Below are 57,671 nucleotides of genomic sequence, written 5' to 3'. Positions count from 1 at the left end.
GCTCGCCGGCGATCTCCGCCAACTGCCCCGCCGCCGCCTGCCGCTGTTCCTGCGGCCCTTCGCGCATCAGCACCGCCAGCGATTCCAGCGAGCTCAGCGTCAGCAGCTGGGTGCTGCGCAGCGTGCGGGCGTTCAACATGATGAAGTGCGTTTCACGCGAGGCCCAGTAGGCGTCGGCCATCAGCTCCAGCGTGCATACCAGATTGCGACTGAGGGTTTGCACCGCCTCGAACACCGCTTTGGGAATGCGGGTTTCCTTACTGGCGGGCACGATCAGGCTGCGCAGCTTCACCACCTGATTCAACAGATCCTTGAGCTGCGGCTCCAGCCGCGGCCGCTCAATGACGTTCGGCGAAAAATAGGCGCCATAGAGGCGGGCGGCGGTTTGCAGGCAGTCCGCCATTTGCATGCGCCACAGAATATAGGCGCGCTGTGGGTAGATGCTGGTGAACAGCAGAGCCAGCAGCGAGCCGAAGATCACATCGCCGCTGCGCCACAGCGCGGTATGCATGTCACCGGCGCCCGCGCCGCACACCACCGCCAGCGTGATCCCCACCAGCAGCGCCATATACGGCCGCTTGCCGAGCGTCAGGTAACCGCAGACGAACATCACCACGCCGCACCAGGCCAGCATCAGCGGCAGCGAATAGAGTTCCAGATACAGGGCAATCAGGCCGGACGCGGCGCCGAACACCGTGCCGGCGATGCGTTGCAGCGCCCGCTGCAGCACGTTGCCCCAAAACGAGATCGGCCCCATCACCACCACCAGGGTGATCAGCGGCCAGGTGCCTTCGGGCACCGCCAGCAGGCGGATCAGCAGAAAGGTCAGAATAAACGCCAGCCCGATGCGCACGCCGTGAACGATGCGATAGTGCCGATAGGTCAGCAATTCAAGGGAAGAGATTTTTCGATCGAGGCGCACGATGCCTCCGATAAAGACCAGCCAGGCCGCTATTTTAGCGGAGGAAGCCCGGCAAGGAAAAGGCGAATGAGGCGTCCCCCATTCGCGGTCAGGCTCAGGCGGCGTACTTGTCGACTAGCGCGCGCAGAGCGGCGGCGGTTTCGACATCCATCACGCCGTCATACTTCTGCTGGCGGAAGTGCAGCTGGAACGCGCGCACCAACTGGCGATAGCCTTCTGCGGTATTGGCCGCCGAGGTATCGTAGCCGTATTGGGCGAACAGTTTCAGCAGCTCGGCCTGCGCCGGCAGCCCCTGGCGGCAGTATTCCTGCTGGCGCTGCTGCTTGGTCGCCTCGTCATACCAGGCGCCGACGCCGGCCTGATACAGCTGCTGCCACGGGAACTGCGGGCCCGGATCGCTTTTGCGGCCCGGCGCGATGTCGGAGTGCGCCACCACGTTCACCGGCGAGATGTCCGGATAACGCTGCAGGATGTTCTGCGCCAGCTGGGTGACCGCCTCGATCTGCTGCGGGTTGAACGGCGGGAAGGTGATGTTTCCACCGTCGCCGCTCGCCAGGTTGACGATCTCGATGCCGATCGAGGTGTCGTTGATATTGCTGCGGGTGCCCCACTGGCTGGCGCCGGCATGCCAGGCGCGCTCGTTCTCATCCACCAGGTTGAAAATGCGCACGCCGCTGAAGCCGGCGGCCTGATAGGTGGCTTCGGTCGGATCCGGCACCAGATAGTGTGCGCTGACCGATTTTCCGGTCAACGACTTCACCGAGTCGGCGAAGTTTTGCGCCGTGTAGTGCAGCACCAGAAAACGCACGCGGTGGCCGAAGCTGGCGACCGATCGGTAGCTATTGTAATCAATCTTGTACATCGTAAAGTCCCTCTCTCGCTTGATTTCACTGAGCGGCCCCTCATCATGACAGGCCGCCCCGCACAGGTGAACCTTTGGCCCACCCTTTTTGTTTTAGCTAATTGCTAAATTATGCGCAAGCTTTTTTTAGCAAAACCGTTATTTACCTTTTTGCTAAAGAGTGCGATCATGGCACGATGGAAACTAAAGAAATCAGGCGCAACAATCTGCGCGAATTGATGGCCCGCTACGCCCGGCAAGGCGTCAACCAGAATGAGTTCGCCACGCTGGTTGAGTCCTCCGCGCCGACGCTGAGCCAAATCATCGGGGAAAAATCCTCCCGCAATCTTGGCGACAATCTGGCCAGGCGGATCGAGGCCCGGCTGAATTTGCCCAAGGGCTGGTTCGACGTGTTTCACGAAAAGCAGCTGGTGCGCCCGTTTGACAACGTGGCAGCGGAGTCGGACTTCCAGCCCGCCCGTTTGAAACCGGTGGTATGGGAAGATACCGAACAAGACAAGGAAGAGTTTGTGGAGATCCCGCTGCTGGATATCGATTTTTCCGCCGGCGACGGCTGCTACGAAATCGTCGATCGCGAGGAGTTTTCGCTGATCTTCCGCCGTTACTATCTGCACAAGATGGGGGTGGCGGTCAACGCCGCGCGCATTATCCGCATCTCCGGCTCCAGCATGGAACCGCGTCTGCAGGACGGCGACGTGGTCGGCATCAACACCGACGACACGCGCATCCGCGAAGGCAAGACCTACGCCATCCGCCACGGCAATTTGCTGCGGGTGAAGGTGCTGATCGAGCAGCCGGACGGCGGCGTCGTCATCCGCTCCCTCAACCGGGAAGAGTACCAGGACGAGCATCTCAGCTATCAGCAGCGCAAGGAGCAACTGGTGGTGCTCGGCCGCGTCTTCTGGTCCTCTTCGTCCTGGTAGCGGAGCAACCTCGGGCGCCCGGTGCGCCCGGCGGTTATTTGAAGTCCACCACCATCTGCTGCTGGATAGACAGCCCGCGGGTCGACTGCACGCAGCCGGCGATATAGTCGGTAAAGCGCGGCGGCTTCGGCATGCCCAGCTTGAGGATCTTTTCGTTGCTGAAACGCACGTTGAGCATGGCGAACGATCCGTACAGGCGCATCGCCTTGAGCATCAGCCGCTCGTTGCACGGGCCGAAAATGTCTTTCAGCTGGCGGCGCATTTTCACCAGCGCGTCATACGTCACCTGCGCATACTCATCGCCCACCGGCGCCTTTTCCAGCGCCGCCGCCATGGCGCGGTCGATTTCGGCAAAGCTGACGCTGCTCTCCTCACCGGCGGAGATGTGATAAACGTCGTTCTCCAGCGTTTCGCTGTTCATCAGCATCACCAGCGCATCCGCGCAGTAGTCCGCCGGGATCACATCGATATTGTCCTGCAGCGAGCACATGAATTTGCGCAGCATCAGCGCCATGCCGAACACCCAGAAAATGCTGCTGGAAGGTTGGCAGCCCAGGCGGGTGTGCCCCACCACGATCGACGGACGAGCGATGGTCAGCGGCAGTTGTGGGCAGCGCTGGCGCATCAGCTGTTCGATGGTGGATTTGGAACGGGTGTATTCCACCAGATGCTCGGCGTCTTCCTCAAACTCGCCGCTCTCCGCCACCAGCGAACCCGGCTCCGGCGAACAGGACATGGCGGTACCGACGTGCAGGAAACGTTTTAATCCCGGCACCTGCGCCATTCTTTCGGCAAAGGCCAGAGTGCCTTCTACGTTTACCTTCCAAATGAGCGGATTATTACCAAATGAAGCAACGGCCGCGCAGTTAATAACGTGCGTGACTTTGTTAATACGTGCGTCAGTTAAAAAGTCGGCCGGTTCGGAAAGGTCGCCCAACAATATATTTTCTATCGTAATTTTAGACAGCAGGCTCGCGTCGATATTAAACTTTTCCATATTCGCGCGAATACGGGCCAGCCCTTGTTGCGCATCGTCGGCGCGCACCAGCAAAAGATAATTAACAGACTGATTTTCAATCAATAATTTCTCGAGAACCGCACCACCCAAAAAGCCGGTAGCGCCGGTCAACAGTAGCGTTTTCATAATTGTCATCCACATTGGTATTGAATGTGGGAGATTGTATCTGCGGGTATTTAAACAAATATTAAATAGAATTACGGCGCCAGAAATCACTTCTCTTAATATTATCTTAAGGAATCTTTTGATACATCCAATGTGGATTTAGTAACAAAAGAATCTCATCTATTTTATGATTAATCTCTGCCGTTTAAATACCATTGATGTAGCGCCTGATTTAATTTAGCGGTCAATGTTATTTCTCTTATCGTCCGTGGAGGACTTATGACCTATAACCAAAAAATCTGGTTGGGGGTTTTGCTGCTGTGCGCCCTGTTTTGGGGGGCGGTGATAAGCGGCGCCTGTTCGCTGTATAACCGGGCGGATCGCTTCCAGGCTCACCACACGGAGAGCGAGCTCGCCGCTCGCCACAGCCAGCCCCCTTGCACGCAACCCAGCTCACAGGCATCAAGCGCCCCCCGGAATGGGTAGGGACAAGACCCGCTAACGATCCTATTATGCCCTAAGGTTAACAGGGAGATAACGATGGCTCGAAAGCTGGATAGCTTACCGCAGGCACAACGCGAAAAAATAGAAACCGATTTGCTGGCCATCAGCGTGATCTACAATGAGCGCTACGGCATCGCCTCGACCCAGGCGGAAACGGAACGACAGATCCCCGACCACCTGCTCCCCTACTTTCATCAACGGCTGGATTACTATCGCCGTGCGTAATTGCGCGCATTTCGCTAACCGTCGCTTGGCATCGCTCCCTACGCCGTTACAATAGTAGCATATTGTATCCGCCACTGAAGAGACGCGATTTTGAGCAGCAAGGCAACGGCCACATTTTATATTCACGATTACGAAACCTTCGGCAAAAGCCCGTCGCTGGACCGCCCGGCGCAGTTTGCCGGCGTGCGCACCGATATGGATTTCAACATTATCGAAGAGCCGCTGGTCATCTACTGCGCCCCGGCCGACGACTACCTGCCGGAACCCGAGGCGGTGATGATCACCGGCATCACGCCGCAGGTGGCGCGCGCCAAAGGCGTTAACGAAGCCGAATTCACCCGCCAAATCCACCAGGCTTTCAGCGTGGCCGGCACCTGCATTCTCGGTTACAACAACATCCGTTTCGATGACGAAGTGAGCCGCAATATCTTCTATCGCAACTTCTACGATCCCTATGCCTACAGCTGGCAAAACGGCAACTCGCGCTGGGATCTGCTGGATGTGATGCGCGCCTGCTACGCCCTGCGCCCGGACGGCATCGTCTGGCCGGAAAACGAAGACGGCTTCCCCAGCTTCCGCCTGGAGCATCTCACGCGCGCCAACGGCGTCGAGCACACGCAGGCTCACGACGCAATGTCGGACGTTTACGCCACCATCGCCATGGCCAAGCTGGTCAAGCAGGCGCAGCCGCGGCTGTTCGATTTCCTGTTGCAGCACCGCAACAAGCACAAGCTGAACGCCCTGATCGACGTCGCCGAAATGACGCCGCTGGTGCACGTCTCCGGCATGTTCGGCGCGGCGCGCGGCAACACCAGCTGGGTGTCGCCGTTGGCCTGGCACCCGGACAACAAAAACGCGGTGATCATGTGCGATCTCGCCGGCGACATGACGCCGTTGCTGACGCTGAGCGTCGAGCAGCTGCGTGAACGGCTGTACACCCGCCGCGACGACCTGGCGCCGGATCAGGCGCCGGTGCCGATCAAGCTGGTGCACATCAACAAATGCCCGGTGCTGGCGCCGGCCAAAACCCTGCTGCCGGAGAACGCCGAGCGGCTGGGCATCGATCGCCAGGCCTGCCTGCAAAACCTGCAGCTGCTGAAACAGCACCCGGAAGTGCGTGAGAAAGTGGTGGCGCTGTTCGCCGAAGCCGAGCCGTTCAAAGGCTCCGACGACGTCGACGCCCGGCTGTATGACGGCTTCTTCAGCGACGCCGACAAGGCGGCGATGAGGATTATCCAGCAGACCAAGCCGCAGAACCTGCCGGCGCTGGATCTGGCCTTCAGCGACGGCCGCATGAAAGAGCTGCTGTTCCGCTTCCGCGCGCGCAACTACCCGAATACGCTGGACGATGCCGAACAGCGCCGCTGGCTGCAGCACCGCCAGGAAGCGCTGAGCGCGGAGCGCGTGCAGAGTTACCTGCTGCAGCTCGAATCGCTGTATAACCTGCACGAAGGCGACAAAGAGAAAACCGCCCTGCTGAAAGCGCTGTTCGATTACGGCAAAGAGTTGGTGGGGTAAACCCGCAGCAAGCAAAAAAGGAAAAGGCCGCGAATGCGGCCTTTTTTGTGGCTGAGGAGACGGCTCGCGCTTAGGCGGCGTCTTCGCTCGCTTGCGGCACCGGCAGACGGAAGCTGCGGGTGACGAAGGCCAGGTAGATCAGACCGATGGCCGCCCAGACCAGGCCCAGCGTCATCGAGCTGGCTTCCAGGTTGATCCACAGCGCGCCGACGGTCAATGCGCCCAGCACCGGCAGGATCAGGTAGTTGAACGTGTCTTTCACGGTGCGGTTCATCTTGTCGCGAATATAGAACTGCGAGATCACCGACAGGTTGACGAAGGTGAAGGCCACCAGCGCACCGAAGTTGATCAGCGCGGTCGCGGTCACCAGGTCAAACGACACGGCGGACAGCGCGATGGCGCCAACCAGCAGCACGTTCAGCGCCGGGGTACGCCACTTCGGATGTACATAGCCGAAGAAACGAGTCGGGAACACGCCGTCGCGGCCCATCACGTACATCAGACGCGAAACGCCCGCGTGCGCCGCCATGCCTGACGCCAATACCGTCACGCAGGAGAACACCAGGATCACCGACTGGAAGAATTTGCCCGCCACGTACAGCATGATTTCAGGCTGCGACGCGTCAGGATCCTTGAAGCGCGAGATGTCCGGGAAGTACAGCTGCACGAAGTAAGACACCACGATAAAGATGATGCCGCCGATCAGCGCCGTCAGGAAGATGGCTTTCGGGATCACTTTTTCCGCGTCTTTGGTCTCTTCAGACAGCGAGCTGATGCCGTCGAAGCCCAGGAACGAGAAGCACAGGATGGTCGCGCCGGTAATCATCGGCACCACGTGAGCGTTATCGGACCAGAATGGGCGGCTGCTGACCAGCGTACCGGCGCCTTCGCCGTGGTAAACGCCGTTGATCACCAGGCCGAGGAACACGATCATGATCGCCACCTGCACCACCACGATGATGGAGTTCAGGTTAGCCACCAGCTTGATGCCGCGCAGGTTGAAAATCGTCATCAAGCCGACCAGCACCGCCACGAAAATCCAGGACGGAACGCCCGGGAAGATCGCTTCCAGGTAAATCTTGGCCAGCAAAATGTTGATCATCGGCATGAACAGGTAGTCCAGCAGCGATGACCAGCCCACCATAAAGCCGACGTGCGGGCTGATGGCTTTCTGGGCGTAAGTGTAGGCGGAACCGGCGGAAGGAAACTTCTTCACCAGCTTGCCGTAGCTCAGGGCGGTAAACAGGATCGCCAGCAGAGCGAAGGCGTACGCGGTCGCGACGTGACCATCGGTCAGGCCGGATACGATGCCGAAGGTATCGAAGATGGTCATTGGCTGCAGATAAGCCAGGCCCATCATCACTACCGGAACCAAAGTCAGGGTTTTACGCAGCTGAGTGCGCTGAGCCGGAGCGGCGTTGAGGGTGTTATCGGACATTGTTCAGCCCCCCCTTACCTTGAGCCTTGCGGATGGCGGACACGCCAAGACTTAAGGTTGCGGGGAAACTTCGCAACGAGCGACTTAATTCTAAAAGAAGGGGATTGTAAGCTGGATAACGGGTCGAGGTAACCTCGGCTGCTCCATAGTCGCTGCGGCCACAGCGGAAACCGGCGGGCACCGGTGCTAAAGTGAAAAATTGCCCCATCTTTCTAATCCTCATGAGTCACGACCATAAAGTTTTGTTTGATCGTGCACGAAACTATTTATCTATCCGGATCGGTGTCCGGCCTCGCTTGGTGTATGAAACGCTACGTTGGTAAAACTTAATGCAAAAAAAATAACCGACGCGTTAAAACGTCGGCTATCTGCATTTGAGATATTTTGCACCAGAATGCCTCCGGATGACAAGATCCGGAAGCCCTCAAATACAAATTCTTTTTGTCGATCGAACGGAAAACCGGCCCGGCAGGCGAATTAATCCACTACCGGCAGGCCGGTCGGCCGCACATACCTCTTACTTTATACGCCCATTCAGGCATTTTTCAACATCCAGTCAATCTCGGTTTCCGTCACCCGCCGCTCGAACTGCAGCAGTTCGTCGGTCTTGCAGGCGTGATAAACCTGGGTGAAACGCTCGCCCAGATAGTGGGTCAGCGCGTGCTGATGCTCAAACTCGTACAGCGCGTCGCTCTGGCGGATCGGCAGCGGCAGCCCCTCCTGCTCCAGCCCGTTGCCGGTCACCGGCTCAGGCAGCGGCAGCGCGTTGTCCAGCCCGTACAGCATGCCGGCCAGGATCGCCGCCATCACCAGATATGGATTGGCGTCGGCGCCGGCCACGCGATACTCCACCCGATGGTTCTCCGGTTCGCCGCAGGGAATGCGCAGCGCCACGGTGCGGTTGTTGTGGCCCCAGGCGGCCTGGATCGGCACATACATCCCAGGCTGGAAACGCCGGTAGGCGTTGACGTTCGGCGCCAGCAGCGCCATCGACGCCGGCATCAGGGTGATCATCCCGGCCAGCGCCTGTTTCAGTAGTGGCGAATCCTCGCCTTCGTCGTCGGCGAACAGGTTGTTGCCCGCGCCGTCCTGCATGCTGACATGCACGTGCATGCCGCTGCCGGCATGATCCTCGTAGGGCTTGGCCATAAAGGTGGCGTGCATGTCGTGGTTCTCGGCCACCAGCCGCACCAGCCGTTTCAGCGCCAGCGCGTGGTCGCAGGCCAGCAAAATATCGTCGGTATGACGCAGGTTGACCTCGAACTGCCCCGGCGACGCCTCCGCCACCGCGCCGTCCGCCGGCAGCCCCTGCAGCTTCGCCAGCGCGTCGATGTCGTTCAGCACCTCGGCGAAATGGTTCAGGTTATCGACGGAGTACACCTGGCTTTGGGTGTTGCGCTCCTGGGTGCCGGGCGCGCACGGCGGCTGCAGATCGCCCTCCGCGTCGCGCTGCCGATCGATGAGATAAAACTCCAGCTCTACCGCTGCCACCGGGAACAAGCCGCGCTGTCGCAGCGCCTGCCACACGCGGTTCAACACATTGCGGGGTTCAACGTCAAAGGGAGTGCCATCTTCATCCAGCATGGTCAGCAGCACCTGGCCGATATGCTGCGGATCGGCGGCCGACGGCGTCAGCGAGCCGGGCACCGGCAGGCAAATGCGGTCCGGCTCGCCGAGCTCTTGCCCAAGGCCGGTCTCCTCCACCACGTTGCCGAGGATGTCCATGGCGAACACCGACGCGGGGAAGTAGCTGCCTTTTTCCAGTTTTTTCAACCCTGAGACGGGTATGCGTTTGCCGCGGAAGGAACCATTGAGATCGGTGAGAAGGATATCGACATACTGCGTGGCGGGATGGCGTTCCAAATAATGAGCAACCTCATTTTGGAACGCGCTACTTCGCCTCTCTTCATGATGCTGTGCAAAATGTTCAACTGCTGCGCTATTGGTTTGCATACGTCACCCGCCATTATGCTCTTAAGGCGCGTTGGCGCCCGTCCGCCGTTCTATTCAACACATGATTGGATTTCTCGCCAGGCTGCGCCGCTGCCGGGCGCTCAAAATAACATCCACACCATGAAACATAGTCTTAACAGAATAGGTTTGCAAATGTTACAATCCTGTTTGATTATTCGCCGCCGGCTGCTAAATTGATAAAATATTGACCGAAAAGGCCTTGCCGCCATTTTTACGTCAACTATTTCGTCCAACGCACCGAGAGTGAACATGGGCAATATATTTTCCAAACCTGCCCTAACTACCGATATCATGCAACATCGTTATCGCCCAGACAGGCGCCCGATAACGATATTCATGTCTGCCTGTCGCCCCTACCAGAAGGAAGTACCGCTATGAGCGAAGCCAGCTTGGCACCGGGCAAACGCCTGTCGCAGATCCGTCAGCAATTGGGTTTGTCGCAGCGCCGGGTCGCCGAACTGTCCGGGTTAACCCACAGTGCGATCAGCACCATCGAACAGGACAAGGTCAGCCCGGCCATCAGCACGCTGCAAAAGCTGCTGAAGGTGTATGGCCTGTCGCTGTCTGAATTCTTTGCCGAACCGGAAGCCGTCGACGAGCCGCGCGTGGTGATCGACGCCGAGGATCTAATTGAGATCGGCAGCCAGGGGGTGTCGATGAAGCTGGTGCACAACGGCAGCCCGACGCGTAACCTGGCGATGATGCTGGAAACCTACCAGCCCGGCACCACCACCGGTGAAAAGATCAAGCATCAGGGCGAAGAGATCGGCACCCTGCTGGAGGGCGAGATCGTGCTGACCATCAACGGCCAGAGCTACTGCCTGGCCGCCGGCCAGAGTTACGCCATCAACACCGGCATTCCGCACAGCTTCAGCAATACCTCGGCGCGCATCTGCCGCATCGTCAGCGCACACACCCCCACCACCTTCTGAGCGCTTCTCGCACCGGCGCAGCCTGACGCGGGTTGCGCCCCTACCCGCCAACGCGTTTTCCACCGCCGTTATGCCATTTTGTTGGTTGCCAACGGCGTAATCTGTGTTACAACAGAGCACAACAGCCATCTAAACATCTAAACGGCCTTAATACCCTATGTCAACCGCAACGCCTTCACGCCTCGAGATGCGCAATATCTCGATCGCCTTCGCCGGCTTCAATGCGCTGCAGGACGTGGACTTCACGCTGCAGGGCGGTTCAATCCACGCGCTGGTCGGCGCCAACGGCGCGGGCAAGTCGACGCTGATGGCGATCCTCTCCGGCGCCCACGATCATTATCGCGGCGAGATCCTGATCGACGGCCAGGCGGTGGCGATCCACTCCCCGCTGCAGGCGCGCCGCCACGGCATTCACGTGGTGCAGCAAGAGGTCGACGTCGCGCTGATCCCCACGCTGTCGGTGGCGGAAAACATCATGTTGGACTGGCTGAACGAACCGGGCCACTGGCTGAATTGGGCGGAGCTGCACCGCCGCGCCGCGCAGCTGCTGCAGCAATGGGCGCTGCCGCTCAACCCTCGCAGGCGGCTGGCGGACTGCACGCTGGCGGAAAAACAGCAGGTGCTGCTGGCGCGCGCGCTGTCGCACCGCTGCCGTTTTCTGGTGCTCGACGAACCGACCGCCCCGCTCGATCGCGCCGAGAGCGAGCGCCTGTTTAACGTGGTGCGCCGCCTGCAATCCGAAGGTATCGGCATCGTATTTATTTCCCACCGCATCCACGAACTGAGCGACATTTGCGATCGGCTGACGGTGCTGCGCGACGGCCGGCGCGTCAGCGAGGACGCCATGCGCGGGCTGAGCGGCGAACAGATCGTCGAGAAGATGCTCGGTCATCGGCTGGACGATATTTTCCCGCCGCCGCGCCCGCCGCACGCCGAACGAACGCTGCTGCAGGTGCAAGGCTTGCGCGATCGCCACAAGCTGCGCGACGTTTCGCTGCGGCTGCATGAAGGCGAAATTCTCGGCATCGCCGGGCTGGCGGGAGCCGGCAAAACCGAGCTGTGCAAAGCGCTGTTCGGCGCCAGCGCCGTGCAGCTTGAGCGCGGCGAACTGCGCGGGCAGCCCTGGGCGCCGCGCGCACCGCACCTCTCGGTCGAACAAGGATTGGCGCTGGTGCCGGAGGAACGCCGCAAAGAAGGCATTTTCATCGATGAGGCGATCCCGATGAACCTGAGCGTCAGCGCCGACGACAGCTTCTCGCGCTGGAGCCTGTTCAGCCGGCGACAAGAGCTGCGCTGGGCGCGCGAGATCATGCAGCGCCTGAACATTCGCGCCTCGGGCCCGCAACAGCGGCTGGCGCGCCTGTCCGGCGGCAATCAACAAAAAGTGGCGATCGGCAAATGGCTGCGCGGCGACGCCGAGGTGCTGATCTTCGATGAACCGACCAAGGGCGTGGACATCAAGGCCAAGCAGGAGCTGTTCAGCCTGATCGACGGCCTGGCGCGCGCCGGCAAGGGCGTGGTTTACGCCTCCGGCGAGTTCGCCGAACTGGTTGGCCTGTGCGATCGCATCTGCGTGCTGTGGGACGGCCGCATCGTGGCGGAGTTGAACGCCGCCGACATCGACGAAGAAACCTTATTGCTCTATTCCACCGGAGGAACCCCTGCGTGAGTAAAGAATTAGCCCTGCGGCCTGCGCTGCCCTGGCGCCAACAGCTGTTCGATTTCCTCTACAAATGGGGCATGCTGCTGACCGTGGCGGCGCTGATCGCCCTGTTCGGCCTGGCGTCGGACAACTTCCTCGATGCCAACAACATCATCAATATCCTGCGTTCGATCGCCATCGTGACGGTGATCGCCATCGGCGTCTCTATCTCGCTGTCGGTTGGCGGTTTCGATCTGTCGGTCGGCTCGACCGCCTCGCTGGCCAACGCGCTGGTGATTTCGCTGTTCGTCTGGCACGGGTTCGGCACCACAGGCGCCATCGTAGTGACGCTGCTGCTGTGCACGCTGGTCGGCCTGTTCAACGCCCTGCTGATCGTGGTGTTCAGAATTCCCGATATGCTGGCGACGCTGGCCAGCCTGTTCGTGATCCAGGGCGTGGCGATGACCTACAGCTACGGCGGATCCATCACCCAAAACATGGTGCTGCCGAATGGCGACATGGCGGAAGGCCTGATCCCGGAGGTGTTTCCCGCCCTCGGCCAGGTGCCGGTGATCGTGCTGATCATGCTGGCGGTCACCGTGGCGGTGCAGCTGTTCCTGTCGTTGACCAAGCATGGCCGCCGCATGTATGCCATCGGCGGCAACCCCGAGGCGACGCGCCTGTCGGGCATCCGCACCGTGCGTTACAGGGTTGCCGCTTATGTCATTTCCTCTTGGCTGGCGGCGCTTGGCGGCATCTTGCTGGCGTCACGTATCGGCTCTTCGCAGGTCAACGCCGGCGGCGGCTATCTGATGGACGCGGTGGCGGCGGCCTATATCGGCTTCTCGCTGGCCGGGGCCGGCAAACCTAATGCGCTCGGCACTCTGATCGGCGCGGTGATCCTCGGCGTGCTGCAAAACGGGCTGGTGATGCTGTCGGTGCCCTACTACGCCATGGATATTATCAAAGGCCTGGTGCTGGCGCTGGCGCTGGCCATCACCTACATCCAAAAACGCTGATCCTCCCCGGCGCACGCCCGCTGCGCCGCTTTTCCCTTTAATTCATCCGGTTAACCTTTCCCGCCAGCAAAACCAGCATACAAATGATATGGATTATCATTAGCGTTTACATTCAGAAAAAAATCCTTACAATAGCCTCACGCAACGTTGACGAAGCTAAGCATTTCTCAGCGAAAGACGAACAATTTCATTAGAAATTCAATTGGTTAATTACTTTCACTTCAATCCAGGAAAGGTTTACCTCATGGAAACGCCACGTTACAGCAAGCTCGCCGCTCTGGTGATCGCCTCACTCAGCGCCACCGCCGCGCTGGCCGCGCCGCAGGACGACACTCAGGACACCATGGTCGTCACCGCCTCCGGCTTCCAGCAAAAAATTCAGGACTCCGCCGCTTCCATCTCGGTGATCCCGCGCCAGCAAATTGAAGACAAGGCCTATCGCGACGTGACCGACGCGCTGAAAGACGTGCCGGGCGTGGTCGTCACCGGCGGCGCCAGCAGCAGCGACATCAGCATCCGCGGCATGTCCTCCAAGTACACCCTGATCCTGGTGGACGGCAAGCGCGTCGACACCCGCGGCACCCGTCCGAACAGCGACAACGCCGGCATCGAACAGGGCTGGCTGCCGCCGATGGAAGCCATCGAGCGCATCGAAGTGGTGCGCGGGCCGATGTCTTCGCTGTACGGTTCCGACGCCATGGGCGGCGTGATCAACGTCATCACTCGCAAGACCTCCCGCACCGAGTGGAAAGGCTCGCTGCACGGCGACGCCACCATTCAGGAAAACCGCGATTCCGGCGATCTGTTCCAGACCAACGCCTACGCCTCCGGCCCGCTGGTTGAAGGGCTGCTCGGCCTGCGGGTCAACGGCCTGCTGTCGCGCCGCGCGGAAGATAAAATCGTCAACGGTTACAACGAACAGCGCATGCGCAGCGGCACCGCGGTGTTTACCCTGACACCGGACGAGAAAAACGAATTCGACTTCGAAATCGGCCGTTCGCTGCAAGATCGCAACAGCACACCGGGCAAATCGGTGGTGGCGGAGCGCTGCAGCAAAGGCAAATGCTCGCCGACGTCCCGCAGCGAAAGCCTGTATACGCGCACCAACTACTCGCTGACCCACAACGGCTATTATGACTTCGGCAACTCCACCAGCTACGTGCAGCGCGAAGAAACCGGTAACCCGGGCCGTAACATGAAGGCCTACAACACCATCTTCAACACCCAGAACCAGTTCGAGCTGGGTTCCCATATGCTGAACCTCGGCGGCCAATACCGCTATGAAAAACTGGGCGACGGCGGCAACCAGCTTGAATCGGCTCAAGGTCTCAGCAAGCTGACGCGCTGGAGCTGGGCATTGTTCGCTGAAGACGAATGGGCGCTGACCAACGACTTCAGCCTGACCAGCGGCATCCGCATGGATCAGGATGAAAACTTCGGCAGCCACTGGACCCCGCGCATGTACGGCGTCTGGCACCTGACCGAACAGTGGACGCTGAAAGGCGGCGTCTCCGCCGGTTACAAATCGCCGGATCTGCGCCAATCCTCCCCTAACTGGGGGCAGGTCACCGGCGGCGGCGTGCGTAAAGGCATCATCGTCGGTAACCCGGATTTGCAGCCAGAGAAGAGCCTGAGCGAAGAAATCGGCCTGATGTGGGATAGCCTGAAAGGCGTTAACGCCGGTGTGACGGTCTTCAACACCGACTTTAAAGACAAAATCACCGAAGTGCGCCGCTGCGAAGACACGCCGGATTGCACCATCGGCGGCACGTCCTACGACTTTATCAGCGATCGCGTCAACGTCGACAAAGCCAATATGCGCGGCGTAGAAGCCACCTTCGGCTGGCAGATCAACAAAGACTGGAAGTGGAACACCAACTACACCTACACCGCTTCCGAACAGAAGAGCGGCGAGTTCCAGGGCAAGGCGCTCAACCAGATGCCGAAGCACATGCTGAACACCGTGCTGGACTGGCGCGCCACGCAGGACCTCAGCCTGTGGTCGCGCGTTAACTTCCGCAGCCGCACCTCTGACTACCTGAGCCGCACCTCGATGGCCAAGAGCACGCCGTCCTACACCTTCGTCGATGCGGGCCTGAGCTACCAAGCGGCGAAAAACCTGCAGCTGACCGGCGGGGTCTACAACATCCTCGACAAAACCGTGGATTACGACCACTACAACACCACGCTGGACGGCCGCCGTTACACCGTCGGCATGACCTACAACTTCTGATGCCCCCGGGCGCGCGCTGCGCGCCCTTTTCATTCCATCACCGTGAGGAAGCCCCATGAGATTACGCCGCTCCCCCCTGATGATCGCCCTGCTGGCCGCGATGGCGCTGGCGGGTTGCCACAGCAAAACCGCTACGCCGGTAGCCGCAACCCCGGCCACCGTCAACGTCCAGCACCTGAACGGCAGCACCGAGGTGAAAAAGCACCCGCAGCGCATCGTGGTGCTGGATTACGCCTCGCTGGAAACGCTGCAGCTGCTGGGCGTCGAGCCGCTGGCGCTGCCCGGCAACCGCAAGAACTTGCCGGATAGCCTGAAGCGCTATCAGGACGACAAATACCTCAATGCCGGCACCCTGTTCGAGCCGGATATGGCCGTGCTGCGCGCCGCCAAGCCGGATCTGATCCTGATCGCCGGCCGGGCGTCCAAAGCCTATGATGAGCTGAACGCGCTGGCGCCGACGCTGAACATGTCCGTCGATCCGCAGGATCAGCTGGGCAGCCTGAAACAGCGCACGCTGCAGCTGGGCGAGCTGTTCGATAAGCAGCAGCAGGCGCAGGCGGCGGTCGATAAGCTGGATGCGCAGATCGCGGCGGTCAAACCACAGGCCGCTCAGGCCGGGCGCGGGCTGGTGGTGCTGTTCTCCGGCGGCAAGATCAGCGCCTACGCCCCCAAGAGCCGTTTCAGCTTCGTCTATGACGCCCTCGGCTTCTCGTCTGCGCTGCAGTCCGACGAAAAAGACGTGCGCGGCAACAAGCTGACGCCTGAGCAGGTGGCCAAACTGAATCCGGACTGGCTGTTCGTCATCGACAGAGACGCCGCGACCGGGCGGCCGAACGCGGTGGCGCCGCAGAAGATCCTCACCGGCACCGCGCTGAAGAAAACCACGGCGGTGAAAAAAGGCCAGGTGGTTTACCTGCCGGCGGCCGAGGTGTATCTGTCCGGCGGCATCGTCACCGCCCAGCACGTCGTCGAACGCGTGAGCGAGGCGCTGAACCACGCAGCACGATAAAGAAAGCCCGGCGATGCCGGGCTTTTTCTTGGATTAAATCGTCGGCTGGTTCACCAGACCGTCTATCAGCACCTGCGGCGTGCCCTGCGAACAGCGCTCGATACGCCCGCGCACGCCGTAGACCCGCGCCAGGCTCTGCGGCGTAATCACCTGATCCGGCGCGCCGTCGGCGATCAGATCGCCATCCTGCAGCATCAGCACGTGGTCGCCGTGGCGCAGCGCGATGTTGATGTCGTGCACCACCACCACCGTCACGATGTTGCGCTTGCGGGTTTCGCGGCGCACCAAATCCATCACGTGGAATTGATAGTTGAGATCGAGCGCGCTCAGCGGCTCATCCAGCAGCAGCAGCGAGGGCTGACGGATCAGCGACTGCGCCAACCCCACCAGCTGTTTCTGGCCGCCGGACAGCTGATCGAGATAGCTCAGCGCCAGGTGGGCGATGCCCAATTGCTCCAGCAAAGCCATCACCTCCGCTTCGCTGCCGGCGTTGCTGCGGCCGCCCGAGGCGCGCTGCGCCACGATGATCGACTCCAGCACGTGCAGATGCACCCCGGCGGGCAGCGACTGCGGCAAATACACCACTTTCTCCGCCCGACGGGCGAACGGCATCTGCATCAGATCGCCGTCGTCCAGCCACAGCTTGCCCTGCGCCGGGTTCAGCCCGGCCAGCGAGCGCAGCAGCGTCGATTTGCCGCTGCCGTTCGGCCCCAGCAGCACGGTGATTTGCCCGCGCGGCAGCATCGGCACCGAGAGATCGTCGATCACCTGGCGCTTCGGGTAGCCCGCCGAGAAGTGTTCTATTCGCAGGCCCTGGCTCATACGTTCCCCCGGTGGCGCAGAATAATGCTCAGGAAGAACGGCACCCCGACCAGCGACGTGACGATGCCCACCGGAATGATCACCCCGGGCACCAGATTTTTCGACGCCACCGAGGCCATCGACAGCACCAGCGCGCCAATCAGCGCGCTGGCCGGCAGATAGAAACGGTGATCTTCGCCGAAGATCATGCGGGCGATGTGCGGCGCCACCAGGCCGATAAAGCCGATCGGCCCGACGAACGCCACCGCCAGCGCCGAAAGGATGCTGATGCGCAGCAGCGTGGTCAGCCGCAGACGGCGCACGTCGATGCCGAAGCTCACCGCCCGGTCTTCACCCAGGCGCAGCGCGGTCAGTTTCCACGAGCTCATCATCGACAGCGGCAGCAGCACGGCGAACACGCCGAACAGAATGCCCAGCTTGTCCCACGAGGCGCGCGCCAGGCTGCCCATGGTCCAGAACACCAGCCCCTGCAGCGTGTCCTCGCTGGCGATGAACTGCATCATCGACACCAGCGCGTTGAAGGTAAACACCAGCGCGATGCCGAACAGCACCACGCCGGAGGTGGCGACCCGCGTCCAGCGCGTGATGCCGTCGAGCATCAGCGCGGCGAACAGCGCGAAGATAAAGGCGTTGGCGGAGATGAACCACTGATCGGGAATGCCCGGAATGCCGATGCCGAGCACGATCGCCAGCGCGGCGCCAAAGGCCGCGGCGGAAGACACGCCGAGGGTAAAGGGGCTGGCCAGCGGGTTATTCAGGATGGTCTGCATTTCCGCCCCGGCCAGGCCGAGCGCAAACCCCACCACCACCGCCATCAGCGCGTAAGGCAAGCGGATGTCCCAGACGATCACCCGCGTGCCGGCATCGGCCGCCGCGGGGTCAAGCAGCGTTTGCCATAAAGACGACAGCGACAGCCCGGACGGCCCCATGGTGAAATCCAGCAGCAGCGACCCCAGGATCGCCAGTGCCAACACGCCCATCATCAACAGGCGATGGCGAAGAATATGCTGATAACGCCCCATCACGCCGGCGTTGGGTTGCCCCTTGGCGTCAGTCATGGGATCGGTGGATACGCTCATTCGTTAAGATACCTGTTACAACCATCATGACAGCGGCGCGAAAGCGTCCGCCGTAAACCGGAAAGCGCGCGGCGACAGCCTGCGCGCAGCCGTCAACAATAAAGCAAACGATAATACTTATCAATCATATCAATAGGTGAAAACGGCGTTATCGAAATGTAATAAATTGTTTTTCCACGCCATTCTTCAATCCATCGCGTTTACCCCCGCTGCGGCCAGCAGGTTCATTATTCTGAAAGTTATTCCTGATCCGACCAGACTCTGACAAATAACGAAAAAACCACATAGAATCCAAAATCACAGCACCGAGCGTGCAAAAAACTTCAGGCCGCCGCAAGAGCGGCCTTATTGACGAGGCTGTAATGAGAAGTCCATCTCCGGCGGTAACGCCCAAACGCCCGGCGCTGCTGAACTGGCTGTTGCACAGCCCGCTGCACGCCGATGACGAGCCGTTTAAACGCCAGCTGCGGCTCACGCTGACGCCCTCTCCTCTCACTCCCTGGCTGAATGCCGTGGGGCCGGCGGCGCTGTTGGTGGGGTACGCTTGGCTGAACCAGCGGCTGGTCGGTATCGTTCTGCTGCTGCTGTTACTGCTGCTGACCGCCGGGCGCGCCTGGCTGGCGCAGAGGCGCCAACCCGCCTGGCCGGACGCCATGCTGGTGACGGTGTTGCTGTGGATGCTGCTGGTCGGCGCCAGCGCCGCGCTGGCGATGCTGTCGGGCCGCTTTGTGCTGATCCTGTTCGCCGGTCTGACGATCACCGCTCTGGCCTGCTGGCTGATGCAGCGCCATGCCGCCGCGCCGCGTTTCGCGCTGCTTGAGGTGATCGCGCTGACGCTGCCCTACCTGCTGGCGGCGCCGCTGTCGCGCGTACAAAATCTGTTCGTCCTGGCGGATCTCACGCCGCTGTGGCTGGTGCTGGCCCATGGCATGATCGCGCGCTACCACCGCCAGCGGGTACAGCACGTCACGCTGGCGTGGGAGAAGCAGCAGGCGTCCCACCGCGATCGCCTGACCGGCTTCCTCAACCGCGCGGGCGGCGAGGCGGTGATGCGCAACATCTGCCGCCCTGGTACGACACAGCCAATCTCTCACCTGTTCATTCTTGAATTCGGCCCGCTGGCGGCGCTTTACCAAAGCCACGGCGTGCAGATCGGCGACGACGTGCTGCGCACCGTCGGCGAGCGCCTCAAGACGCTGATCCGCCCCAGCGACTACGTCTGCCGCTACACCGGCGGCCTGTTTTTGATACTGGTGCACGATCTGCCCTACGGCGCGGAAAGCGAGTTCCTGGCGCGCATTGTGCCGCCGCTGGAAGCGCCCTACGATTTTGGCGCGTTCGGCGAGGTGAACATGCAACTCAACGCCGGCATTTTGGCACTGACGCAGGATTATGCGACGGTGGAAGATTTGATGAGTTCGGCGCAGCAGGCACTGGCGGAAGCCAAAGGCGGGAAAAAGTAAAACCACACGCGGCGGGAGCTCCCGCCGCGTGTCACTCACCGAAGATTACTTCACGTCCATCTTCGGGAATTCCATTTCGCTGTACTTCACGACGCGGGTGCCGCGCGACAGCTTGTAACCGAACCAAATCAGCAGGAACAGCGGAATGCCGATGTAGGTGGCGGTCACGCCGTACCAGTCAATCTTGTCTTGCAGGAAGGCCTGGTAGTTCTGGCCCAGGGTAATGATCAGGCACAGCACGAAGGCGAAGATCGGCCCCAGCGGGAAGAACCCGGAACGGTATGGCAAGTCGTTCAGATCGCGCCCCTGCAGCATGTAACCGCGACGGAAACGGTAGTGGCTGATGGCGATGCCCAACCAGGCGATGAAACCGGTCATGCCCGAGGTATTCAGCAGCCACAGGTAAACCGACTGGTTGCCGAACATCGAAGTCAGGAAGCACAGCCCGGCCACCACGCAGGTCGCATACAGCGCGTTGCGCGGCACGCCGCCTTTCGACAGCTTGGCGAAGATGCGCGGCGCCTTGCCTTCCGATGCCAGGGTGTACAGCATGCGGGTAGAGGCGTACATGCCCGAGTTACCGGCGGACAGCACCGCCGTCAGGATCACCGCGTTCATCACCGCCGCCGCCGACAGCAGGCCGGCATGCTGGAACACCAGGGTGAACGGGCTGACGCTGATGTCTTTCACGTCATTGCGCAGCAGGCTCGGATCGGTGTACGGAATGATCAGGCTGATGATCAGAATGGCGAAGATATAGAACAGCAGAATACGCCAGAACACCTGACGCACCGCGCGCGGGATGTTTTTACCCGGGTTCTCCGATTCGCCGGCCGCGATGCCGATGAGCTCGGTGCCCTGGAACGAGAAGCCGACGATCATCGCCACGCCAATCATCGCCGAGAAGCCGCCGGCGAACGGCGCGTCTCCTATCGTCCAGTTCTGCCAGCCGGCGTGCTCGCCGCCTTTCAGAATGCCGACGATCATCAGCACGCCGACGGCGATGAAGATAATCACGGTGCTGACCTTGATCAGCGCGAACCAGTATTCCGCCTCGCCGAACCCTTTCACCGAAATGTAGTTCAGCAGGAACATCAGGCCGAGGAACAGCGCGCTCCAGATCCAGCCGGGGGTGTCCGGGAACCAGTAGCTCATCACCAATTGCGAAGCCACCAGGTCAACGGCGATGGTCACCGCCCAGTTGTACCAGTAGTTCCAGCCCAGCGCGAAGCCGAAGCCTTCTTCCACGTATTTGGCGCCGTAGGTGGAGAATGAACCGGAAACCGGCATAAAGGCCGCCAGTTCGCCCAGGCTGGTCATCAGGAAGTACACCATCAAACCGATCAGAGCGTAAGACAACAGCGCCCCGCCGGGGCCTGCCTGAGAAACCGTGGCGCCCGAGGCGACAAACAGGCCGGTGCCGATGGAGCCGCCGATGGCGATCATGGTCAAATGCCGGGCTTTCAGCTCGCGGCGCAATCCGGGTGCTTGCTGCCCCGATGTTTTTATATCCTGCTGAGCCATTCGTACCCTATCTGCTCTTTGAAAAAATGAGGGCGGATTGTAACAAATACCCGCCGGTGAACTAGCAACATTGCACTGATATAAGATAGCTTCATAATTCAGAGGCAATTATTAGCCGCGGCCCTTATGGCCTTACTTACTCTCATTAATGTGAGCGCGCGCAGGTTTTTATGCTTTCTTCGGCCTGCGCGGTAGCAGAGGGCGTGACGCGCTGTCGATTACAGCGCGCAATAGCTGAGAAAACGCTGCAAGGCGTTGGAAATGTGCTTTTGCCGATGGCGGATCAGGTACAGGGTGCGCCGCAGCGGCGGCAGCGGCACAGGCAGTTCCACCAGCGCACCGCTGGCCAACTGTTCCGCCACCACCCGCCGCGACAGGCAGCTGATGCCGATGCCGTGCCGCACCGCATGCTTGATCGCCTCCGAGTTGCCGAGCTCCATCACCAGTTGGAAATGCGGCAGGTGCGCCAACAGCAGATGATCCAGCACCTCGCGGGTGCCCGAACCGCGCTCGCGCAGGATCCAAGGGGCATTGGCCAGCGCCTCCAGCGTTGGCGGCTGACGGGTCAGCGGGTTGTCCGGCGCGGCGAACACCACCAGCTCGTCCTCCAGCCACGGCTGCGTCACCAGCTCCGGCATATGGCAAGGCCCTTCGATCAACCCCAGATCGACGCGGAAATCCGCCACCGCCACGATCACGTCCTGGCTGTTGCCGACGTTCAGCTCCAGCGGCGTGGCCGGAAAGTCCCGGCGGTAACGGGCGATCATCTCCGGCAGCATGTAGTTGCCGATGGTGCTGCTGGCGGCGATGCGCAGCGCCCCGCCGTCATGGCGAAACAGCTGCTCGATCTCCCCCGCCTGCTCCAGCAGCGCCAGCGCCTTGGGATACAGCAACCGGCCGTGCTCGTTGATCACCAGCCGTTTGCCGACGCGATCGAACAGCTGCACGCCCAGCTGCCCCTCCAGATCCGCCAGCGCCGCGCTGACCGCCGACTGCGACAGCGCCAGCACCACCGAGGCCTGAGTGGTCGAACCGCTTTTCAGCACTTCGGTGAAGACTTCCAGTTGACGCAACGTGATATGCATAGCCGTCCCGGTAATGAAAAAGGGTTCTGCCAGAGAACCGCAAAATGATGTCAACATGCTGTGGGGAGCCCGGCGAGGCTACCCCGTTTGCGGCCAATTCGGCGCGCTACTTGCCCAAGGCGACCAGCTGCGCCGCCGCGGCCAGCGCCGCCTCGCGCGGCGTGCCGGCTTCGTCCCGCTGTATCAATTGCAGCATCGCCACGAGATGGTCGCGGTCGATCGCCTTGTTTTCTTCAATCAACCGCCGCACCGCGCGGCCCACTTCCCGGTCTATCTGCTCTCTGCGTTGATCGTCGGTATCCATCGCCTGCTCCTGTTCAGTTGGAAAGTTGACGGCGGTTCGCCGCTCCTCCTCACCCTAGCCGCAATGCGGCTGTATGCCAATGCCTGACGCCATACCACTTATTCAGATAGGTTATAAATATATAATCAATTTCTCTTTTATTCAGCCCAAACGTACTCTTGGCAGCAAGAAACAGACTGAAGGACTGACTTTTATGGCGACTGATACCACTCATACTTACCCCGAGCGACGCTTTCCGCTGTTCGGCCTGCCGCGGCTGGTGCCGGGGCTGGCGCTGACCGGCGCGCTCACCGCGCTGGCCGTCTGGGCCGGCGACATTCCCTGGGTGGCGGAGCTGGGCCTGGGGGCGCTGACGCTGGCGATCCTGTTCGGCATTCTGGTGGGCAACACGCTGTATCCCCGCTGGCAAACCGTTTGTCACGGCGGCGTACAGCTGGCCAAACAACGCCTGCTGCGTTTGGGCATTATCCTTTACGGCTTTCGCCTGACCTTTCAGCAAATCGCCGACGTGGGCGCCAGCGGCATCATCATCGATGCGCTGACCCTGACCACCACCTTCCTGCTGGCCTGCTGGCTCGGCAAGAAAGTGTTCGGCATCGACAGCCAGACCGCGATGCTGATCGGCGCCGGCAGCAGCATTTGCGGCGCGGCGGCGGTGATGGCCACCGAGCCGGTGCTGAAGGCCGACTCCAGTAAAGTAGCGGTGGCGGTCTCGACCGTGGTGGTGTTCGGCACCCTGGCGATCTTCGCCTACCCATGGCTGTATCAGCTGAACGAACACTTCCAGTGGCTGCCGTTCAGCCAGGAAACCTTCGGCATCTACGCCGGCTCCACCATCCACGAAGTGGCTCAGGTGGTCGCCGCCGGGCACGCCATCGGGCCGGACGCCGAAAATGCGGCGGTGATCGCCAAGATGATCCGCGTGATGATGCTGGCGCCGTTCCTGCTGCTGCTGTCGGGCTACATCAGCCGCGGCAGCGCAGGCAAGGCGGAAAAATCCGCGATTACCATTCCGTGGTTCGCCGTGCTGTTTATCGCCGTCGCCGGGCTGAACTCCTTCAACCTGCTGCCGGCCACGCTGGTGCAGCACCTGATCACCGCCGACACCTGGATGCTGGCGATGGCGATGGCGGCGCTGGGATTGACCACCCACATCAGCGCCGTGCGCCAGGCCGGGATGAAACCGATTCTGTTGGCCACGCTGCTGTTCGTCTGGCTGCTGGTCGGCGGCGGCGCGATAAACCAGCTGGTGCAACACTGGCTCTAATCACTCCCTTCTGCCCCTTCTGCGGCTCACTTCGGCGGGCCGCATTTATTCCGCCCGCCATCAATGCCATAATGTCACCGATAACACAGGAGAATGAAGATGAAGTTTGTCGGTGCACATGTCAGCGCGTCAGGCGGCGTGGATCAGGCGGTTATCCGCGCGCACGAATTGGAGGCGACCGCGTTCGCCCTGTTCACCAAAAATCAGCGTCAATGGAAGGCCGCGCCGCTGGCCGCGGACGTGATCGATAAGTTCAAGAGCGCCTGCGCCCAGTACGGCTTCGGGCCGGGGCAGATCCTGCCGCACGACAGCTACCTGATCAACCTGGGCCACCCGGTGGCCGACGCGTTGGAAAAATCGCGCGAGGCGTTCATCGACGAGCTGCAGCGCTGCGAACAGCTGGGGCTGACGCTGCTGAACTTCCACCCCGGCAGCCACCTGCTGCAAATCGATGAAGACAAGTGCCTGGCGCGCATCGCCGAATCGATCAACATCGCGCTGGATAAAACCGCCGGCGTGACGGCCGTGATCGAAAACACCGCCGGCCAGGGCAGCAACCTAGGCTTCAAATTCGAGCACCTGGCGGCGATCATCGACGGCGTGGAAGACAAAAGCCGCGTCGGCGTTTGCATCGACACCTGCCACGCCTTCGCCGCCGGGTACGATCTGCGCACCGAAGAAGACTGCGAACACACCTTCAAACAGCTCGGCGACATCGTCGGCTTCAACTATCTGCGCGGCATGCACCTGAACGACGCCAAGAGCGAGTTCAACAGCCGCGTCGACCGCCACCATAGCCTGGGGGAAGGCAACATCGGCAAAACGGTGTTCAGCTACATCATGCGCGATCCGCGCTTCGACAATATCCCGCTGATTCTGGAAACGGTAAACCCGGATATCTGGGCGGAAGAGATCGCCTGGCTGAAAGCGCAGCAGTAACGCGGCGCCAAAACGACAAAACCGGAGCCTGGGCTCCGGTTTTTTTATGGCTGGACGCCGTTACGCCACGCTGGCCGCCGGCACTTCAGCACGTTTCAGCAGGGCGTAAGCCACGCCCGCCAGCAGCGTACCGGCGGCGATCGCCACCAGGTACAGCAACACCGGCGAAATCGCGCCCGGGATCAGCAGCACGAACAGCCCGCCGTGCGGTGCCATCAACTTGGCGCCGAACGCCATCGACAGCGCGCCGGTCAGCGCCCCGCCGGCAATGCAGCACGGCAGCACGCGCATCGGGTCGCGGGCGGCGAACGGAATCGCCCCTTCGGTGATGAAGCACAGCCCCAGCACCAGCGCTGCCTTGCCGCCTTCCTGTTCGGATTTCGGGAACTTGCGGCGCGCCAGCAGCGTCGCCAGCCCCATCGCCAGCGGCGGCACCATGCCCGCCGCCATGATCGCCGCCATCGGCGCATACACCGAGGAGCTGAGCAGCGCCACGCCGAAGGCGTAGGCCGCTTTGTTCACCGGGCCGCCCATGTCGGTACACATCATGCCGCCGAGGATCGCCCCCAGCAGCACGGCGTTGGCGGTGCCCAACGATTGCAGCCAATGAGTCAGGCCTTCCATGATTTTCGCCACCGGCGTGCCGACCACGTAAATCATGATAAGACCGGTGATCAGACTGGCCACCAGCGGAATGATCAAGATGGGCTTCAGCGCTTCCATACTCTGCGGCAGGCGCAGCTTGCTGCTGATCGCCTTGGCGACGTAACCCGCCAGGAAACCGGCGATGATGCCGCCGAGGAACCCGGCGCCGGTGCTCACCGCCAGCATGCCGCCGATCAGGCCCGGCGTCAGGCCAGGGCGATCCGCGATGGAGAAGGCGATGAAACCGGCCAATACCGGCACCATCAGCGCAAAGGCGGAGCCGCCGCCGATCTGCATCAGCGCCGCCGCCAACGTGTCTTTGACTTCAAACGCCTTAATGCCGAACACGAACGACAGCGCGATGCACAGGCCACCGGCCACCACCATCGGCAGCATGTAGGACACGCCGGTCAGCAGGTGGCGATACGGGCCGTTGCCCTCTTTCTTTTTACCCGCCGGCGCCGCGCTACCGCGCTGCTGCGGCTGGAACACCTCGGCCTCGGCCAGCGCCTTGTCCAGCTCCTGGGCGGTTTTCTTCAGCGCCAGGCCGGTGGAGGTGCGGTACATCGGCTTACCGGCGAATTTATCCAGGTCCACCTCGATGTCCGCCGCGACGATCACCAGATCCGCCGCCGCCACCTCTTCCGGGGTGATGGCGTTGCCGGCGCCGACGGAGCCGCGCGTTTCCACCTTCACCCACCAGCCGCGTTTCTTCGCTTCGCTTTCAATGGCTTCGGCCGCCATAAAGGTATGCGCCACGCCGGTTGGGCAAGCGGTGATCGCCACGATGCGTTTTTGCCCACCGGCTTTCACCGGCACCGCAGCCTGCGGCGCCTGATAGGTTTCAGCTTCGGCCTTGGCGCGCGCCAGAAAAGCGTCCGGTTCACGCACCGCCTGCTCTACATCGCCCACATACACCAATTTGCCGTTCAGCCCGGCGTCAGCCGGGGCCGACTGCCCCGCCACCGCCACCAGTTCGGCGTCCTGCAGCGACTCGACCAGCGTCAGGCCGGTTTTGGCCGCGGCGGCCTCCAGCATGCGTTTCGCCAGGTGGCCACGGGCCTGCCCCAGCGAACTGTCTACCATCAGCAGCGTTTTCATTCTGCCTCCTGCTATTGATTGAAAGGTTTCAGATCGACGCGCGCCATCATCGCGGCCAACTGGGGACGATCGGTCACGCCGACGTTGCTCTGGCTGACCGCCAGCGCCGCTACCGCCGTGGCCAGACGCAAGGTGTGTTCGCTGGATTCGCGCATCAGCAGGCCGTAAATCAGGCCGCCGACCATCGAATCACCGGCGCCCACGGTGCTGACCACCTCACAGGACGGCGGTTTGGCGATCCAGGCACCGGAGGCGTTAACCCACAGCGCGCCTTCCGCGCCGAGGGAGATCACCACGTGGGCGATGCCCTGCTCGCGCAGCGCATGCGCGGCCTCGACCACGTCCGCCAGCGCCGGCAGCGGGCGGCCGGCCCAGATCTCCAGCTCGCGGCGGTTCGGCTTCACCAGCCACGGCGAGGCCTTCAACCCAGCGACCAGCGCTTCGCGGCTGCTGTCGAAAATGATGCACGGACACTTGGCGCGCAGCTGGGTCATCCAGTCGGTAAAGGCATCGGGATCGACGCCGGCCGGCAGGCTGCCGCTCACCGCCACCATGTCAAACTGGCCCAGCCAGCTCAGCGAGTCGCTGACGAAGCGATCCCAGTCCTGCGGCGTCACTTCAAAACCGGAGAAATTGAAATCGGTGACTTCGCCGTCTTTTTCCGTCAGCTTGACGTTGATGCGGGTGCGGCCCGGCACTACCTGGAAGCGGTTGGCGATCCCCAGATCGCTGAACAGCAGCTGGAAACCGTCCTGATTGTCTTTGCCCAGGAAGCCGCCGACGGTGACGTCGATGCCCAAATCCTTCAACACCTTGGCGACGTTGATGCCCTTACCGGCGGCGTGCAGGCCGGCGGTTTTTACCCGGTTGACTTCCCCGCGTTCGATCTGCGGGCAAAACCCCACCAGATCGTACGCCGGGTTCAGGGTGATCGTTGCTACTCTTCTGCTCATGCTGCGCCCTCGCCCAGTCCTTCATTAATCGCTTCGCCGATCGCCTTCAGCGCGGCTTCAGCATCTTCTCCATTGGCGGTAAAGCGCAGGTGATGCCCTTTTTTCACGCCCAGCGCCACCACCTTCATCAGGCTGCGCCCGTTGGCCGGCTTGCCGCTGCCGTCCAGGTTGGTGACGGTGATGTCACTGTTGAAACTTTTGATCACGTTGACCAGCGCCGTGCCCGGCCGTGCGTGCAGGCCGTGCTCGTTGCGGATCACGAACTCGGCGCTCAGTACGCTGCTCTCCTCGGCCACTTCGCTGGTCAGCAGCGCCAGCACCCCGGCGGCATCCGCCTTCAGCAGGCGTTCAGCTTTGTTGGCCAGCAGCAGGTCGCTGAGGTAGTTGAGCACCGCCAGCGGCTGCGCGTCGGCGACTGACACCGTCAGCAGCAGCGCCACCGGCTCGCCGTCTTCCACGAAAGCCTGCGCCGGGCGGCTGACGGTGGCCGCGCTGGCCAGGTTGCCTTCAACGCTGTCGCTCAGCCAGATGCCCTGCCCCAGGTTCAGCGGCTTGCGGGTAATGGCATCGCTGACGAACTGCGCGTTGACCGCGCCGGCCTTTTGCAGCCGGCCGGCGTTCAGCGCCTGCAGCGTCATCAGGCTGTCGGCCGCGACGTCGAGCGCAATCAGCGAAACGTCGAACTGGAATTCGGCGCTCTGCTGCTCGCCCATCAGCAGGCCGCGCAGCTCTTCCGCGGAGGTGGTTTTCGCCAGCCGCTCCGCCACGCCGTCATCGCTCAGCACGTGAGTAAGCTGGCGCAGCAGCGCCAAATGCTCGTCGGAACGGGCGGCGATGCCGATCGCCACATAGGCGGTCTGGCCTTCGCCCCAGGCGATGCCCTGCGGGAACTGGAACACCTGCACGCCGGTTTTCAGCACCAGATCACGGGTATCGGTGGTGCCGTGCGGAATGGCGATGCCGTTGCCCAGATAGGTGGACGTCTGCAGTTCGCGCTGCAGCATGCCGTCCACGTAACCGGCGCTGACGCAGCCGGCTTCGGTCAGGGCGGCGGCCACCTGGCGGATGGCCTCCTGCTTATCGGCGGCAGCGGCGCCCAGATGAATGTCTTGCGGTGACAACTGGAACATGATTCTCCTCTCCTGCTGAATTGAATCGTTTCAGCTTCATTGAGAAAAAGGAGCGTTACCCGCTCGCCACAAGCGGCCGGATAACGCTGAAACGTTTCAAGGAGTGTGTGAGCAGCGCAAGGCGAAAGCAAGCTTTCTCCCTTTTGCCATTGCAGATTTTTGAGCTTACGCACACTTTCGCCGGCGCATTGGTCAGCGCCGGGGCAAAATGACATACTGTGCTGAAACTTTGCTGACGGAGAAAAGCATGAACGTAGTGACCGGCGTCGGGGTGATCATCGTCAACCCGCAGGGCGAGATTTTGTTGGGCAAGCGCTGCGGTTCCCACGCGCCCTTTTGGTCGATCCCCGGCGGGCATCTGGAGGCCGGTGAAACCTTCGAGCAGTGCGCCCGGCGCGAAATCGCCGAAGAGACCGGGCTGCTCATCGATCCGCCGCGCTTCGTGGGCGTCAGCAACAATCTGCAAACCTGGCGCGCCGAAGGCAAACACACGGTGTCTGTCTGCCTGCAGGTAGATCACCCCGGCGGCAGCGCCGAGTTGAAAGAACCCGAAAAGTGCGCCGAGTGGCGCTGGTGCGCGCCCGACGCCCTGCCGGAACCGCATTTCGAAGCCAGCCGCACCGCCATCCGGCTATGGCTGAGCGGCCAGCCCTATTTGCCCACGGCCTGAGCCATCGCGAACGCATCCTGCGTTCGCTTCCCCTGCCGCTCGACCCCTTCGCTATATACACCAGAATATAACGCTATTTTTTGCGATATATGCCCTTTTTTTGACTACGGATAACCCTATGGGGTTAACCCTCTTCTATATTACCCCTGCAATCGACGTGGCATTCTGACCTCCGGTCGGCGGCCTTTTGGCAAGATTTTATTTTAAATTCATAATTATAAGCGGGTTTACCATGAGCAAAAAACTGACTGGCTTTGAAAAAAAGCGCCGGTGGGGATGGCTATGGCTTTTGCTGCTGGGGATTATCCTCGGCGCGGCGCTGTTGGCCGGGACCGCCACCGTATTCCATAAAACCAGCGATACCGCCTTCTGCGTTTCCTGCCACACTATGCAACAGCCGCTGGCCGAATATCAGGGCAGCGTCCACTTCCAAAACACCAAGGGCATCCGCGCCGAGTGCGCCGACTGCCACGTGCCGCACCAGCCGATCGATTACCTGTGGACCAAAATCCGCGCGGTGAAAGACATTTATGGCGAAATGGTCGGCACCATCGATACGCCGGAAAAATACGAAGCGCACAAGCTGGCGATGGCGCAGTCGGTCTGGAAAACGCTGAAAGAGAACGACTCGGCTACCTGCCGCTCCTGCCACAGCTACGACGCCATGGACATTACCGCCCAGCGCCCCGAGGCGCGCCTGCAGCACCCGGTGGCGATCAAACAGGGCGAGACCTGCATCGATTGCCATAAGGGCGTGGCCCACATCCTGCCGGACATGAGCGGCGAAACCCAGGCCGGCGCCGCCGAGCTGGCGAAGGCCGCGGCGTTGACCGCTCCGGACGCCACCACCCTCTACACCATCGCCACCGAACCGTTCTTCCTCAGCGCGGACGACAGCCATAACGCCGGCAACCTGATGCCTTCCACCGAAGTGCAGGTGGTGAAACAGGATGGCGATAAGGTACTGGCCACCGTGAGCGGCTGGCAGCAGGACGGGGTCAGCGAAGTGTTCTACGCAGCGCAGGGCAAACGCATCCTCAGCGTGCTGCTGGGTGAAGACGCACGCCAACAGCTGAAGACCGCCTCCACCCAGACCGATGCGGAAACCGGCCTGGTCTGGCATCAGGTTTCTCTGCAGGTGTGGCTGCCGCGTAAACAGTTGATTGACGATCAGCAAAAAATCTGGCGCTACGCCGCGGACATGATGTCGGCCAACTGCACCGGCTGCCACGGGCTGACCGCGCTCGATCGCTTCAACGCCAACCAATGGATTGGCGTCATCAAAGGCATGGCGCCGCGCACCTCGCTGACGCAGGAACAGCTGCGCGTGCTGACGCAATACGTACAAAAACACGCCAGCGACATGCCACCTGCCGCACCGGCCAAGCTTTAAGGGAGAAGCGCAATGAGCAACCAACAACCGTTAACCATGAGCCGCCGCCGCTTCCTGACCGGAGCCGCCGCGCTGGCCGCCGCCCCTCTGCTGGCGGGCTTATGGCCCAAAGCGGCGCTGGCGCAGGCCATCAGCGAAGCGCTGCCGCAGTTCATCGCCTTGCGTCAGGCGCAAAAAGGCATTCTGACCGGCGCCCACTGGGGCGCGTTCGAGGCCATCGTGCAAGACGGCAAGATGGTGGGCGTGCAGCCGGTGCAGGACGATCCGTACCCCAATGAGCTGATCGCCATGGCGCCTTATCAGGTGCACGCCGAGAACCGCATCAAATACCCGATGGTGCGTAAAAGCTGGCTGGAGGGCGGCCCCGGCAGCCGCACCGAGCTGCGCGGCCGCGACGAGTGGGTGCGCGTCAGCTGGGACAAAGCGACCGAGCTGGTGTGCAATGAAATCACTCGCCTGCAAAAAGATCACGGGCCGCAGTCGATCTACGCCGGTTCCTACGGCTGGAAAAGCGTCGGCATGCTGCACAACAGCCGCACGCTGCTGCAACGCTTGATGAACCTGACCGGCGGTTTCCTCGGCTACGCCGGCGACTACTCCACCGGCGCGGCGCAGGTGATCATGTCGCACGTGGTCGGTTCGATGGAGGTCTACGAACAGCAGACCGCCTGGCCGAACGTGATCGAGAACAGCGAGCTGGTGATCCTGTGGGGCTGCAACCCGATGGTCACGCTGAAAAACAGCTGGAACGTGCCGGATCACGTCGGCCAGACCGGCTTCGAGGCGCTGAAGAAGAAAGGCACCCGGGTGATCAGCATCGATCCGGTGCACAGCGACAGCGCCAAGTTCGTCAATGCGCAGTGGATCGCCCCGCGCCCTTATACCGACGGCGCCATGCTGATCGGCATCGCCCACACGCTGCTGACCGAGAAGCTGCATAACCCGGACTTCCTGAAAACCTACACCGTCGGCTTCGACAAGTTCCAGGCCTACCTGCTGGGCGAGAGCGACGGCGTAGCGAAAACCGCCGAATGGGCGGCCGACATCAGCGGCGTCGATGCCGACACGCTGCGCCAACTGGCGCGCGAGATGGCGAAACACCGCACCATGATCATGGGCGGCTGGGGCATTCAGCGCCAGCACCACGGCGAACAGCAGCACTGGCTGCTGGTGACGGTGGCGGCGATGCTCGGCCAGATCGGCCTGCCGGGCGGCGGCTTCGGCTTCAGCTACCACTATTCCTCCGGCGGCAGCCCGACCGCCAAAGGCGGCATCATCGCCGGCATCTCCGCCGGCAACGCGCCGAAGAACTCGCCGGCGCCGATCCCGGTGGCACGCATCGCCGAATGCCTGAGCAACCCGGGCAAAACCATCGACTTCAACGGCGCCAAGGTCACCTACCCCGAGGTGAAAATGGTATATGTGGCGGGCGGCAACACCTTCCACCAGCATCAGGACACCAATAACCTGGTCAAAGCCTGGCAGCGGCCGGACACCATCGTGGTCAACGAGCCTTACTGGACCGCCACCGCCAAGCATGCCGACATCGTGCTGCCGGCCACCACCAGCTACGAGCGCAACGATCTGGAAATGGGCGGCGACTATTCGCAGCTCTACGTGTTCCCGATGCACCAATGCGTGCCGCCGCAGCACGAGTCGCGCAGCGACTTCGACATCTTCTCGGCGATGGCGGCCAGGCTGGGCGTGCAGGAAGCCTTTACCGAGGGCAAGGATGAAACCCAGTGGCTGAAAGGCATGTACGACGACATGAAGAACCAGGCGCGCGCCGCCCGGGTGGCGCTGCCGCCGTTCGACATGTTCTGGCAATCCAACAACTACGTGCGCTTCCCGGTGCCGGAGGCCAACAAGCAGTGGGTGCGCTTTGCCGATTATCGCGACAACCCGCTGCTGAACCCGCTGGGCACGCCGTCGGGCAAGATCGAGATCTACTCCGACGCCATCGCCAAAATGCATTACGAGGATTGCCCCGGCATCCCGACCTGGATGCCGCCGCACGAGTGGTATCGCGGGCCGGAAGCGGCCAAGTATCCGCTGTCGCTCAATACCGCGCACCCGACCAACCGGCTGCACTCTCAGCTCGACAACACGCCGCTGCGCGAGAAATACGCGGTAGCGGATCGTGAAGCGATCCTGATCCACCCGCAGGACGCGCAGCCGCGCGGCATCAGCGGCGGCGATCTGGTGCGGGCGTTCAACGATCGCGGCCAGATCCTGGTGGGCGCGGTGGTCAGCGAAGACGTGCGACCGGGCGTGGTGCGCATCAGCGAAGGCGCCTGGTTCGATCCGGCCGATCCGGCGCAGCCCGGCTCGCTGTGCAAGAACGGCAACGTCAACTGCCTGACCTTCGACATCGGCTCTTCCAGCCTGGCGCAGGGCAACTGCGGGCAGATGGCGCAGCTGCAGATCGAGAAGTATCGGGGGCCGGTATTGAAAAATACCGCGCACGCGGTGCCGCAAGGCGCCTGATCCCGCGATAACCCGCGATAAACTGGGGCGCGTAACGCGCCCCTTTTTTCCTCGTCGCCGCGCGACATATCCGCTTACCCTTCGTCGCAAGGGAGCGGTTTGCGTTTCATTTCAACGGGCGTATGATGCGCGCGACCTCCCTTTTTCGACGAATTATCAACCGCCATGCCGACTTCATCCGCAGTAACGCGACGCGCGCCCGATCTCACTTCGCTGGCCTTTTTGGCGGTGGCGTTTCTGACCGGCATCGCCGGCGCGTTGCAAACCCCGACGCTGAGCCTGTTTCTGGAAACCGAGGTCAAGGTACGGCCGGCGCTGGTCGGGTTGTTCTTTACCGGCAGCGCGGTGATCGGCATTCTGGTCAGCCAGTTTCTCGCCGGCCGTTCGGATAAACAAGGCGACCGCAAATCACTGATCTTCCTCTGCTGCATGCTGGGTGCGCTGGGGTTCACGCTGTTCGCCTGGAGCCGCAACTATTACCTGCTGCTGCTCGTCGGCGTGCTGCTCACCAGCTTCGGCTCCACCGCCAATCCGCAGATGTTTGCGCTGGCGCGCGAGCATGCCGATCGCACCGGACGCGAGGCGGTGATGTTCACCTCCATCATGCGCGCCCAGGTTTCCCTTGCCTGGGTCATTGGCCCGCCGATCGCCTTCGCGCTGGCGCTGGGCTTCGGCTTTAAGGTCATGTATCTGGCGGGCGCGGCGGCCTTTGTGCTGTGCGGCCTGCTGGTGTGGAAGCGGCTGCCTTCGATGCCGAAAACCGCGGCGACGAACGCGCCCCTGGCCGCACCGCGGCAGCATCGCCGCGATTCGCTGCTGCTGTTCGTCGCCTGCACCCTGATGTGGACCGCCAACAGCATGTACCTGATCAACATGCCGCTGTATGTGGTGCACGAGCTGCGGCTGCCGGAGCGGCTGGCCGGGATATTGATGGGTGCCGCCGCCGGGCTGGAGATCCCAATCATGCTGCTCGCCGGCATGGTGGCGAAACGCTGCGGCAAGCGTTGTTTGATGCGCGGGGCGGTGGTCGCCGGCGTGCTGTTCTATTGCGGCCTGCTGTTTATCACCGGCAGTTGGCCGCTGATTGCCCTGCAGCTGCTGAATGCGGCGTTTATCGGCGTGCTGGCGGGCATCGGCATGCTCTACTTTCAGGATTTGATGCCCGGTCAGGCCGGCACGGCCACCACGCTGTTCACCAACACCATTCGGGTAGGCTGGGTCATCGCCGGCGCCATCGCCGGTGCGGTGGCGGAAATCTGGAATTACCATGCGGTGTTTTACGCCGCGCTGGCGATGGCGGCAGGCGCGACGCTGTGTCTGTGGACGTTGAGGGAAGCTTAAGGCGCAGTGTCCGCTTCCAGCCTGGCGAGATAAATCAGCGCCTGATCGCGGTGATCGTGGCACATGTCGCGGCTCGGCTGCAGGCTGCCGCACACCTTCGGCCGCAGCGGCGAATGAAACAGGCCACAGCGCAGCCGTTCATCCAGATGAATGCAGCGGGTATTGGCGGGCTTGCCGTTCGGCATGCCGGGGATCGGGCTGGATATTGACGGCGCGATACAGCAGGCGCCGCAGTCGCTGCGACAGTCCATCAGCGCTACTCCTGGTGGGCTGGGGAAAAGAAGCGCGACAATAGCAGCCGCGCGCGGCGGCCGCCAGCAGAATCCCTGCGTCCCGGCGATCTTTACACTCATCGCCCTGCGCCGGCCGGCTGCATCCTATGGCGAAAAAACGCCCAACAAACCTTGATTTAAAGACAAAAACGCGTGAAACGTGCAATTACCACGCTTTACATGCGCCATACGCCCATGTACCATTGAGCTAGTACAAAAGAACCCATCCCCCAGGAGCACGCATGTCTACGGACACCATCCAGAAGCTGGCCCGCCCTTCCGTCCTCGGCGGCGCGATGATCATTGCCGGAACCGCCGTTGGCGCCGGCATGTTTTCCATTCCGATCGTCACTTCCGGTGTCTGGTTCAGCGGCTCCGTCGCGCTGCTGGTGTATACCTGGGCCTGCATGTTGCTTTCCGGCCTGATGATCCTCGAAGCCACGCTGCACTACCCGAGCGGCGCCAGCTTCAATACCATGGTCAAGGATCTGCTGGGCAAAGGCTGGAACGCCGTGAACGGCCTGTCGGTGGCGTTCGTGCTGTACATCCTGACCTACGCCTATATCTCCGCCGGCGGCTCGATCATCGCCCACACGCTGGAGGGCATCGTCGGCGTCGGCCAGACCACCGCCGGCCTGGTGTTCGCGCTGGTCGTGGCGTTTATCGTCTGGCTCTCCACCCGCGCGGTCGACCGCCTGAGCACCATTTTGATCGGCGGTATGGTGATCACCTTCGTGATGTCGGTGGGCGACATGTTCACCCACGTGCAGCCCGCGGTGCTGTTCAACACCGGCGATGACCAGGCCAGCTATCTGCCTTACGCCCTGGCGGCGCTGCCTTACCTGCTGACCTCGTTCGGCTACCACGGCAACATTCCCGGGCTGGTGAAGTATTACCATAAGGACAGCGGCTCCGTGGTGCGCAGCCTGGTGTACGGCACCCTGCTGGCATTGGCGATCTACATCCTTTGGCAGTACGTGATCCAGGGCAATATCGCGCGCGACGCCTTTAAGCAAGTGATCGCCGAGGGCGGCAACATCGGCAGCCTGCTCAAGCAAATGGGCAACGTCTCCAGCAGCCAAACCGTTAGCCAACTGCTGAACGCCTTCTCCTATATGGCGCTGGCCAGCTCGTTCCTCGGCGTGTCGCTAGGCCTGTTCGACTACCTGGCAGACTTCTGCAAGTTCAAGGACGACGCCGTCGGACGCAGCAAGACCGCGCTGGTGACCTTTGTGCCGCCGACCCTGGCCGCGCTGCTGTTCCCGAACGGTTTCCTGTACGCCATCGGTTTCGCCGGGCTGGCGGCCACCGTCTGGGCGGTGATCGTGCCGGCGCTGATGGCGCGCGCCAGCCGCCGCCGCCACCCGCAGGCCGGTTACCGTGCACCGGGCGGCAACGGCGTGATCCTGTTCGTTATCCTGTTCGGCCTGATCAACGCCGCCGCGCATATTCTTTCGCTGTTCGGCCTGCTGCCGGTCTTCCGCTAATCCCCGACGGGAGGGCGAGCGCCCTCCCTTTCCCGCACTGTTTTTACGCCGGGCTATTGCCTGAAATCGGCGGCGCGAGTACCTTGTCGCAACTTCTCTAATACTCTTCATTGCGGATGAATTGAAATGGCAAGAGCTAACGAAATTAAACGCGGCATGGCGATCAGCTACAACGGCAAGCTGCTGCTGGTAAAAGATATCGACGTGCAGAGCCCGAGCGCCCGCGGCGCCAGCACCCTGTACAAAATGCGCTTCTCCGACGTGCGCACCGGCCTGAAAGTGGAAGAACGCTTCAAGGGCGACGATATCCTGGACACCATTTCCCTGTCGCGCCGCAAGGTGAACTTCTCCTATATCGACGGCGAAGAATACGTGTTCATGGATGACGAAGACTACACCCCGTACATCTTCAAGAAAGACCAGATCGAAGACGAGCTGCTGTTCATTCCGGAAGGCGGCCTGCCGGGCATGCAGGTGCTGACGCTGGAAGGCCAGGTTCTGGCGCTGGAGCTGCCGCAGACCGTGGATATGGAAATCGTCGAGACCGCGCCAGGCATCAAAGGCGCTTCCGCCAGCGCCCGCAACAAACCGGCCACCATGGCGACCGGCCTGGTGATCCACGTGCCGGAATACCTCAGCGCCGGCGACAAAATTCGCATTCATATCGCCGAACGCCGCTACATGAGCCGCGCCGACTAGTCGACGCCAGCGGGGCCGAGTCTCGGCCCCGTTTCATTTTCCGCTACGGCAACTCCGGGAAAAAACGCCGCTTGAGCGCCAGCTCGACGCCGCGCAGCTCCGCCAGCCCTTTCAACCGCCCGATGGCCGAATAGCCCGGATTGGTTTTCTTTTTCAAGTCGTCCAGCATCTGATGCCCATGATCGGGGCGCATCGGGATCGGCCGCCGATCGCCCGCCCGCTGCCGACGCAACTCTTCGGTCAGGATCGCTTCGATCACCGCCACCATGTCCACATCGCCCTGCAGGTGCGCCCCTTCGTGGAAGCTTTTCGGGTTCTCCTCGCGGCAGGTGGCGCGCAGGTGGGTAAAGTGAATGCGATCGCCAAAGGTTTCAATCATCCGCACCAGATCGTTGTCGGCGCGCACGCCGTAGGAACCGGTGCATAGGGTGAAGCCGTTATAGATGCTGTCGACGGTCTGCTTCAGCCATTGCATGTCTTCAATCGTGGAGACGATGCGCGGCAGGCCGAGGATCGGCCGCGGCGGATCGTCGGGGTGCACCGCCAGCCGGATGCCGACCTCTTCCGCCACCGGCACGATGGCGCGCAGAAAGACCGCCATGTTCTCGCGCAGCCGCGCCTTGTCGATGCCGTCGTACTCCGCCAACCGGCGGCGGAACTGTTCCAGCGTGTAGCCCTCTTCCGCCCCCGGCAGCCCGGCGATGATGTTGCCGGTCAGCCGGTTTTTTTCCTCCTCGCTCATGGCGGCGAAATAGGCCGCCGCCTGACTGCGCTCTTGCGGCGTATAATCGGCCTCGGCGCCGGCGCGCTGCAGGATATGCAGCTCGAACGCGGCGAAGGCGATCTGATCGAAGCGCAGCGCTTTGGAACCGTCCGGCAGCGGATAGGCCAGATCGGTGCGCGTCCAGTCGAGGATCGGCATGAAGTTGTAGCAGACGGTGTCGATGCCGCAGGCCGCCAGGTTACGCAGCGACTGTTGATAATTGGCGATGTACCGCCGCCAGTCGCCGCTGTGGGTTTTGATCTCCTCATGCACCGGCACGCTCTCCACCACCGACCACACCAGCCCCTTTTCCGCCAACAGCGCCTGTCGCGCGCGGATCTCATCGATCGGCCAGACGTCGCCGTTCGCGATATGATGCAGCGCCGTCACCACCCCGGTCGCCCCGGCCTGACGCACGTCGTCCAAAGAGACCGGATCGTTCGGGCCATACCAACGCCATGTTTGTTCCATGTTTTGTCCTTATGCCTGTCTCGCACCGCGATGTTGTTATACCAGTTTAATTTAGATGTCAGCTACCTTTAACTTACTCTTTCGCCCTGCGCTGTCAAAACCGAACCCCTCATTGGTTGATCCACTTCACGATTCTGGCTTATTTTGGACTGACCAATTCCTTTAGCTGGCCGACATCCCTACACTGGTCGCAGTTTTTTATCGCCGGCGCCACCCTGCCGATGTGGCAGAAAACTGGTCTGCTAACTTGGCGCAACTGGCCCGCCAGCTGTCTTACATGCTTTGGAGATGAGATGAAAACGATCGCCAACACCCCATTGCCGGGCGCCGTGCGGCAGCCGGGCTATGACCGCCGGGCTCTGCGCAGCCGCATCGTGCACCTTGGCTTCGGCGCGTTCCACCGCGCGCATCAGGCGCTGCTGACCGATCGGGTGCTGAACGCCCACGGCGGCGACTGGGGCATCTGCGAGATCAGCCTGTCCGGCGGCGTGCCGCTGTTTGAGGCGCTGCGGCAACAGGATCATCTGTACAGCGTGCTGGAGAAAGGCGCGGACGGCCATCAGGCCATCGTGATCGGCGCGGTACATGAGAGCCTGCACCGCAAGCTGGAAGGCATCGCCGCAGTGCTGGAGAAACTGGCCGAGCCGCAGGTGGCGATCGTCTCGATGACCATCACCGAAAAAGGCTACTGCATCGAGCCCGGCAGCGGGCGATTGGATCGGCAGCATCCGGGGATCGTCGCCGATCTGGCGACGCCGCATCAGCCGCAGACCGTGCCCGGCATTTTGGTGGAGGCGCTGCGGCTGCGGCGCGAACGCGGCCTGCCCGCCTTCTCCCTGCTCTCCTGCGACAATATTCCGGAGAACGGCCACGTGCTGCGCCGGGCGGTGCTCGATCTGGCGCAGGCGCGGGATCCGTCGCTCGCCGATTGGATCGCCACCGCCGCCACCTTCCCCTGCACCATGGTGGATCGCATCGTGCCGGCCGCCACGCCGGCCACGCTGGATGAGATTGCCGCCGCGCTGGGCGGCGTGCGCGACGAATGCGCCATCGCCTGCGAGCCCTTTATTCAATGGGTGGTGGAAGACAACTTCGCCGCCGGACGCCCGGCGTGGGAGCTGGCCGGCGCCCAGCTGGTCAGCGATGTGCTGCCGTTTGAGCACATGAAACTGCGCATGCTGAACGGCAGCCACTCGTTCCTGGCTTACCTCGGCTACCTGGGTGGCTACCGCTATATCAACGAGTGCATGGCGGATGAACACTACCGTCGCGCCGCCCTGCGGTTGATGCTGGACGAACAGGCGCCCACCCTGAGCGTTACCGGCATCAGTCTGACCGACTACGCCGCACAGCTTATCGCGCGCTTCAGCAACCCGGCGCTGCAACACCTCACCTGGCAGATCGCCATGGACGGTTCGCAGAAGCTGCCGCAGCGCATGCTGGACGCGGTGCGCTGGCATCTGCGGCACGGCGGCGACTATAGCGGGCTGGCGCTGGGCGTGGCGGGCTGGATGCGTTACGTCGGCGGCGTCGATGACGCCGGTCAGCCGATCGACATTCGCGATCCGCTGGCAGACGTGCTGCAACAGACTATTGCCGCTACGCCGGACGATCGGCGGCGCGTAACGGCGCTGCTGGCGCTGAAATCGGTGTTCGGCGAATCGCTGGCAACGCATGCGGCGTTTGCCGACGCGGTGACGCAAGCCTATTTGTCGCTGCGCGATCGCGGTGCGCGTGAAACGGTGAAGGAGTGGGTGCTGCGGTGAGAAGCCTGCAGGGCCGAGAATAACCATGCCGGCGTAACGTTACGCCGGCATGGCGGAACGACTTAACGATAAACGACCGTCATAACAGCGAGTTTCTTCTGTTGGTCTACCCACTTCATTTCGGTTGTGCCTAGATTTAGCGGAAGTTCTTTGCGTGTAGTATCAAAACCTGACAACGCTTGCTGGGCCTGATAACGCTGGCCGTTGCGGTAACATTGCGTATTCGCCTTAGAATCTGCAATATTGACCGTGCAAGGACTTTCAACGATAGAACCGACGAAGCGAATTACCCCGCCGGCCACTCCTGCATGACTCACTGCCGTCCATGAAAACAACATTCCTACGATCAAAAATAACCGAAAGGTATTCATGGCAACCTCATTTTTAGTTAAGCCAATTTAACCATAGAGGATCTTGTTAGGAATAATCGCAAGGAAAGGGACGAGATTTGATCGCTAATCGCGTCATTAACAATGTAAAAACAAGCTACTAACAAAAGTTAACCGCATCTAATACAGGGTTTTATCTAAGAATTTTCTTGTTATGAACGGTGGATTTTGTCGGTTGAAAAGCGCATGGTGACGTGCAAAATTTGCGAGATAGAGCACAAATTAAATCGCGGCGGTTTCACCGATAAGGCTGCGTAACTCATTTATTAAGCAGGTTAATTTTTGCTCCAGGAATTATTAATGACCAAAACCAATTTGATTACCGGTTTCCTCGGCAGCGGTAAAACCACCACTATCCGCCATTTGCTGGCTCATAAGCCCGAACATGAGCGCTGGGCGGTATTGGTCAATGAATTCGGCGAGATCGGCATCGACGGCGCGCTGCTGGCAGACAGCGGCGCGGTGCTCAAAGAGATCCCCGGTGGCTGCATGTGCTGCGTCAACGGCCTGCCGATGCAGGTGGGCTTGAATATGCTGTTACAGCAGGCCAAACCGGATCGGCTGCTGATCGAGCCGACCGGGCTCGGGCATCCGAAACAAATTCTGTCGCTGCTGACCCAGGAGAGCTATGCCGGCTGGATCGATCTGCAGGCCACCCTGTGCCTGCTGGATGCCCGCCAGCTCAGCCAGCCCCGCTACCGCGACAACGAAAACTTCCGCGATCAGCTGGCCGCGGCCGACGTTATTTTGGCCAGCAAAAGCGATACCTATCAGCCGGAAGACAGGCGGGCGCTGGAAGCCTGGAGGGCGCAAGATCCGCTGCGGCGGCCCTGCTATGCCATCGCGCAAGGCGAAGCGGATGTCGCGCTGTTGTCACTTCCGCGCACGAATCGTACAGAATTGCCGGACGCGCAGCATCATCATGGTCAGGCGAAAACGCAGGGGCTGGCGGCGCTGCGGCTGCCGGAGCACGCCCGCTGGCGGCGAGCGTTGAACGAGGGGCAAGGCTTCACCAGCTGCGGCTGGATTTTTGACGGCGACACCCAATTCGACACCGTCGGCTTTATGGAATGGGTGCGACTCGCGCCGGTAGAACGCGCCAAAGGCGCGGTGCGCATCCCCGAAGGCACATTGCTGATCAATCGTCAGGGACAGGATCTCAACATCGAAACCCGCCCGGTCGCGCCGCTCGACAGCCGAATTGAGCTTATCCACAGCGAAAATGCCGATTGGAACGCCCTGCAATCCGCCTTGTTTAAGATTCGTTTAAGTTAGACCCCGTACCGTTGCCCCCCGGTTGCCGCAGGGCGGCCGGGTTTTATTTCGTTTTCATTTTGCCAACAGGTTATGTCATGACACGCCGCAATTTACCCCTCATTATCCTCTTCAACTTACTGGGCGTTGCGCTGTTTTTGTCCTGGTTCCTGCCGGCCAATCACGGCGGCTGGTATACCCTGGACTCGGCGATCTTTTTCTTCTTTAACCGCCATCTGGCCACCGACCCGGCGTTTTTGCACCTGGTCGCCATCACCAACAACCGCGCGTTTGACGTGATTTCGCTGCTCGCCATGGGCCTGCTGTATTTGTACTTCTACCTGAAGCAGGACGCCGCCGGCCGCCGACGCCTGGTGATCACCGGCGTGGTGATGCTGCTGACCGCCGTGGTGCTGAACCAGCTTGGTCACCTGCTGCCGGTGAAGCATCCGAGCCCCACCCTGACCTTCGACAATATCTATCGCGTCAGTGAGCTGACCGGCATCCCCACCAAGGACGCTTCCAGCGACAGCTTCCCCGGCGACCACGGCATGATGCTGATTATTTTTTCCTGCTTTATGCTGCGCTATTTCGGCCGCCGCGCCTTCGCCGTCGCCCTGCTGATTACGCTGCTCTTCTCATTGCCACGCGTGATGATTGGCGCCCACTGGTTTACCGATATCGCCGTCGGCTCGCTTTCAGTGGTGCTGGTTGGCGCCAGCTGGGTGCTGATGACGCCTTGCAGCGACTGGATCGTCGATCGGTTGAATCGCCTATTGCCCGGCAAGCATCGCCCCGGCCAACCATAACTTGCGTCTATGACTCATGCCGGGAGGCGCCCGCCTCCCGGCCTTAATCCCTTCGCTGAGCGCAAAATATCGTCACCGCCCGTTAACGCTTTTGCAACCTGATTTCACGCCAGATTCATACATCGGACAATTGGCGTTTTTTATATGAATATTTACATTATGTTACATCACAAATTCATATAAAAAAGACGGGAAAAAGGCTCGCAATCCCCTATTTGTTCCGGTAATCTCAGATGCGTTTGTGCCTGGTTTAAGTCGAATCAGTATGGAATCCGATAAAAATGTGCGTTCTCGCACGTTTTCAACGGTAACTGGTTGTCGATGCAACAGGTGCGGACTAGGCTCGTTTCGTTTGGCATTTTTCAGGTAGCGACTTTCGTCGTTAAGGACTTCAAGGGAAAACAACAACAATGGTCAAATCTCAACCGTTTCTGAGATATTTTTTGCGGGTAGTCCCTGCAATTGCCGCTGCGGTTATGCTCTCCGCATGCAGCTCGACTCACACTTCGAACTTGAATAACGCACAAACTGAGATGCGTGCAGTTAATGACAAAGACGGTCTTTTACTGCAAGCCTCTCAGGATGAATTCGAAGCGATGGTCCGCAACGTTGACGTCAAGTCAAAGATTATGGATCAGTACGCGGACTGGAAAGGCGTTCGCTACCGTTTAGGCGGTGACAGCAAGCGCGGCATCGATTGCTCGGCGTTTGTTCAACGCACCTTCCGCGAACAGTTCGGCATGGATTTACCGCGTTCTACCTATGAACAGGAAGATCTCGGCAAGAAAATCCAGCGCACCAAGCTGCGCGTCGGCGATTTGGTGCTGTTCCGCGCAGGTTCCACCGGGCGCCATGTCGGCATCTATTTAGGCAACGATCAGTTCGTTCACGCCTCCACCAGCAGTGGGGTCATGATTTCCAAGCTGACCGATAACTATTGGAATAAACGTTATCGAGAAGCGCGCCGGGTGTTGACCAACGGTTAACGGCGCAATGCCTTGAAGATCCTGAATACCAAACGAGCGATAAGCGCCGCCTACGGGCGGCGTTTTTTTTGGTTGTCTAACAGATATCATCAAGATTGCTCCCTGCCTTATCGCCATCTTTCTCCGCTTAACGCTGCCGCACGCCATTATTTTGATAAACTGTTGGCAGGAAATCGCGCCATCGAGGAAAAACTCGCCTATTATCGTCAGATGACGGCAACGGCGCCCCGGCGTTATTTAAAACGTTTCCGCTTAAAATAGGCGCATTATATTTCTGTCGGCGACGCCGCATATTTAAACAACGCCGCCGGTTGGTACGGGATAAAAAGGCAAAAATGAAAAAAAAGCCGTTGGCACAATCCATTAAATGGCTGCGCGACACCCCTGACGCCCTGTTGCAGAGGACTCGGTTATGGGCTTGAAAAGAGCTTTTGCCCGCAGCGTGTCTCACCGACAGCGCAGCCTGGCTAAAAGCGGCGTCGCCGCCCTGGTATTTTTTACGCTCTTCACCGCGGTCACGCTTTCTTTGATTAACCACCAGCGCACGCAATATCAACATAAGGTCGAAGCGCGCACGCAAAAGTTCACGCTGGGTTATATCTCGCACCTGAAGACGGTGATGCAGCAAATGATGCCGCTGCTGGCCAAGCCTTGCCTCTCAAGCCAGTCGGACATTACCTACCAGGCGGCCTTTACCAGCGGCGTGCGCACCTTCCTGTTGGTGAAAGACGGCTACGCCTATTGCTCTTCCGCCACCGGCGACATGATGTTGCCGATGAAAAATCTCTACCAGGATATCGACTGGAATCTGCCCCTGGATCTCAAGCTGCAGCAGGGCACGCCGATCGTGCCGAACAAACCGGCGGTTGCAGTTTGGCTGCGGCATCCCGACGAAAAGGCCACCGGCATCCTCGCTACGCTGGACATCGATCTGATGCCCTATCTGCTGTTCACCTCGCACGACGAACAGGCGCCGGGCATCGCCATCGTGATGGGCAACCGCGCGCTGACCACCTTCAGCCCGAACCTGATGCCGGTCGATCAGTTGCCGAAGGGCAAGGCGGATAAACTGACGCTGCCCAATCTGCCGCTGACCATCCTGTTCTACAACGAGAAACTGACCCCCAACGACATTCGCCTGACGCTGCTGGGCAGCCTGGTGCTGTCATTGATGATCGGCGTACTCTGCTATTACATGCTGCTGCTGCGGCAAAGCCCGGAACGCGCGCTGCTGCGCGGCATCAAGCGCAACGAGTTCTTTATCGAATACCAGCCGGTGTTCCATACCGACAGCAACAGCATCGGCGGGCTGGAAGCGCTGATCCGCTGGCAGCATCCGATCGAAGGCCGCATCCCGCCCGACGTCTTTATCCCCTACGCCGAAAGCAACGGGCTGATCGTGCCGCTCACCCGCCACCTGTTCAGGCTGATCGCCGAAGATGCGCCGCAGCTCGCCAAAGCGCTGCCGCGGGGAGGCAAGGTCGGGCTCAACATCTCCCCCGCCCACCTGAGCGCGCCGTCGTTCCACCAGGACGTGTATGAACTGTTGACGCAGCTGCCGGGCGATTACTTTACGCTGGTGTTTGAAATCACCGAGCGCGGCATGGTGGAAGAAGAGAGTGCGCTGGCGGAGTTTGACTGGCTGCACAAACAGGGCATCGAGATCGCGGTGGACGATTTTGGCACCGGGCACAGCGCGTTGATCTATCTTGAGCGCTTCACCATGGATTACCTGAAGATCGATCGTGGCTTCGTCAACACCATCGGCCAAGACACGGTCACCGCGCCGGTGCTGGATGCGGTGATCTCGTTGGCGAAAAAGCTGAAAATGCTGACGGTGGCCGAGGGCGTGGAAACCGCCGAGCAGATGCAGTTCCTGCAAGAACACGGCGTCAACTTCATGCAGGGCTACTACTTCAGCAAGCCGCTGAGCATCGACAATTTCGTCGCTTACTGCAATGCTCATCAGGTCTTTGATTATCAGGCAAATAAATAGTTAGTCTTTAAGCATCTTTACCCTGCGCCCGCCCGAAGAATGTTATGCTGGGCGCAGGTTGTACTTTATTCCACAGCAGGAGCTTACCGTCTGATGTCCGTGCGCATTTTCGCTGCTCTGGTGCTCTCGGCACTGAGTTTCGGTCTGCGGGCCGAAGCCCTCAACGAAAGCTACGCTTTCGCCCTTCTCGGTGAACCGAAATACGCCACCGACTTCAGCCATTTCGACTACGTCAACCCGGCGGCACCCAAAGGCGGCGACGTGCGGCTGGCGGCCATCGGCACCTACGACAACTTCAACCGCTTCGCTACCCGCGGCGTGCCCGGCGAACGTACGATGGAGTTGTACGATACGCTGTTCACCAACTCCGACGACGAACCCGGCAGCTATTATCCGCTGATTGCCGAATCGGCCCGTTTCCCGGCCGACATGCGCTGGATGGAGTTGGATATCAACGCCCGCGCCCGCTTCCAGGACGGCAGTCCGATCACCGCCGCCGACGTGGCCTTCACCTTCAATAAATTCATGACCGAAGGCGTACCGCAGTTTCGTTCCTATTACAAAGGCGTCACGGTCAAGGCCATTTCCCGGCTGACGGTACGCATCGAGCTGCCTAAAGCCAACCGTGAGCAAATCCTCAGCCTGCTCAGCCTGCGCGTATTGCCGGAAAGCTTCTGGAAAAACCATAAGCTCAACGAACCGCTCAGCACCCCGCCGCTCGCCAGCGGCCCGTATAAAATCGCCGATTACCGCCTCGGCCAATACATCACCTACCAGCGAGTGCGCGACTACTGGGCCGCCAACCTGCCGGTGAACCGCGGCCGCTACAACTTCGACAGCATTCGCTACGATTATTACCTGGACGATAAAGTATCGCTGGAAGCCTTCAAGGCCGGCGCTTACGATTTCCGCATCGAGCCGTCACCCAAAAGCTGGGCCACCCAGTATCAGGGCGGCAACTTCGCGCGCAACTACATCATCAAGCAGGATGAGACCAATCAGGCGGCGCAGAATACCCGCTGGCTGGCGTTCAACCTGCAAAAACCGCTGTTCGCCGATCGTCGGGTACGGGAAGCGATCGGCCTGGCTTTCGACTTCAACTGGATGAACAAGGCGCTGTATTACAACGCCTATCAGCGCGCCGACAGCTATTTCCAAAACACCGCCTACGCCGCCCGCGGCTACCCGGACGCCGCCGAACTGGCCTTGCTGGCGCCACTCAAAGGCCAGATACCGCCGGAGGTGTTTACCAGCATCTACCAGCCGCCCTCCTCCGACGGCAGCGGCAACGATCGGCAAAACCTGCTGAAGGCGACCCAATTGCTGAAAGAAGCCGGTTGGGTGATCAAAAATCAAAAGCTGGTCAACGCCAAAACCGGCCAGCCGTTCACCTTCGAACTGATGCTGCTGAGCGGCAGCAACTTCCAGTACGTATTACCCTTCCGCCACAACCTGCAGCGGCTGGGCATCGAGATGCAAATTCGCGAAATTGACGCCTCGCAGTACACCCGTCGCATGCGTGAACGCGATTTCGACATGATGTCGACCGTATATATGGCGATGCCGTTCCCCAGCGCCGATCTGCAAATCCTGTGGGATTCGCAGTACATCGATTCCAGCTACAACACGGCCGGCGTCAAAGATCCGGCGGTCGACAGCCTGGTGAGGCAAATCGCCGCCCATCAGGGCGACGAAAAGGCCCTGTTGCCGCTCGGCCGCGCGCTGGATCGGGTGCTGACCTGGAACAACTACATGCTGCCGATGTGGTACTCCAACCACGATCGTTACGCCTATTGGGACAAGTTCTCCACGCCGTCGATCCGCCCGGCCTATGCGATCGGCTTCGATAACTGGTGGTACGACGTCAACAAGGCGGCGCGTTTACCGGCTCAACGGCAATAAGGAGTCGGAATGGCGGCCTATCTGATACGCAGACTGTTACTGGTGATCCCCACGCTGTGGGCGATCATCACCATCAACTTTTTTATCGTGCAAATTGCCCCCGGCGGCCCGGTCGATCAGGCCATCGCCGCCATTGAGCTGGGGCATGGCAGCGGTTTTGGCAGCGGCGGCGTCAGCGAAGGCCTGGGCCATGCCCGAGCGGGCATCGCGGCAGGCGACAGCCAATACCGCGGTTCGCGCGGTCTGGATCCGGAGGTGATCGCCGAGATCACCCAACGTTACGGCTTCGATAAACCGCTGCACGAGCGCTACTTCACCATGCTGTGGAACTATATGCGCTTCGACTTCGGCGACAGCCTGTTTCGCGGCGCCTCGGTGATGCAGCTGATCGGCCAAAGCCTGCCGGTCTCCATCACGCTGGGCCTTTGGAGCACGCTGATCATCTACCTGGTGTCGATCCCGCTCGGCATCCGCAAGGCCGTCTACAACGGCAGCGCGTTCGATACCTGGAGCAGCACGCTGATCATCATCGGCTACGCCATTCCGGCTTTCCTGTTCGCCATCCTGATGATTGTGCTGTTCGCCGGCGGCAGCTACCTCGACTGGTTCCCGCTGCGCGGCCTGGTCTCCAGCAACTTCGACACCCTCTCGTGGCCGGCGAAGATCGCCGACTACCTGTGGCACATCACGTTGCCGGTGCTGGCGACGGTGATCGGCGGCTTCGCCACCCTGACCATGCTGACCAAAAACTCGTTCCTCGACGAGATCCGCAAGCAGTACGTCACCACCGCCCGCGCCAAGGGGCTGGATGAGAAAAAGATCCTGTACCGCCACGTGTTCCGCAACGCCATGCTGCTGGTGATCGCCGGTTTTCCGGCCACCTTTATCAGCATGTTCTTCACCGGCTCGCTGCTGATTGAGGTGATGTTCTCGCTCAACGGCCTGGGGCTGCTGGGCTACGACGCCACGCTGCAGCGCGACTACCCGGTGATGTTCGGCACGCTGTATATCTTCACCCTGATCGGCCTGCTGTTGAATATCCTCAGCGATATCACCTACACCCTGGTCGATCCGCGCATTGACTTCGAGGCCCGCCAATGAGCCGCCTTAGCCCGATCAACCAGGCGCGCTGGGCGCGCTTTCGCCGCAACCGCCGCGGCTACTGGTCGCTGTGGATCTTTTTGGTGCTGTTCACCCTGAGCCTGGCCGCCGATCTGATCGCCAACGACAAACCGCTGTTGGTGCGTTATGAAGGCCGGCTGTACCTGCCGTTTATGATTAGCTACAGCGAAACCGCCTTCGGCGGCGAACTGAATACCGAAGCCGACTATCAGGATCCGTTCGTGCAGCGGCAGATCGAACGGCACGGCTGGGCGGTTTGGGCGCCGATCCGCTTCAGCTACGACACCATCAACTTCGCCACCGAAGTGCCCTTCCCCTCGCCGCCTTCGCGTCACAACCTGCTGGGCACCGACAGCAACGGCGGCGACGTGCTCGCTCGTGTGCTGTACGGTTTTCGCATCTCGATGCTGTTCGGCCTGGCGCTGACGCTGTTTTCCAGCCTGATCGGCGTGTGCGTCGGCGCGACGCAAGGGTATTATGGCGGGCGCTTCGATCTGTGGGGGCAGCGCTTTATCGAAGTGTGGTCGGGCATGCCGACGCTGTTTCTGATCATTCTGCTGTCGAGCATCGTCCAGCCCAATTTCTGGTGGCTGCTCGGCATCACCATCCTGTTCGGCTGGATGAGCCTGGTGGGGGTGGTGCGCGCCGAATTCCTGCGCACCCGCAATTTTGACTACATCCGCGCCGCGCGCGCCATGGGCGTGCCGGATCGCGTTATCATGTCCCGCCATATGCTGCCCAACGCCATGGTGGCGACGCTGACCTTCCTGCCGTTTATCCTGTGCGGCTCGATCACCACCCTGACGTCGCTCGATTTCCTCGGTTTCGGTCTGCCGATCGGTTCGCCGTCGCTCGGTGAGTTGCTGCTGCAAGGCAAAAACAATCTGCAGGCGCCGTGGCTCGGCATCACCGCCTTCCTGGTCTTGGCGGTGCTGCTGTCGTTATTAATCTTTATCGGCGAAGCGGTGCGCGACGCCTTTGACCCCAGCAAGGCGCATTGATATGGCCACTCCTTTGCTCGCTATTCAGGATCTCAGCATCGCCTTCCGCCAGGGCGACACCGTCACGCCGGTGGTCAACGAACTCTCGCTGCAAATCGCGCCGGCGGAAACGCTGGCGCTGGTAGGGGAATCCGGCTCCGGCAAAAGCGTCACCGCCCTGTCGATACTGCGCCTGCTGCCCGCGCCGCCGGTGGTTTACCCTGCCGGCGACATTCTGTTCAACGGCGACTCGTTGCTGCATGCGCCGGAAGCGGCGCTGCGCAAGGTGCGCGGCAATCAGATCGCGATGATCTTTCAGGAACCGATGGTGTCGCTTAACCCGCTGCACACCATCGAGAAACAGCTGGCGGAAGTGTTGATGCTGCACCGCGGCCTGCGGCGCGATGCCGCGCGCGCGGAGATCGTCGAGTGCCTGGAGCGCGTCGGCATCCGCCAGGCCAAAAACCGGCTGCAGGACTATCCGCATCAGCTGTCCGGCGGCGAACGCCAGCGGGTGATGATCGCCATGGCGGTGTTGACCCGCCCGAAACTGCTGATCGCCGACGAACCCACCACCGCGCTCGACGTCACTATCCAGGCGCAGATCCTGACGCTGCTGCAAGAATTGAAACGAGAGATGGACATGGGGCTGCTGTTCATCACCCATAACCTGAATATCGTGCGCCGCCTGGCGGACAACGTGGCGGTGATGCGCCAGGGGCGCTGCGTGGAGCAAAACGCCCGCGCGCGGCTGTTCAGCCGGCCGCAGCATCCTTACACGCAGCAGCTGCTGGCCGCCGAAGACGTCGGTGAACCGCTGCCGTTGCCTGCCGCGGCCAACGGGCGCCCCGGCGACGAGCGGCCGCTGCTCAAGGTGGAGAACCTGCAGGTGCGCTTCCCCATTCGCCGCGGCCTGCTGCGCCGCACGGTGGATTATCACTATGCATTGAAATCATTGAGTTTCGAGCTGCGGGCCGGGGAAAGCGTGGGGCTGGTGGGAGAATCCGGCTCGGGCAAAAGCACCACCGGGCTGGCGCTGCTGCGCCTGTTGGCCTCGCAGGGCGCCATCTGGTTCGACGGCGAACCGCTGCACCCGCTCACGATGAAGCAGATGCTGCCCTACCGCAGCCGGATGCAAATCGTCTTCCAGGATCCCTATTCCGCCCTGAACCCGCGCCTGAACGTGCAGCAGATCATCGCCGAGGGGCTGGAAGTGCACCAGCAGCTTAGCGCCGAGCAGCGGGAACAGCGCGTGATCGAGGTGTTGCAGGAGGTCGGCCTGGATCCGCAGCTGCGCCACCGCTATCCCACCGAGTTTTCCGGCGGCCAGCGCCAGCGTATCGCCATCGCGCGCGCGCTGATCCTGCAGCCGCAGCTGCTGATCCTCGACGAGCCGACCTCTTCGCTGGATAAATCGGTGCAGGCGCAGATCCTGACGCTGCTGAAATCGCTGCAGCAACGTCACCGGCTGGCTTATCTGTTCATCAGCCATGACCTGCAGGTGGTGCGTTCGCTATGCCACCAGGTCATCGTGCTGCGACAGGGAGAAGTGGTTGAACAGGGAGACTGCCGGGCGATTTTCGCGGCGCCCGCCGCCGACTATACCCGTCAACTGCTGCAGTTGGCGGATTAGCGGCGAATTCAGAAAGGGTATTGCGCGCTGAGCGGTTCGGCGATCGCGGCGCCGACGTTTTTCAGGCGGCACATGGTGGCGCTCTCGTCGCTGCGCTGCACGAACAGGCAAGGCTCTCCTTCCCATTCGACAATCGCGCAGTCGACCTGAATCTCCTGCAGCGACAGATTGAGCTGTTGCATTACCTGCCAGGCCTCGGCCCCTTCATGGCTGAGCAATTTCAGCCCAATCAGGTTGTTATCTTCGTCTATTCCGTTAAACGGAATCGGTTCGACCTTCACGCCGGTGAAACCGGATAGCCAACGATAACTTTGCGGCAAGCGATGCACTACCGAAAGTTGGATACTCTCCACATGAAATCCCTAGTTTGAAAAGGTGAAACACTTTTACCTGACAGGGTTACTAAGTTATAGCCGTTGACTCCCGACTCTGCCGCGCACAAATGTTATTTAAATGTAAATTTTGCCGCAAACCATTAACCTGACCCCGTGCTTGCCGATGCCGCGCCATTTTTTGGCGCGCCGTGCGGTGTTATTTCACGGCATTTTGCGACTCAGCTCGCATTTTTGCGTTATATGTAACCCTTTCCCGCAGCGATCTCAACTCTTTTTTCTTGCAATGCGACTACTTTTCCGTCGCCATATTTTTACATTGAAGAAACATTTCACCCGCCACGTTAGCGCAGCCTCTCCTGCTAATGCCTTGATTTACATCAATCCTAATACAAACCACTCGCGCGGCGCAGCCGACAGAACGCCGCGCCTCCCGGGGAATATCGGGCGGCACGATGGCGGAGTTTTTTAACAAAAAGCACACAGATGGGAAAATGACCGATTAATTAGCAGGCATATATTTAGCAACAAATTATTCATTGCCGGTTGCACCCTGAAATGGCAGGGCGCAACCCCATGACGCTGCGGGGCGAAACGCCCCGAGTCGGGAGAACGTCAGGCTGCGCGATCGCGCGGCCGGCTGGCGTAAACGTAGAACAGCACCGCCACGATGCTGCACAGCGCCATCGAGGTGACCATTGGCCAGGCGCTTTTGCCCGGCGCCATCGACAGCACCGCCCCCACCAGCGCGCCGATGCTGAAGCGCAACGTGCCGGCCAGGGAAGACGCGGTGCCCGCCATATGCGGAAAATCATCCAGGATCACCGCCATGGCGTTGGAGGAAATCATCGCGATGCACCCCAGGTAGACCGCTACGCCGATCACCAGCGCCCAGAAGCCCAGGCCGACGGCGCTTACCGCCAGCAGCCACAGCCCCATCGCCAGCTGCACCAACAGCCCCAGCTTGAACATCTTGACCGCGCCGAACCGCCGCACGTTGCGGCTGTTGATCAGCGTCGTCAGGAACAGGAAGACGATGTTCAGCGCAAAATAGTAGCCGAAATGCTGCGGCGAAACGTGGTTCAGTTCGATGTAGACGAACGGCCCGGCGCTGAGGAACGAGAACATGCCAGCAAACGAGAAGGCGCTGGCCAACATGTAGCTCAGCACCCGCTTGTGGCGGAACAGCGAACCGAAGTTGCCCAGCGTGGTGCGCAGGTGGAACCGCTGACGCCGCTCTTTCGGCAGCGTCTCCTTGATGAACAAGGCCACCAGCAGTGAACCGATCAGCGCCGCGGCGCCCATAGTCCAGAAGATGGCGTGCCAGCTGAACCACAGCAGCAGCGCACCGCCGATCATCGGCGCCAGCAGCGGCGCGATAGTCATCACCAGAATGACGAACGACATCATGCGCGAGAACTCATCCTTGGTGAACATGTCGCGCATCAGGGCGTTAATCACCACGCTGGCGGCGGCGGCGGCCAGACCGTGCAGGAAACGCAGCCCGATCAGCTGATCGATAGACTGCGCCATGGCGCAGGCGCAGCCGGCGATGGCGAAGATCAGCGTTCCCCACAGGATCACCGGCTTGCGGCCGATGCTGTCCGACATCGGCCCATAGAACAGCTGCCCGAAGGCAAAGCCGAGCATATAGGCGCTGAGCGTCATCTGCACGCTGCCGGACTCGACGCCAAACTGGGCGGCGATCACCGGCATACTGGGCAGGTACATGTCGATCGCCAACGGCATCAACATGGACAACAGGCCCAGAATGAAAATCAAACCGAGATGAGAGGTTCGGTTCTGTTGCACGTTCCACGACTCCTTAATCGGCCGCAATCAATGATCGGTTATCAGTCCTGCAGGTGCGGCGCGCCCACGCTGGCGATCTCTTCTTCGGTCAGTGGGCGGTATTCGCCCGGCGCCAGATCGTCATCCAGCACGATGGCGCCGATGCGCTCACGGTGCAACTCGATCACCCGGTTGCCGACGGCGGCGAACATCCGCTTCACCTGGTGGTAGCGCCCTTCGCTGATGGTCAGGCGCACCACGCGCTCGTCGACCTGCTCCAACGTCGCCGGCCGCGTCAGATCTTTCTCGTTGTGCAGTTGCACCCCTTCGGCGAAACGCTGCGCGGTGTCTTCCGCCAACGGGTGCTCCAGCGTGACCAAATAGGTTTTCTCGCAGTGGTGGCGCGGCGACGTGACGCGGTGCGACCACTGGCCGTCGTCGGTCATCAGCACCAGCCCGGTGGTGTCGATATCCAACCGCCCGGCGGCGTGCAGCTTGTACGCGACCGGCTCATCGAGGAAATACAGCACCGTCGGATGATCGGGATCGTCGGTGGAGCAGACGTAGCCCTGCGGTTTGTTAAGCATGAAATAGCGCGGGCCGTTCTGCTGCTGCAGCGGATTGCCGTCGAACGCCACTTCTTGCTCCGGGGTCAGTTTGATCGCCCCGCTCTTCACCACCTCACCGTCAACGGTGACGCGTTTAGCCCGAAGTTCGCGCGCGACCAGCGCACGGCTGATGCCTAACTGCTGAGATAAAAACTTGTCCAATCGCATGGGATCTGCTTTGCCTGTCGTTGTTATGATCGCATTGATCGTATTGCCAAAATATGACGCCCGCCGTTGCACCGGGTGCAAATGGCAGGTTCAGGGGGGAAATCGCGTGGGGGAACAGCGATTGCTGTCACACGAGTATAGCGGCACAACGCGTTGCCCGACAGGGGTAATTTTCACGCTTCTCGCACCGCGCGCGCGCAGAAGGCATAATAATGGAAATTTTTCGGCCGCCCGGGGCGTAAAATGTCACGCTTTCTGTGGGAACAGAGGTGACAAAACCGCTTCCCGGCGGCCCATTCCAACCTACGGCGTTCATTTATGGCCTTTACCCTACGCCCCTACCAACTGGAAGCGGTCGAAGCCACCATCAATCATTTCCGGCGGCACCCCGAACCGGCGCTGATCGTGCTGCCGACCGGCGCCGGCAAAAGCCTGGTGATCGCCGAACTGGCGAAGCGCGCCCGCGGGCGGGTGCTGGTGCTGGCGCACGTCAAGGAACTGGTGGCGCAAAACCACGCCAAATACTGCGCCTACGGCCTGGAAGCGGACATCTTCGCCGCCGGCCTGCAACAAAAAGAGAGCGCCGGCAAGGTGGTGTTCGGCAGCGTGCAGTCGGTGGCGCGCAACCTGCCGCTGTTCGACGGCGCCTTCTCGCTGCTGATCGTCGATGAATGCCACCGCATCAGCGACGACGACGACAGCCAGTACCAGCAAATCATCCAGCATTTGCAGAAAACCAACCCGCAGCTGCGGCTGCTGGGGCTGACCGCCACGCCCTATCGCCTGGGCAAGGGCTGGATTTACCAGTATCACTACCACGGCTTCACCCGCGGCGACGGCACCAGCCTGTTTCGCGACTGCATCTACGAGCTGCCGCTGCGCTACATGATTAAGAACGGCTTCCTGGTGCCGCCTGAGCGGCTGGACATGCCGATCGTGCAGTACGATTTCAGCCGGCTGGAGGCCAGAAGCAACGGCCTGTTCAGCGAAGCGGATCTGAACCGTGAGCTGAAGCGGCAAAACCGCGTCACGCCGCATATCATCAGCCAGATTGTAGAGTACGCCCAAGATCGTAAAGGGGTGATGATCTTCGCCGCCACCGTCGAGCACGCCCGCGAGATCCACGGCCTGCTTCCGAACGGCGAGGCCGCGCTGGTCAGCGCCGAAACGCCGCCCGCCGAGCGCGATGCGCTGATCGAGGCGTTCAAACAGCAGCAGCTGCGCTATCTGGTCAACGTAGCGGTATTGACCACCGGCTTCGACGCGCCGCACGTCGATCTGATCGCTATTCTGCGCCCGACCGAGTCCGTCAGCCTGTATCAGCAGATCGTCGGCCGCGGGCTGCGGCTGGCGCCCGGCAAGGAGGATTGCCTGATCCTCGACTACGCCGGCAACCCGCACGATCTGTTCACGCCGGAGGTCGGCGTCAGCAAGCCGCACGGCGACAGCCAGCCGGTGCAGGTGTTCTGCCCGGCCTGCGGCTTCGCCAACCTGTTCTGGGGCAAGTGCACCGAGAATGGCGACATCATCGAGCACTACGGCCGCCGCTGTCAGGGCTGGCTGGAAGACGACGACGGCCACCGCGAACAGTGCGATTACCGCTTCCGGTTCAAGAGCTGCCCGCACTGCGGCGCGGAGAACGACATCGCCGCGCGCCGCTGCCATCAGTGCCAGGAGGTGCTGGTCGATCCCGATGACATGCTGAAGGCGGCGCTGAAGCTGAAAGACGCGCTGGTGCTACGCTGCGGCGGCATGGAATTGCAGAGCGGCCGCGACGACAAGGGCGAATGGCTGAAGGCCACCTATTACGACGAGGACGGCACCAGCACCAGCGAGCGTTTCCGCCTGCAAACGCCGGCGCAGCGCAAAGCGTTCGAAATGCTGTTCCTGCGCCCGCACCAGCGCGCGCCGGGCGTGCCGTTCGCCTGGCACACCGCCGCCGACGTGCTGGCGCAACAGCAGGCGCTGCGCCATCCGGATTTCGTGGTGGCGCGCAAGCGCGGGCAGTTTTGGCAGGTGCGCGAGAAAGTGTTCGATTATCAAGGCCGTTTCCGCCGCGCCAATCAGTTGGCCTGAGCGAACGGCCCTCAATCTGGGCAGGTTTTCGTTGCCCTGCAGGCGGCTTTCCGTTAAAATGCCGCGCGCTTTACCTGGGCCTGCCCAGCGTTAAAGCGGAATTCCGAACTTGCTACTTGGGTCGCCTGTAGCAGGGTAAATTTTCTTTTAAGAGAAAAAACAATGTTCACTATCAATGCAGAAGTACGTAAAGACCAGGGTAAAGGTGCGAGCCGCCGCCTGCGTGCAGCAAACAAATTCCCAGCTATCGTTTACGGTGGCAAAGAAGCTGCAGTTTCCATCGAATTGGACCATGATTCTGTCAAGAACATGGAAGCTAAACCAGAATTCTACAGCGAAGCAGTAACTCTGGTTATCGACGGTAAAGAAACCAAAGTTAAGGTTCAGGCTGTACAGCGTCACCCGTTCAAGCCAAAACTGGCTCACATCGACTTCGTTCGCGTTTAATCGCTACGTTTTCGAACCTTTCGGGACGCCGAAATAAAGAACGCCGCAATTGCGGCGTTTTTTATTGTCTGCGATTCGGCGCGCTTACTTGCCGCTGCCGGTCCGGCGCTGCAGCTGATCGCGCAGATTCGGCGGCGTGCCTCTGATGGTCAGGGTGTCGGTGGCCGCATCCCAGAAAATGCGCTCGCCCAGCAGCATGGCGTCGAAGTTCAGGCTGATACCGCCGCCGCTGCCGGCGAATTTGGTTAGTTGGCGCAGCGTGCCGCGATCCGCCGGGAAGCTCTCTTCCAGCTCATACCCTTGCTCGCTGGAGAACTGCATGAAGTCTTTCTCGCCGACCGGCGACAGCTCCTGCGACAGCGCCTGCAGCTCAATCTCTTCGCCCGCCTGCAGCTGTTCGTTGCAGTAGCTGTACACCTGCTGGCGCACCGACTGGCGCTCGTTCTTGTCCAGCTGCGCATCGGCGCAGTAGTCGTCCACCGCCTGCAGCAGCCCACGGTTTTGCGCCTTGGCGTCCAACCCTTCGGACGCCGCCAGGAAATCCATGAAGAAGTCGGCGACCTTGCGGCCCACGCGCCCGCGCAGGAAGGTCAGGTAGCGGGTCGATTCCGGGTTGGTTTCCCATTCGGTCAGATCGATGCGCGCGACGATATCGGCGTTGTTGATGTCCAGATAGTGCGTGGTGTTGATATCCAGCTCTTCGTTAACGCGCATGCTGTTACGGCTGTTCAGCACCGCGATCAGCAGATACTCCACCGCCAGATAACGGTATTGGCCAAACAGCACCACGCCGCCTTCGGCGAACGGATACTTCGCCAGTTCGTCGCGCAGGCGGCCAGTCGCCGCGCGGCTGAAGGCCAGAAAGTCCTTATCGTCCTTGCGGCAGGTGCGCAGCGCTTCCGCCAGCTCGCTGCCTTCGTTGAACAGACCCAAGGCCTTGCTCTTGGCGCTATAGACGCGATGCAGTTCCGTCATCATTTCTTCCACCGCCGCGTTGGTGGGAAGCAAGGAATCGCGCAGCACCACGTCCAGCGTTTGCTCGTCGCGTTTCACCAACTGGTGCAGAGCGATCTGGTCGATATCCAGACTCATGGTAAATCCTCCTGTTCTTTAGGCGCGTATTCAAACACTGAAGGCCCCGCCCTGCAATACTAAAAACCGCGGCAAACCGGAAAGGCGCTGCGAGGGGCAGC

50 protein-coding genes (1 of these 50 only partly in view) are annotated in these 57,671 nt (G+C 61.0%); 30 read left to right on the top strand and 20 right to left on the bottom strand.

Annotated elements, in window-relative coordinates; genetic code table 11:
• Together ABTW55_RS17680 and ABTW55_RS17675 are read right to left on the bottom strand one after the other, a co-directional pair.
• Positions 1–922, bottom strand: the 5' portion of a protein-coding gene (locus ABTW55_RS17680) for an FUSC family protein (RefSeq protein ID WP_033647985.1). Its footprint begins 146 nt before the window's first position; 922 of the gene's 1,068 nt are visible here — the first part of the coding sequence; it begins with the start codon at positions 920–922; its stop codon lies off the left edge, out of view.
• Between the two features lie 94 nt (positions 923–1,016).
• Positions 1,017–1,784, bottom strand: a complete 768-nt coding sequence (locus ABTW55_RS17675; protein ID WP_033647986.1) for an N-acetylmuramoyl-L-alanine amidase — start codon at positions 1,782–1,784, stop codon at positions 1,017–1,019.
• A 176-nt stretch (positions 1,785–1,960) separates the two neighbouring features.
• On the opposite strand from ABTW55_RS17675, the gene ABTW55_RS17670 reads away from it, so the two are divergent.
• A complete protein-coding gene (locus ABTW55_RS17670; protein WP_004935623.1) occupies positions 1,961–2,707 on the top strand; it encodes a helix-turn-helix transcriptional regulator in 747 nt (248 codons plus the stop codon).
• Between the two features lie 34 nt (positions 2,708–2,741).
• Here ABTW55_RS17670 and ABTW55_RS17665 read toward each other — a convergent pair whose 3' ends face one another.
• Positions 2,742–3,851, bottom strand: coding sequence for an SDR family oxidoreductase (locus tag ABTW55_RS17665; protein WP_033647987.1), 1,110 nt, complete (start codon positions 3,849–3,851; stop codon positions 2,742–2,744).
• Between the two features lie 519 nt (positions 3,852–4,370).
• Between ABTW55_RS17665 and ABTW55_RS17660 the strand changes: the two genes are divergently transcribed.
• Both ABTW55_RS17660 and sbcB read left to right on the top strand, forming a co-directional pair.
• Positions 4,371–4,559, top strand: a complete 189-nt coding sequence (locus ABTW55_RS17660) for a DNA polymerase III subunit theta (protein ID WP_033635247.1) — start codon at positions 4,371–4,373, stop codon at positions 4,557–4,559.
• A gap of 90 nt (positions 4,560–4,649) precedes the next feature.
• Positions 4,650–6,077 carry an exodeoxyribonuclease I gene (sbcB, locus tag ABTW55_RS17655; RefSeq protein ID WP_060421864.1) on the top strand — a complete coding sequence of 476 codons (1,428 nt, stop codon included), beginning with the start codon at positions 4,650–4,652 and terminating at the stop codon, positions 6,075–6,077.
• Between the two features lie 70 nt (positions 6,078–6,147).
• Here sbcB and ABTW55_RS17650 read toward each other — a convergent pair whose 3' ends face one another.
• Together ABTW55_RS17650 and ABTW55_RS17645 are read right to left on the bottom strand one after the other, a co-directional pair.
• Positions 6,148–7,515 (bottom strand): APC family permease, encoded by a 1,368-nt coding sequence (locus tag ABTW55_RS17650; protein ID WP_033647989.1) that lies wholly within the window; start codon positions 7,513–7,515, stop codon positions 6,148–6,150.
• A 534-nt stretch (positions 7,516–8,049) separates the two neighbouring features.
• Positions 8,050–9,468, bottom strand: coding sequence for a glutamine synthetase family protein (locus ABTW55_RS17645; RefSeq protein WP_060421866.1), 1,419 nt, complete (start codon positions 9,466–9,468; stop codon positions 8,050–8,052).
• Here ABTW55_RS17645 and ABTW55_RS17640 point away from each other — a divergent pair.
• The 6 genes from ABTW55_RS17640 (at position 9,382) to ABTW55_RS17615 (ending at position 16,324) form a co-directional block, all read left to right on the top strand.
• A complete protein-coding gene (locus tag ABTW55_RS17640; RefSeq protein ID WP_181423065.1) occupies positions 9,382–9,666 on the top strand; it encodes a hypothetical protein in 285 nt (94 codons plus the stop codon). The two genes, ABTW55_RS17645 and ABTW55_RS17640, sit on opposite strands and share 87 nt — an antisense overlap.
• Before the next feature lie 197 nt (positions 9,667–9,863).
• Positions 9,864–10,421 (top strand): HTH-type transcriptional regulator PuuR, encoded by a 558-nt coding sequence (puuR, locus tag ABTW55_RS17635; protein WP_060421869.1) that lies wholly within the window; start codon positions 9,864–9,866, stop codon positions 10,419–10,421.
• 157 nt (positions 10,422–10,578) lie between these two features.
• Positions 10,579–12,090 (top strand): sugar ABC transporter ATP-binding protein, encoded by a 1,512-nt coding sequence (locus tag ABTW55_RS17630; RefSeq protein WP_033647991.1) that lies wholly within the window; start codon positions 10,579–10,581, stop codon positions 12,088–12,090.
• Positions 12,087–13,082 carry an ABC transporter permease gene (locus tag ABTW55_RS17625; RefSeq protein WP_350429298.1) on the top strand — a complete coding sequence of 332 codons (996 nt, stop codon included), beginning with the start codon at positions 12,087–12,089 and terminating at the stop codon, positions 13,080–13,082. Before ABTW55_RS17630 ends, ABTW55_RS17625 begins: the two co-directional genes overlap by 4 nt.
• 244 nt (positions 13,083–13,326) lie before the next feature.
• The gene (locus ABTW55_RS17620) at positions 13,327–15,315 is read left to right on the top strand and encodes a ligand-gated channel protein (protein WP_060421875.1); all 1,989 of its coding nucleotides are present in this window, start codon (positions 13,327–13,329) and stop codon (positions 15,313–15,315) included.
• A gap of 55 nt (positions 15,316–15,370) precedes the next feature.
• Complete coding sequence (locus tag ABTW55_RS17615; protein WP_041035960.1) at positions 15,371–16,324, top strand: siderophore ABC transporter substrate-binding protein; 954 nt, start codon at positions 15,371–15,373, stop codon at positions 16,322–16,324.
• 33 nt (positions 16,325–16,357) lie between these two features.
• Here the strand turns inward: ABTW55_RS17615 and ABTW55_RS17610 are convergent, their stop codons facing one another.
• Positions 16,358–17,146, bottom strand: a complete 789-nt coding sequence (locus ABTW55_RS17610; protein ID WP_033647994.1) for an ABC transporter ATP-binding protein — start codon at positions 17,144–17,146, stop codon at positions 16,358–16,360.
• Positions 17,143–18,225, bottom strand: coding sequence for an iron ABC transporter permease (locus ABTW55_RS17605; RefSeq protein WP_031300718.1), 1,083 nt, complete (start codon positions 18,223–18,225; stop codon positions 17,143–17,145). Before ABTW55_RS17605 ends, ABTW55_RS17610 begins: the two co-directional genes overlap by 4 nt.
• Before the next feature lie 362 nt (positions 18,226–18,587).
• On the opposite strand from ABTW55_RS17605, the gene ABTW55_RS17600 reads away from it, so the two are divergent.
• Positions 18,588–19,688 (top strand): diguanylate cyclase domain-containing protein, encoded by a 1,101-nt coding sequence (locus tag ABTW55_RS17600; protein WP_039565091.1) that lies wholly within the window; start codon positions 18,588–18,590, stop codon positions 19,686–19,688.
• Between the two features lie 45 nt (positions 19,689–19,733).
• Here ABTW55_RS17600 and ABTW55_RS17595 read toward each other — a convergent pair whose 3' ends face one another.
• The 3 genes from ABTW55_RS17595 to ABTW55_RS17585 all read right to left on the bottom strand — a co-directional run bounded on the left by ABTW55_RS17595 (position 19,734) and on the right by ABTW55_RS17585 (position 22,601).
• On the bottom strand, positions 19,734–21,212 hold the full coding sequence (locus ABTW55_RS17595; protein ID WP_033635259.1) for an amino acid permease: 1,479 nt from the start codon (positions 21,210–21,212) through the stop codon (positions 19,734–19,736).
• 218 nt (positions 21,213–21,430) lie between these two features.
• On the bottom strand, positions 21,431–22,297 hold the full coding sequence (gene yieE, locus ABTW55_RS17590) for a DNA-binding transcriptional regulator YeiE (RefSeq protein ID WP_016926991.1): 867 nt from the start codon (positions 22,295–22,297) through the stop codon (positions 21,431–21,433).
• Positions 22,298–22,403: 106 nt separating this feature from the next.
• Positions 22,404–22,601 carry a hypothetical protein gene (locus ABTW55_RS17585; protein WP_033647996.1) on the bottom strand — a complete coding sequence of 66 codons (198 nt, stop codon included), beginning with the start codon at positions 22,599–22,601 and terminating at the stop codon, positions 22,404–22,406.
• Positions 22,602–22,794: 193 nt separating this feature from the next.
• Here ABTW55_RS17585 and ABTW55_RS17580 point away from each other — a divergent pair, with 193 nt between their 5' ends.
• Positions 22,795–23,868: a YeiH family putative sulfate export transporter gene (locus ABTW55_RS17580; RefSeq protein ID WP_060421878.1), complete on the top strand. Its 1,074-nt coding sequence runs from the start codon at positions 22,795–22,797 to the stop codon at positions 23,866–23,868.
• Positions 23,869–23,967: 99 nt separating this feature from the next.
• Entirely contained in the window at positions 23,968–24,807 is an 840-nt protein-coding gene (gene nfo / locus ABTW55_RS17575; RefSeq protein WP_033635262.1) for a deoxyribonuclease IV, read from the top strand.
• Positions 24,808–24,867: 60 nt separating this feature from the next.
• Here the strand turns inward: nfo and fruA are convergent, their stop codons facing one another.
• Genes fruA through fruB form a run of 3 tightly spaced genes read right to left on the bottom strand, consistent with a single transcriptional unit; the run spans position 24,868 to position 28,636 of the window.
• Entirely contained in the window at positions 24,868–26,553 is a 1,686-nt protein-coding gene (fruA, locus tag ABTW55_RS17570) for a PTS fructose transporter subunit IIBC (protein WP_060421881.1), read from the bottom strand.
• 11 nt (positions 26,554–26,564) lie between these two features.
• Positions 26,565–27,506: a 1-phosphofructokinase gene (gene fruK, locus ABTW55_RS17565; RefSeq protein ID WP_004935702.1), complete on the bottom strand. Its 942-nt coding sequence runs from the start codon at positions 27,504–27,506 to the stop codon at positions 26,565–26,567.
• Complete coding sequence (fruB, locus tag ABTW55_RS17560) at positions 27,503–28,636, bottom strand: fused PTS fructose transporter subunit IIA/HPr protein (RefSeq protein WP_033635264.1); 1,134 nt, start codon at positions 28,634–28,636, stop codon at positions 27,503–27,505. The genes fruK and fruB overlap by 4 nt, the downstream gene beginning before the upstream one ends.
• A 247-nt stretch (positions 28,637–28,883) precedes the next feature.
• Here fruB and ABTW55_RS17555 point away from each other — a divergent pair, with 247 nt between their 5' ends.
• The 4 genes from ABTW55_RS17555 (at position 28,884) to ABTW55_RS17540 (ending at position 34,527) form a co-directional block, all read left to right on the top strand.
• Entirely contained in the window at positions 28,884–29,306 is a 423-nt protein-coding gene (locus ABTW55_RS17555; RefSeq protein WP_033635266.1) for an NUDIX hydrolase, read from the top strand.
• Positions 29,307–29,538: 232 nt separating this feature from the next.
• Positions 29,539–30,699, top strand: coding sequence for a NapC/NirT family cytochrome c (locus ABTW55_RS17550; RefSeq protein ID WP_033648001.1), 1,161 nt, complete (start codon positions 29,539–29,541; stop codon positions 30,697–30,699).
• A 12-nt stretch (positions 30,700–30,711) separates the two neighbouring features.
• A complete protein-coding gene (gene torA, locus ABTW55_RS17545) occupies positions 30,712–33,186 on the top strand; it encodes a trimethylamine-N-oxide reductase TorA (RefSeq protein ID WP_033648002.1) in 2,475 nt (824 codons plus the stop codon).
• Positions 33,187–33,351: 165 nt separating this feature from the next.
• Positions 33,352–34,527, top strand: coding sequence for a sugar efflux transporter (locus ABTW55_RS17540; RefSeq protein ID WP_060421883.1), 1,176 nt, complete (start codon positions 33,352–33,354; stop codon positions 34,525–34,527).
• Here ABTW55_RS17540 and ABTW55_RS17535 read toward each other — a convergent pair.
• Positions 34,524–34,778 (bottom strand): YkgJ family cysteine cluster protein, encoded by a 255-nt coding sequence (locus ABTW55_RS17535; RefSeq protein WP_015378527.1) that lies wholly within the window; start codon positions 34,776–34,778, stop codon positions 34,524–34,526. The two genes, ABTW55_RS17540 and ABTW55_RS17535, sit on opposite strands and share 4 nt — an antisense overlap.
• A gap of 263 nt (positions 34,779–35,041) precedes the next feature.
• Here ABTW55_RS17535 and mtr point away from each other — a divergent pair, with 263 nt between their 5' ends.
• A complete protein-coding gene (gene mtr, locus ABTW55_RS17530; RefSeq protein ID WP_033648004.1) occupies positions 35,042–36,286 on the top strand; it encodes a tryptophan permease in 1,245 nt (414 codons plus the stop codon).
• 126 nt (positions 36,287–36,412) lie between these two features.
• The gene (gene yeiP, locus ABTW55_RS17525) at positions 36,413–36,985 is read left to right on the top strand and encodes an elongation factor P-like protein YeiP (RefSeq protein ID WP_033635271.1); all 573 of its coding nucleotides are present in this window, start codon (positions 36,413–36,415) and stop codon (positions 36,983–36,985) included.
• Between the two features lie 43 nt (positions 36,986–37,028).
• On the opposite strand, the gene uxuA is transcribed toward yeiP, so the two are convergent.
• Positions 37,029–38,219 (bottom strand): mannonate dehydratase, encoded by a 1,191-nt coding sequence (gene uxuA / locus ABTW55_RS17520; protein ID WP_033635272.1) that lies wholly within the window; start codon positions 38,217–38,219, stop codon positions 37,029–37,031.
• 293 nt (positions 38,220–38,512) lie between these two features.
• Here uxuA and ABTW55_RS17515 point away from each other — a divergent pair, with 293 nt between their 5' ends.
• Positions 38,513–39,985, top strand: coding sequence for a mannitol dehydrogenase family protein (locus ABTW55_RS17515; RefSeq protein ID WP_060421887.1), 1,473 nt, complete (start codon positions 38,513–38,515; stop codon positions 39,983–39,985).
• Positions 39,986–40,047: 62 nt separating this feature from the next.
• Here ABTW55_RS17515 and ABTW55_RS17510 read toward each other — a convergent pair whose 3' ends face one another.
• Positions 40,048–40,356, bottom strand: a complete 309-nt coding sequence (locus ABTW55_RS17510) for a type 1 fimbrial protein (RefSeq protein ID WP_033635274.1) — start codon at positions 40,354–40,356, stop codon at positions 40,048–40,050.
• A gap of 318 nt (positions 40,357–40,674) precedes the next feature.
• On the opposite strand from ABTW55_RS17510, the gene ABTW55_RS17505 reads away from it, so the two are divergent.
• The 9 genes from ABTW55_RS17505 (at position 40,675) to yejF (ending at position 51,056) form a co-directional block, all read left to right on the top strand.
• A complete protein-coding gene (locus ABTW55_RS17505) occupies positions 40,675–41,649 on the top strand; it encodes a GTP-binding protein (protein WP_033648007.1) in 975 nt (324 codons plus the stop codon).
• A 77-nt stretch (positions 41,650–41,726) separates the two neighbouring features.
• Positions 41,727–42,437, top strand: a complete 711-nt coding sequence (locus tag ABTW55_RS17500; protein ID WP_060421889.1) for a phosphatase PAP2 family protein — start codon at positions 41,727–41,729, stop codon at positions 42,435–42,437.
• Positions 42,438–42,847: 410 nt separating this feature from the next.
• Positions 42,848–43,423, top strand: coding sequence for a bifunctional murein DD-endopeptidase/murein LD-carboxypeptidase (gene mepS / locus ABTW55_RS17495; protein WP_033635277.1), 576 nt, complete (start codon positions 42,848–42,850; stop codon positions 43,421–43,423).
• 12 nt (positions 43,424–43,435) lie between these two features.
• Complete coding sequence (locus ABTW55_RS17490) at positions 43,436–43,684, top strand: hypothetical protein (RefSeq protein WP_125460721.1); 249 nt, start codon at positions 43,436–43,438, stop codon at positions 43,682–43,684.
• 151 nt (positions 43,685–43,835) lie between these two features.
• A complete protein-coding gene (locus ABTW55_RS17485) occupies positions 43,836–45,419 on the top strand; it encodes a cyclic di-GMP phosphodiesterase (protein WP_039565063.1) in 1,584 nt (527 codons plus the stop codon).
• Between the two features lie 93 nt (positions 45,420–45,512).
• Complete coding sequence (locus tag ABTW55_RS17480; protein WP_060421892.1) at positions 45,513–47,321, top strand: extracellular solute-binding protein; 1,809 nt, start codon at positions 45,513–45,515, stop codon at positions 47,319–47,321.
• A 9-nt stretch (positions 47,322–47,330) separates the two neighbouring features.
• The gene (locus tag ABTW55_RS17475; RefSeq protein WP_060421895.1) at positions 47,331–48,422 is read left to right on the top strand and encodes a microcin C ABC transporter permease YejB; all 1,092 of its coding nucleotides are present in this window, start codon (positions 47,331–47,333) and stop codon (positions 48,420–48,422) included.
• The gene (locus ABTW55_RS17470; RefSeq protein WP_015378535.1) at positions 48,419–49,444 is read left to right on the top strand and encodes an ABC transporter permease; all 1,026 of its coding nucleotides are present in this window, start codon (positions 48,419–48,421) and stop codon (positions 49,442–49,444) included. The genes ABTW55_RS17475 and ABTW55_RS17470 overlap by 4 nt, the downstream gene beginning before the upstream one ends.
• Before the next feature lies 1 nt (position 49,445).
• Positions 49,446–51,056: a microcin C ABC transporter ATP-binding protein YejF gene (yejF, locus tag ABTW55_RS17465; RefSeq protein ID WP_060421898.1), complete on the top strand. Its 1,611-nt coding sequence runs from the start codon at positions 49,446–49,448 to the stop codon at positions 51,054–51,056.
• Positions 51,057–51,064: 8 nt separating this feature from the next.
• Here yejF and ABTW55_RS17460 read toward each other — a convergent pair whose 3' ends face one another.
• The 3 genes from ABTW55_RS17460 to rsuA all read right to left on the bottom strand — a co-directional run bounded on the left by ABTW55_RS17460 (position 51,065) and on the right by rsuA (position 53,955).
• A complete protein-coding gene (locus ABTW55_RS17460; protein WP_004935763.1) occupies positions 51,065–51,409 on the bottom strand; it encodes a YejG family protein in 345 nt (114 codons plus the stop codon).
• A gap of 594 nt (positions 51,410–52,003) precedes the next feature.
• Positions 52,004–53,200: a Bcr/CflA family multidrug efflux MFS transporter gene (locus ABTW55_RS17455; protein WP_025303559.1), complete on the bottom strand. Its 1,197-nt coding sequence runs from the start codon at positions 53,198–53,200 to the stop codon at positions 52,004–52,006.
• Between the two features lie 41 nt (positions 53,201–53,241).
• Positions 53,242–53,955, bottom strand: a complete 714-nt coding sequence (gene rsuA, locus ABTW55_RS17450) for a 16S rRNA pseudouridine(516) synthase RsuA (RefSeq protein WP_033648013.1) — start codon at positions 53,953–53,955, stop codon at positions 53,242–53,244.
• 318 nt (positions 53,956–54,273) lie between these two features.
• Here rsuA and ABTW55_RS17445 point away from each other — a divergent pair, with 318 nt between their 5' ends.
• Positions 54,274–56,031, top strand: a complete 1,758-nt coding sequence (locus tag ABTW55_RS17445; protein ID WP_060421900.1) for a DEAD/DEAH box helicase — start codon at positions 54,274–54,276, stop codon at positions 56,029–56,031.
• Between the two features lie 162 nt (positions 56,032–56,193).
• Entirely contained in the window at positions 56,194–56,478 is a 285-nt protein-coding gene (rplY, locus tag ABTW55_RS17440; RefSeq protein WP_004935776.1) for a 50S ribosomal protein L25, read from the top strand.
• An 84-nt stretch (positions 56,479–56,562) separates the two neighbouring features.
• On the opposite strand, the gene yejK is transcribed toward rplY, so the two are convergent.
• The gene (gene yejK / locus ABTW55_RS17435; RefSeq protein WP_033635284.1) at positions 56,563–57,570 is read right to left on the bottom strand and encodes a nucleoid-associated protein YejK; all 1,008 of its coding nucleotides are present in this window, start codon (positions 57,568–57,570) and stop codon (positions 56,563–56,565) included.
• Between the last annotated feature and the right edge of the window lie 101 nt (positions 57,571–57,671).

Source organism: Serratia sp. SM04 (assembly GCF_040280225.1).
In the GTDB taxonomy this organism is placed as follows: Bacteria; Pseudomonadota; Gammaproteobacteria; order Enterobacterales; family Enterobacteriaceae; genus Serratia; species Serratia sarumanii.
This window is presented reverse-complemented; position numbering and strand designations above follow the sequence as displayed.

Coding starts and splice junctions, on each gene's coding strand:
- ABTW55_RS17675 (WP_033647986.1), bottom strand. CDS start 1,784: ATGTACAAGATTGATTACAATAGCTACCGATCGGTCGCCAGCTTCGGC.
- ABTW55_RS17670 (WP_004935623.1), top strand. CDS start 1,961: ATGGAAACTAAAGAAATCAGGCGCAACAATCTGCGCGAATTGATGGCC.
- ABTW55_RS17665 (WP_033647987.1), bottom strand. CDS start 3,851: ATGAAAACGCTACTGTTGACCGGCGCTACCGGCTTTTTGGGTGGTGCG.
- ABTW55_RS17660 (WP_033635247.1), top strand. CDS start 4,371: ATGGCTCGAAAGCTGGATAGCTTACCGCAGGCACAACGCGAAAAAATA.
- ABTW55_RS17650 (WP_033647989.1), bottom strand. CDS start 7,515: ATGTCCGATAACACCCTCAACGCCGCTCCGGCTCAGCGCACTCAGCTG.
- ABTW55_RS17640 (WP_181423065.1), top strand. CDS start 9,382: ATGAGCAACCTCATTTTGGAACGCGCTACTTCGCCTCTCTTCATGATG.
- ABTW55_RS17645 (WP_060421866.1), bottom strand. CDS start 9,468: ATGCAAACCAATAGCGCAGCAGTTGAACATTTTGCACAGCATCATGAA.
- puuR (WP_060421869.1), top strand. CDS start 9,864: ATGAGCGAAGCCAGCTTGGCACCGGGCAAACGCCTGTCGCAGATCCGT.
- ABTW55_RS17630 (WP_033647991.1), top strand. CDS start 10,579: ATGTCAACCGCAACGCCTTCACGCCTCGAGATGCGCAATATCTCGATC.
- ABTW55_RS17620 (WP_060421875.1), top strand. CDS start 13,327: ATGGAAACGCCACGTTACAGCAAGCTCGCCGCTCTGGTGATCGCCTCA.
- ABTW55_RS17615 (WP_041035960.1), top strand. CDS start 15,371: ATGAGATTACGCCGCTCCCCCCTGATGATCGCCCTGCTGGCCGCGATG.
- ABTW55_RS17610 (WP_033647994.1), bottom strand. CDS start 17,146: ATGAGCCAGGGCCTGCGAATAGAACACTTCTCGGCGGGCTACCCGAAG.
- ABTW55_RS17605 (WP_031300718.1), bottom strand. CDS start 18,225: ATGAGCGTATCCACCGATCCCATGACTGACGCCAAGGGGCAACCCAAC.
- ABTW55_RS17600 (WP_039565091.1), top strand. CDS start 18,588: ATGAGAAGTCCATCTCCGGCGGTAACGCCCAAACGCCCGGCGCTGCTG.
- ABTW55_RS17595 (WP_033635259.1), bottom strand. CDS start 21,212: ATGGCTCAGCAGGATATAAAAACATCGGGGCAGCAAGCACCCGGATTG.
- yieE (WP_016926991.1), bottom strand. CDS start 22,297: ATGCATATCACGTTGCGTCAACTGGAAGTCTTCACCGAAGTGCTGAAA.
- ABTW55_RS17585 (WP_033647996.1), bottom strand. CDS start 22,601: ATGGATACCGACGATCAACGCAGAGAGCAGATAGACCGGGAAGTGGGC.
- ABTW55_RS17580 (WP_060421878.1), top strand. CDS start 22,795: ATGGCGACTGATACCACTCATACTTACCCCGAGCGACGCTTTCCGCTG.
- nfo (WP_033635262.1), top strand. CDS start 23,968: ATGAAGTTTGTCGGTGCACATGTCAGCGCGTCAGGCGGCGTGGATCAG.
- fruA (WP_060421881.1), bottom strand. CDS start 26,553: ATGAAAACGCTGCTGATGGTAGACAGTTCGCTGGGGCAGGCCCGTGGC.
- fruK (WP_004935702.1), bottom strand. CDS start 27,506: ATGAGCAGAAGAGTAGCAACGATCACCCTGAACCCGGCGTACGATCTG.
- fruB (WP_033635264.1), bottom strand. CDS start 28,636: ATGTTCCAGTTGTCACCGCAAGACATTCATCTGGGCGCCGCTGCCGCC.
- ABTW55_RS17555 (WP_033635266.1), top strand. CDS start 28,884: ATGAACGTAGTGACCGGCGTCGGGGTGATCATCGTCAACCCGCAGGGC.
- ABTW55_RS17550 (WP_033648001.1), top strand. CDS start 29,539: ATGAGCAAAAAACTGACTGGCTTTGAAAAAAAGCGCCGGTGGGGATGG.
- torA (WP_033648002.1), top strand. CDS start 30,712: ATGAGCAACCAACAACCGTTAACCATGAGCCGCCGCCGCTTCCTGACC.
- ABTW55_RS17540 (WP_060421883.1), top strand. CDS start 33,352: ATGCCGACTTCATCCGCAGTAACGCGACGCGCGCCCGATCTCACTTCG.
- ABTW55_RS17535 (WP_015378527.1), bottom strand. CDS start 34,778: ATGGACTGTCGCAGCGACTGCGGCGCCTGCTGTATCGCGCCGTCAATA.
- mtr (WP_033648004.1), top strand. CDS start 35,042: ATGTCTACGGACACCATCCAGAAGCTGGCCCGCCCTTCCGTCCTCGGC.
- yeiP (WP_033635271.1), top strand. CDS start 36,413: ATGGCAAGAGCTAACGAAATTAAACGCGGCATGGCGATCAGCTACAAC.
- uxuA (WP_033635272.1), bottom strand. CDS start 38,219: ATGGAACAAACATGGCGTTGGTATGGCCCGAACGATCCGGTCTCTTTG.
- ABTW55_RS17515 (WP_060421887.1), top strand. CDS start 38,513: ATGAAAACGATCGCCAACACCCCATTGCCGGGCGCCGTGCGGCAGCCG.
- ABTW55_RS17510 (WP_033635274.1), bottom strand. CDS start 40,356: ATGAATACCTTTCGGTTATTTTTGATCGTAGGAATGTTGTTTTCATGG.
- ABTW55_RS17505 (WP_033648007.1), top strand. CDS start 40,675: ATGACCAAAACCAATTTGATTACCGGTTTCCTCGGCAGCGGTAAAACC.
- ABTW55_RS17500 (WP_060421889.1), top strand. CDS start 41,727: ATGACACGCCGCAATTTACCCCTCATTATCCTCTTCAACTTACTGGGC.
- mepS (WP_033635277.1), top strand. CDS start 42,848: ATGGTCAAATCTCAACCGTTTCTGAGATATTTTTTGCGGGTAGTCCCT.
- ABTW55_RS17485 (WP_039565063.1), top strand. CDS start 43,836: ATGGGCTTGAAAAGAGCTTTTGCCCGCAGCGTGTCTCACCGACAGCGC.
- ABTW55_RS17480 (WP_060421892.1), top strand. CDS start 45,513: ATGTCCGTGCGCATTTTCGCTGCTCTGGTGCTCTCGGCACTGAGTTTC.
- ABTW55_RS17475 (WP_060421895.1), top strand. CDS start 47,331: ATGGCGGCCTATCTGATACGCAGACTGTTACTGGTGATCCCCACGCTG.
- ABTW55_RS17470 (WP_015378535.1), top strand. CDS start 48,419: ATGAGCCGCCTTAGCCCGATCAACCAGGCGCGCTGGGCGCGCTTTCGC.
- yejF (WP_060421898.1), top strand. CDS start 49,446: ATGGCCACTCCTTTGCTCGCTATTCAGGATCTCAGCATCGCCTTCCGC.
- rsuA (WP_033648013.1), bottom strand. CDS start 53,955: ATGCGATTGGACAAGTTTTTATCTCAGCAGTTAGGCATCAGCCGTGCG.
- ABTW55_RS17445 (WP_060421900.1), top strand. CDS start 54,274: ATGGCCTTTACCCTACGCCCCTACCAACTGGAAGCGGTCGAAGCCACC.
- rplY (WP_004935776.1), top strand. CDS start 56,194: ATGTTCACTATCAATGCAGAAGTACGTAAAGACCAGGGTAAAGGTGCG.
- yejK (WP_033635284.1), bottom strand. CDS start 57,570: ATGAGTCTGGATATCGACCAGATCGCTCTGCACCAGTTGGTGAAACGC.